The 57,671-nt window shown below is 61.3% G+C and carries 53 protein-coding genes and 1 tRNA gene (1 of these 54 cut by a window edge); 34 read left to right on the top strand and 20 right to left on the bottom strand.

Translation table 11 applies throughout. The features are described 5' to 3' along the window. Positions 1-2,575: the 3' end of an Ig-like domain-containing protein gene (locus tag BRD58_RS01835; RefSeq protein ID WP_073381478.1), read on the top strand. The gene continues 5,504 nt to the left of window position 1, outside the view; the window shows 2,575 of its 8,079 coding nt (coding positions 5,505-8,079); its start codon lies off the left edge, out of view; its stop codon occupies positions 2,573-2,575. A 296-nt stretch (positions 2,576-2,871) separates the two neighbouring features. On the opposite strand, the gene groL is transcribed toward BRD58_RS01835, so the two are convergent. The 3 genes from groL to BRD58_RS01820 all read right to left on the bottom strand — a co-directional run bounded on the left by groL (position 2,872) and on the right by BRD58_RS01820 (position 5,561). Continuing rightward, positions 2,872-4,515, bottom strand: a complete 1,644-nt coding sequence (gene groL / locus BRD58_RS01830; protein ID WP_012847190.1) for a chaperonin GroEL — start codon at positions 4,513-4,515, stop codon at positions 2,872-2,874. A 59-nt stretch (positions 4,516-4,574) separates the two neighbouring features. Continuing rightward, positions 4,575-4,868: a co-chaperone GroES gene (locus tag BRD58_RS01825; RefSeq protein WP_005296032.1), complete on the bottom strand. Its 294-nt coding sequence runs from the start codon at positions 4,866-4,868 to the stop codon at positions 4,575-4,577. A 216-nt stretch (positions 4,869-5,084) separates the two neighbouring features. Beyond that, positions 5,085-5,561, bottom strand: a complete 477-nt coding sequence (locus BRD58_RS01820) for an FxsA family protein (protein ID WP_012847189.1) — start codon at positions 5,559-5,561, stop codon at positions 5,085-5,087. A gap of 364 nt (positions 5,562-5,925) precedes the next feature. Between BRD58_RS01820 and aspA the strand changes: the two genes are divergently transcribed. From aspA to dicD, 5 genes are all read left to right on the top strand, one after another. Continuing rightward, entirely contained in the window at positions 5,926-7,362 is a 1,437-nt protein-coding gene (gene aspA, locus BRD58_RS01815; protein WP_012847188.1) for an aspartate ammonia-lyase, read from the top strand. A 115-nt stretch (positions 7,363-7,477) separates the two neighbouring features. Next, positions 7,478-8,779 carry an anaerobic C4-dicarboxylate transporter gene (locus BRD58_RS01810; protein WP_012847187.1) on the top strand — a complete coding sequence of 434 codons (1,302 nt, stop codon included), beginning with the start codon at positions 7,478-7,480 and terminating at the stop codon, positions 8,777-8,779. A 136-nt stretch (positions 8,780-8,915) separates the two neighbouring features. Beyond that, on the top strand, positions 8,916-9,284 hold the full coding sequence (gene cutA, locus BRD58_RS01805) for a divalent cation tolerance protein CutA (protein ID WP_012847186.1): 369 nt from the start codon (positions 8,916-8,918) through the stop codon (positions 9,282-9,284). Then, entirely contained in the window at positions 9,260-10,984 is a 1,725-nt protein-coding gene (locus BRD58_RS01800) for a protein-disulfide reductase DsbD (RefSeq protein WP_073381476.1), read from the top strand. The genes cutA and BRD58_RS01800 overlap by 25 nt, the downstream gene beginning before the upstream one ends. Before the next feature lie 32 nt (positions 10,985-11,016). Further along, positions 11,017-11,592, top strand: a complete 576-nt coding sequence (dicD, locus tag BRD58_RS01795; protein ID WP_073381475.1) for a division control transcriptional repressor DicD — start codon at positions 11,017-11,019, stop codon at positions 11,590-11,592. 107 nt (positions 11,593-11,699) lie between these two features. Here dicD and BRD58_RS01790 read toward each other — a convergent pair whose 3' ends face one another. Then, complete coding sequence (locus BRD58_RS01790; RefSeq protein WP_012847183.1) at positions 11,700-12,341, bottom strand: YfdX family protein; 642 nt, start codon at positions 12,339-12,341, stop codon at positions 11,700-11,702. A gap of 559 nt (positions 12,342-12,900) precedes the next feature. Between BRD58_RS01790 and BRD58_RS01785 the strand changes: the two genes are divergently transcribed. After that, positions 12,901-12,976, top strand: a tRNA-Phe gene (locus BRD58_RS01785). A 348-nt stretch (positions 12,977-13,324) separates the two neighbouring features. On the opposite strand, the gene BRD58_RS18065 is transcribed toward BRD58_RS01785, so the two are convergent. Together BRD58_RS18065 and torS are read right to left on the bottom strand one after the other, a co-directional pair. Next, on the bottom strand, positions 13,325-13,465 hold the full coding sequence (locus BRD58_RS18065; protein ID WP_012847180.1) for a hypothetical protein: 141 nt from the start codon (positions 13,463-13,465) through the stop codon (positions 13,325-13,327). Between the two features lie 99 nt (positions 13,466-13,564). Then, on the bottom strand, positions 13,565-16,357 hold the full coding sequence (gene torS, locus BRD58_RS01780; protein ID WP_073381474.1) for a TMAO reductase system sensor histidine kinase/response regulator TorS: 2,793 nt from the start codon (positions 16,355-16,357) through the stop codon (positions 13,565-13,567). Between the two features lie 79 nt (positions 16,358-16,436). On the opposite strand from torS, the gene torT reads away from it, so the two are divergent. After that, entirely contained in the window at positions 16,437-17,471 is a 1,035-nt protein-coding gene (gene torT, locus BRD58_RS01775) for a TMAO reductase system periplasmic protein TorT (protein ID WP_034168122.1), read from the top strand. 7 nt (positions 17,472-17,478) lie between these two features. On the opposite strand, the gene torR is transcribed toward torT, so the two are convergent. Beyond that, positions 17,479-18,168 (bottom strand): two-component system response regulator TorR, encoded by a 690-nt coding sequence (gene torR, locus BRD58_RS01770; protein WP_015460770.1) that lies wholly within the window; start codon positions 18,166-18,168, stop codon positions 17,479-17,481. Positions 18,169-18,305: 137 nt separating this feature from the next. Here torR and torC point away from each other — a divergent pair, with 137 nt between their 5' ends. The 3 genes from torC to torD are packed head-to-tail and all read left to right on the top strand — an operon-like array spanning position 18,306 to position 22,707. Beyond that, on the top strand, positions 18,306-19,463 hold the full coding sequence (gene torC, locus BRD58_RS01765) for a pentaheme c-type cytochrome TorC (RefSeq protein WP_012847176.1): 1,158 nt from the start codon (positions 18,306-18,308) through the stop codon (positions 19,461-19,463). Positions 19,464-19,477: 14 nt separating this feature from the next. After that, positions 19,478-22,027: a trimethylamine-N-oxide reductase TorA gene (gene torA / locus BRD58_RS01760; protein ID WP_012847175.1), complete on the top strand. Its 2,550-nt coding sequence runs from the start codon at positions 19,478-19,480 to the stop codon at positions 22,025-22,027. Then, positions 22,024-22,707: a molecular chaperone TorD gene (torD, locus tag BRD58_RS01755; protein ID WP_073381472.1), complete on the top strand. Its 684-nt coding sequence runs from the start codon at positions 22,024-22,026 to the stop codon at positions 22,705-22,707. Before torA ends, torD begins: the two co-directional genes overlap by 4 nt. Before the next feature lie 67 nt (positions 22,708-22,774). On the opposite strand, the gene BRD58_RS01750 is transcribed toward torD, so the two are convergent. After that, positions 22,775-23,692, bottom strand: coding sequence for a bestrophin family protein (locus BRD58_RS01750; RefSeq protein ID WP_034168123.1), 918 nt, complete (start codon positions 23,690-23,692; stop codon positions 22,775-22,777). A 401-nt stretch (positions 23,693-24,093) separates the two neighbouring features. Between BRD58_RS01750 and BRD58_RS01745 the strand changes: the two genes are divergently transcribed. After that, positions 24,094-24,663, top strand: coding sequence for an HdeD family acid-resistance protein (locus tag BRD58_RS01745; RefSeq protein WP_012847172.1), 570 nt, complete (start codon positions 24,094-24,096; stop codon positions 24,661-24,663). Between the two features lie 62 nt (positions 24,664-24,725). Here BRD58_RS01745 and fucO read toward each other — a convergent pair whose 3' ends face one another. Together fucO and fucA are read right to left on the bottom strand one after the other, a co-directional pair. Next, positions 24,726-25,874: a lactaldehyde reductase gene (fucO, locus tag BRD58_RS01740; RefSeq protein WP_015460767.1), complete on the bottom strand. Its 1,149-nt coding sequence runs from the start codon at positions 25,872-25,874 to the stop codon at positions 24,726-24,728. Between the two features lie 12 nt (positions 25,875-25,886). After that, positions 25,887-26,534 (bottom strand): L-fuculose-phosphate aldolase, encoded by a 648-nt coding sequence (fucA, locus tag BRD58_RS01735; RefSeq protein ID WP_012847170.1) that lies wholly within the window; start codon positions 26,532-26,534, stop codon positions 25,887-25,889. Between the two features lie 578 nt (positions 26,535-27,112). Here fucA and BRD58_RS18025 point away from each other — a divergent pair. From BRD58_RS18025 to BRD58_RS01695, 8 genes are all read left to right on the top strand, one after another. Further along, positions 27,113-27,493: a hypothetical protein gene (locus BRD58_RS18025; RefSeq protein ID WP_158024512.1), complete on the top strand. Its 381-nt coding sequence runs from the start codon at positions 27,113-27,115 to the stop codon at positions 27,491-27,493. 59 nt (positions 27,494-27,552) lie between these two features. Beyond that, on the top strand, positions 27,553-28,857 hold the full coding sequence (fucP, locus tag BRD58_RS01725) for an L-fucose:H+ symporter permease (protein WP_012847168.1): 1,305 nt from the start codon (positions 27,553-27,555) through the stop codon (positions 28,855-28,857). A gap of 88 nt (positions 28,858-28,945) precedes the next feature. Continuing rightward, positions 28,946-30,727, top strand: coding sequence for an L-fucose isomerase (locus BRD58_RS01720; RefSeq protein WP_012847167.1), 1,782 nt, complete (start codon positions 28,946-28,948; stop codon positions 30,725-30,727). A 48-nt stretch (positions 30,728-30,775) separates the two neighbouring features. Beyond that, positions 30,776-32,239: an L-fuculokinase gene (fucK, locus tag BRD58_RS01715; RefSeq protein ID WP_015460765.1), complete on the top strand. Its 1,464-nt coding sequence runs from the start codon at positions 30,776-30,778 to the stop codon at positions 32,237-32,239. Beyond that, positions 32,233-32,655 (top strand): L-fucose mutarotase, encoded by a 423-nt coding sequence (gene fucU / locus BRD58_RS01710; RefSeq protein ID WP_073381468.1) that lies wholly within the window; start codon positions 32,233-32,235, stop codon positions 32,653-32,655. The genes fucK and fucU overlap by 7 nt, the downstream gene beginning before the upstream one ends. Before the next feature lie 54 nt (positions 32,656-32,709). Next, positions 32,710-33,447, top strand: a complete 738-nt coding sequence (fucR, locus tag BRD58_RS01705; RefSeq protein WP_073381466.1) for an L-fucose operon activator — start codon at positions 32,710-32,712, stop codon at positions 33,445-33,447. Between the two features lie 169 nt (positions 33,448-33,616). After that, positions 33,617-34,294, top strand: a complete 678-nt coding sequence (locus BRD58_RS01700) for a DUF1190 family protein (protein ID WP_012847163.1) — start codon at positions 33,617-33,619, stop codon at positions 34,292-34,294. Between the two features lie 3 nt (positions 34,295-34,297). Next, positions 34,298-35,458 carry a glutathionylspermidine synthase family protein gene (locus BRD58_RS01695; RefSeq protein ID WP_012847162.1) on the top strand — a complete coding sequence of 387 codons (1,161 nt, stop codon included), beginning with the start codon at positions 34,298-34,300 and terminating at the stop codon, positions 35,456-35,458. A gap of 73 nt (positions 35,459-35,531) precedes the next feature. On the opposite strand, the gene BRD58_RS01690 is transcribed toward BRD58_RS01695, so the two are convergent. Both BRD58_RS01690 and cadB read right to left on the bottom strand, forming a co-directional pair. Further along, a complete protein-coding gene (locus BRD58_RS01690) occupies positions 35,532-37,682 on the bottom strand; it encodes a lysine decarboxylase CadA (RefSeq protein WP_012847161.1) in 2,151 nt (716 codons plus the stop codon). A gap of 73 nt (positions 37,683-37,755) precedes the next feature. Continuing rightward, on the bottom strand, positions 37,756-39,075 hold the full coding sequence (gene cadB / locus BRD58_RS01685; protein WP_012847160.1) for a cadaverine/lysine antiporter: 1,320 nt from the start codon (positions 39,073-39,075) through the stop codon (positions 37,756-37,758). 373 nt (positions 39,076-39,448) lie between these two features. Here cadB and BRD58_RS01680 point away from each other — a divergent pair, with 373 nt between their 5' ends. From BRD58_RS01680 to hemW, 11 genes are all read left to right on the top strand, one after another. Further along, positions 39,449-39,964, top strand: a complete 516-nt coding sequence (locus tag BRD58_RS01680; RefSeq protein WP_015460760.1) for a SprT family zinc-dependent metalloprotease — start codon at positions 39,449-39,451, stop codon at positions 39,962-39,964. Between the two features lie 126 nt (positions 39,965-40,090). Further along, on the top strand, positions 40,091-40,804 hold the full coding sequence (endA, locus tag BRD58_RS01675; RefSeq protein WP_069578050.1) for a deoxyribonuclease I: 714 nt from the start codon (positions 40,091-40,093) through the stop codon (positions 40,802-40,804). A 103-nt stretch (positions 40,805-40,907) separates the two neighbouring features. Further along, positions 40,908-41,639: a 16S rRNA (uracil(1498)-N(3))-methyltransferase gene (gene rsmE / locus BRD58_RS01670; RefSeq protein WP_015460758.1), complete on the top strand. Its 732-nt coding sequence runs from the start codon at positions 40,908-40,910 to the stop codon at positions 41,637-41,639. A 32-nt stretch (positions 41,640-41,671) separates the two neighbouring features. Continuing rightward, the gene (gene gshB, locus BRD58_RS01665; protein WP_012847155.1) at positions 41,672-42,622 is read left to right on the top strand and encodes a glutathione synthase; all 951 of its coding nucleotides are present in this window, start codon (positions 41,672-41,674) and stop codon (positions 42,620-42,622) included. 227 nt (positions 42,623-42,849) lie between these two features. Beyond that, complete coding sequence (locus BRD58_RS01660) at positions 42,850-43,413, top strand: YqgE/AlgH family protein (RefSeq protein ID WP_015460757.1); 564 nt, start codon at positions 42,850-42,852, stop codon at positions 43,411-43,413. Then, a complete protein-coding gene (gene ruvX / locus BRD58_RS01655; RefSeq protein ID WP_012847153.1) occupies positions 43,413-43,835 on the top strand; it encodes a Holliday junction resolvase RuvX in 423 nt (140 codons plus the stop codon). Before BRD58_RS01660 ends, ruvX begins: the two co-directional genes overlap by 1 nt. 170 nt (positions 43,836-44,005) lie before the next feature. Beyond that, positions 44,006-44,716: a YggS family pyridoxal phosphate-dependent enzyme gene (locus tag BRD58_RS01650; protein WP_012847152.1), complete on the top strand. Its 711-nt coding sequence runs from the start codon at positions 44,006-44,008 to the stop codon at positions 44,714-44,716. Between the two features lie 105 nt (positions 44,717-44,821). After that, complete coding sequence (locus tag BRD58_RS01645) at positions 44,822-45,376, top strand: YggT family protein (protein ID WP_005296070.1); 555 nt, start codon at positions 44,822-44,824, stop codon at positions 45,374-45,376. Then, the gene (gene yggU, locus BRD58_RS01640) at positions 45,373-45,663 is read left to right on the top strand and encodes a DUF167 family protein YggU (protein ID WP_073381464.1); all 291 of its coding nucleotides are present in this window, start codon (positions 45,373-45,375) and stop codon (positions 45,661-45,663) included. The genes BRD58_RS01645 and yggU overlap by 4 nt, the downstream gene beginning before the upstream one ends. 81 nt (positions 45,664-45,744) lie before the next feature. Then, positions 45,745-46,338, top strand: coding sequence for an XTP/dITP diphosphatase (locus tag BRD58_RS01635; RefSeq protein WP_012847150.1), 594 nt, complete (start codon positions 45,745-45,747; stop codon positions 46,336-46,338). Next, positions 46,331-47,461 carry a radical SAM family heme chaperone HemW gene (gene hemW, locus BRD58_RS01630; protein WP_073381460.1) on the top strand — a complete coding sequence of 377 codons (1,131 nt, stop codon included), beginning with the start codon at positions 46,331-46,333 and terminating at the stop codon, positions 47,459-47,461. The genes BRD58_RS01635 and hemW overlap by 8 nt, the downstream gene beginning before the upstream one ends. A gap of 45 nt (positions 47,462-47,506) precedes the next feature. Here hemW and BRD58_RS01625 read toward each other — a convergent pair whose 3' ends face one another. The 5 genes from BRD58_RS01625 to trmB form a co-directional block, all read right to left on the bottom strand. After that, positions 47,507-49,156, bottom strand: coding sequence for an ABC transporter substrate-binding protein (locus BRD58_RS01625; protein ID WP_014524162.1), 1,650 nt, complete (start codon positions 49,154-49,156; stop codon positions 47,507-47,509). A gap of 92 nt (positions 49,157-49,248) precedes the next feature. After that, positions 49,249-49,977, bottom strand: coding sequence for a YggN family protein (locus BRD58_RS01620; RefSeq protein ID WP_014524161.1), 729 nt, complete (start codon positions 49,975-49,977; stop codon positions 49,249-49,251). A gap of 10 nt (positions 49,978-49,987) precedes the next feature. Further along, on the bottom strand, positions 49,988-50,914 hold the full coding sequence (glsB, locus tag BRD58_RS01615; protein ID WP_012847146.1) for a glutaminase B: 927 nt from the start codon (positions 50,912-50,914) through the stop codon (positions 49,988-49,990). Positions 50,915-51,112: 198 nt separating this feature from the next. After that, the gene (locus tag BRD58_RS01610) at positions 51,113-51,439 is read right to left on the bottom strand and encodes a YggL family protein (RefSeq protein WP_012847145.1); all 327 of its coding nucleotides are present in this window, start codon (positions 51,437-51,439) and stop codon (positions 51,113-51,115) included. After that, the gene (gene trmB / locus BRD58_RS01605; protein ID WP_015460753.1) at positions 51,439-52,155 is read right to left on the bottom strand and encodes a tRNA (guanosine(46)-N7)-methyltransferase TrmB; all 717 of its coding nucleotides are present in this window, start codon (positions 52,153-52,155) and stop codon (positions 51,439-51,441) included. The genes BRD58_RS01610 and trmB overlap by 1 nt, the downstream gene beginning before the upstream one ends. Positions 52,156-52,444: 289 nt before the next feature. Here trmB and mutY point away from each other — a divergent pair, with 289 nt between their 5' ends. Genes mutY through mltC form a run of 3 tightly spaced genes read left to right on the top strand, consistent with a single transcriptional unit; the run spans position 52,445 to position 54,935 of the window. Beyond that, on the top strand, positions 52,445-53,533 hold the full coding sequence (mutY, locus tag BRD58_RS01600) for an A/G-specific adenine glycosylase (protein ID WP_073381458.1): 1,089 nt from the start codon (positions 52,445-52,447) through the stop codon (positions 53,531-53,533). Between the two features lie 2 nt (positions 53,534-53,535). Continuing rightward, positions 53,536-53,808, top strand: a complete 273-nt coding sequence (locus BRD58_RS01595) for an oxidative damage protection protein (protein WP_015460752.1) — start codon at positions 53,536-53,538, stop codon at positions 53,806-53,808. Positions 53,809-53,855: 47 nt separating this feature from the next. Continuing rightward, positions 53,856-54,935, top strand: coding sequence for a membrane-bound lytic murein transglycosylase MltC (mltC, locus tag BRD58_RS01590; protein WP_015460751.1), 1,080 nt, complete (start codon positions 53,856-53,858; stop codon positions 54,933-54,935). A gap of 15 nt (positions 54,936-54,950) precedes the next feature. Here mltC and nikR read toward each other — a convergent pair whose 3' ends face one another. The 3 genes from nikR to BRD58_RS01575 form a co-directional block, all read right to left on the bottom strand. Beyond that, entirely contained in the window at positions 54,951-55,394 is a 444-nt protein-coding gene (nikR, locus tag BRD58_RS01585; protein WP_015460750.1) for a nickel-responsive transcriptional regulator NikR, read from the bottom strand. Between the two features lie 121 nt (positions 55,395-55,515). Next, entirely contained in the window at positions 55,516-56,835 is a 1,320-nt protein-coding gene (potE, locus tag BRD58_RS01580; RefSeq protein ID WP_034168124.1) for a putrescine-ornithine antiporter, read from the bottom strand. Positions 56,836-56,923: 88 nt separating this feature from the next. Beyond that, positions 56,924-57,671 (bottom strand): Orn/Lys/Arg family decarboxylase (locus BRD58_RS01575; RefSeq protein WP_456303514.1); only part of this gene is annotated, 748 nt, incomplete at its 5' end.

The following is a 57,671-nucleotide window of genomic DNA, read 5'->3' as shown; positions in this document are numbered from 1 at the left end:
GAATGGCATTTCCTATACGCCGGTCGTGTCGGCCACGGGGGAATGGACGCTGGACTTACCGGATCTGCCGAATGGCCACTATGCCTATACCATTACCGCCACCAATACGGCAGGCACCACCGCCGCGATCAATGGACAGTTCACCATCGACGATCTTCCGCCGACGACCACGGTACGGCTCAGTGCGGCGTCAGACAGCGGCGTATCCGGTGACGCGATCACCAATGTAGACAAACCCACCTTTATCGGACAGACCAAGCCTGGTGCCACCGTCACCCTGCACATCGACGGTCACGACTATACGACGGTCGCCGATCATGCCGGAAACTGGCAAATCACCGTAACCACCCCGCTGGGCGAGGGAGAGCACGACTACAGGGTATCGGTCACGGATCGGTCAGAGAACAGCAGTACCCCCGTCGAGGGGGCGCTCACAATAAAAACCGAGGCGTTGATCGGCCAAGTGACCGGGGGGCTGGATCGAGACAGTGACTCAGGCACTCTGGAGGACAGCATCACCAACAACGCCACCCCCAATTTCTCGGGCTCCGCGCCCGCCGGGGTCACCGTTATTGTCACCATCGAGGGGAAAACCTACCGTACCGTTGCCGATCAGAGCGGCCACTGGAAGCTTGCCGTGACGACGCCCCTGAGTGAAGGCGACCATCCCTACCAGATCGTGATTAAAGATGTCGCCGGTAATCAGTCCGCGCCGCTTACCGGCAGTCTCACCCTGGACCGTGCCTGTCATCTGCAGGTACAAGGATTGGCCAGCGAGAGCGACAGTGGCACGGTGGGGGATGGCATCACCAACAACACCACGCCAACGCTGATCGGACTGAGCGACGCCCATGCGACGATTACGCTGACCATCGCCGGCAATCTGTATACGACGACGGCCGACGCCAGCGGCCAATGGCGCATTCCCCTTACCCATCCCCTGGGCGAGGGGAACCACGACTACCACGTGGTCGCCACCGATAGCGCCGGCAACACCAGCTCGTCCACCGCGCAGGTGACCATTGATACCCAGGCACCATCGGCGCCGGGCGGAGGATTGGCCAGCGAGAGCGACAGTGGCACGGTGGGGGATGGTATCACCAACAACACCACGCCAACGCTGATCGGGCTTAGCAGCGCCCATGCGACGATTACGCTGACCATCGCCGGCAATCTGTATACGACGACGGCCGACGCCAGTGGCCAATGGCGCATTCCCCTTACCCGTCCTCTGGATGAGGGGAGCCACGACTACCACGTGGTCGCTACCGATAACGCCGGCAACACCAGCTCGTCCACCGCGCAGGTGACCATTGATACCCAGGCACCATCGGCGCCGGGCGGAGGATTGTCATCAACGTCGGATAGCGGCACCGTTGGCGACAATATTACAACGGTCACCACGCCGATGTTTAATGGAACCACCGAGCCGAATGCCACGATTGCGCTGACGCTCAATAATCAGACCTATCGCTTCTCTGCCGCGGATGATGGAACCTGGCGCTTTACCCTGCCCGAGAGCGCGGCGCTGAGCGATGGCACCTACCACTATACGCTGCAGGCCAGCGATAAGGCGGGGAATGTATCCGCGCAGACCCAGGGCAGCATCACCATTGACACCCTGGCGCCGGCGGCGCCTGACGGCGGCGCATTGGTGGATCCTGACGGTGACAATATCATCGCGGTGGCCACGCCGGTATTTAATGGAACCACGGAGCCGAATGCCATGATCATGCTGACGCTCAACCAGAAGACCTATCTGATCCCGTCAGACAACCGCGGCGCATGGTATTTTACGCTGCCCGAGAGCGCGTCGCTGAGCGACGGCACCTACCACTACACGCTGCAGGCCAGCGATGTCGCGGGGAATACCTCCGCGCTTACCACCCACACCCTCACCATTGATACCCGTCCCCCTGAGCCTCTGCAGGGAGCGCTGGTGCCCGACGCCGACGGCGGAGCGCTTAGCGAGGGTATCACCCAGCAGAATACGCCGACGTTTTCCGGGAGCGCGGAAGCCCATGCTGAAATATCCCTGTCCATTGACCATAAAGAGTATGTCACGACGGCAGATGATGCCGGGAAGTGGCAACTGACGGTCGATCATCCCCTTACCGATGCCACCTATGACTATACGATTACGGCTAAAGATGCGGCAGGTAACGCAAGTCAGCTGCACCATCAGTTAACCGTCGATACCCTTCCCCCCGCGCAGCCCAATGCGCACGCTGAGGCCAACACCCTCGATGACTCGGTGACCCTAAAAGGTACCGTGGACGCTCAGGAGAGCGTACAGATCACGGTGACGCTGAATGGCCATGACTATCAGGCCAGCATCGACGGTGAAAACTGGCAGGTCGCTCTGCCATCGCAGGAGGTCAAACCGGGCGAGAATCCTTACACCATCACCGCGACCGACGCGGCGGGCAATACGGCGACCGCCAGCGGCACCTTCACCCAGGCAAGCACCAGCGACACGCCGCCGCATACCGATTATCAGGCGCAGGATATGGCGGCGCTGAGCGCAATTGTGACGGATCACATTAACGTTGAGGCGGATCATTATGAGCTATAGAACCGCCGTCACGCCCCGGGCGCAAGCGGCGTAAACGCCGCCTGCGTGTGACGGACAGAGCGTTTGATGTGGGTATATCGACCTCCCCATGCCAAGCGCTCGGTCTCTCATCTCATCGCCCTCGGCGACGGGCCTTAAGGCCAGGGGGCGCCGACATGGCAAAAAAAATCCGGGCCTGTATTCAGGCCCGGATTCGTTTTTTCTCGTGCTGCTTCCGCGGCAACGCCGTGACCACGGCCGGTGAGGGACATGGTCACGATGCGCTGCCCGCTAGGCTAGCAGCGGCGCGCGGCGCATTACATCATGCCGCCCATACCGCCCATGCCACCCATACCGGCAGCACCCAGGTCAGCTTTCTCTTCCTTCGGCAGATCGGTCACCATGCACTCGGTGGTGATCATCAGACCGGCAACAGAGGAAGCGTACTGCAGCGCAGAGCGGGTTACCTTGGTCGGATCCAGGATACCCATATCGATCATGTCGCCGTACTCTTCGGTCGCCGCGTTATAGCCGTAGTTACCTTCGCCGGCCTTCACGTTGTTGGTGACCACTGACGGCTCTTCACCGGCGTTGGCCACGATCTGACGCAGCGGCGCTTCCATCGCGCGCAGTGCAACCTTGATACCGACGTTCTGCTCTTCGTTGATGCCTTTCAGATCAACCAGCTTGGCCGCTACGCGAACCAGCGCCACGCCGCCGCCGGCCACCACGCCTTCTTCCACCGCAGCACGGGTTGCGTGCAGGGCGTCTTCTACGCGTGCTTTCTTCTCTTTCATTTCAACTTCAGTTGCCGCGCCAACCTTGATAACGGCTACGCCGCCCGCCAGTTTAGCCACGCGCTCCTGCAGTTTTTCACGATCGTAGTCAGAGGTCGCTTCTTCGATCTGCTGACGGATCTGAGTAACACGACCCTGAATGGCAGACTCTTCGCCCACGCCATCGATGATAATGGTGGTGTCTTTGTTGATGACCACGCGTTTAGCCTGGCCCAGATCTTCCAGCGTCGCTTTTTCCAGCTCCATACCGATCTCTTCAGAGATAACGGTACCGGCGGTCAGGGTAGCGATATCCTGCAGCATCGCCTTACGACGATCGCCGAAGCCCGGCGCTTTCACCGCAGCCACTTTCACGATACCGCGCATGTTGTTGACCACCAGGGTCGCCAGCGCTTCACCTTCAACGTCTTCGGCGATGATCAGCAGCGGCTTACCGGCTTTAGCAACGGCTTCCAGCACCGGCAGCATTTCGCGGATGTTGGAGATCTTCTTGTCAGCCAGCAGAATGAACGGGCTTTCCAGCTCAACGGCGCCGGTTTCCGGCTTGTTGATGAAGTACGGAGACAGGTAGCCGCGATCGAACTGCATACCTTCAACCACGTCCAGCTCGTCCTGCAGACCGGTGCCTTCTTCAACGGTGATAACGCCTTCTTTACCCACTTTTTCCATGGCTTCAGCGATCAGCTGGCCCACGGTGTCGTCGGCGTTGGCGGAGATGGTCCCTACCTGCGCAATGGCTTTAGAGTCAGAGCACGGTACAGACAGCGCCTTCAGCTCTTCAACGGCAGCGGTCACGGCTTTGTCGATGCCGCGCTTCAGATCCATCGGGTTCATACCCGCAGCCACGGCTTTCAGACCTTCGTTAACGATAGCCTGTGCCAGTACGGTTGCGGTGGTGGTGCCGTCACCGGCGGCGTCATTCGCCTTGGAGGCGACTTCTTTCACCATCTGCGCGCCCATGTTCTCGAACTTGTCTTCCAGTTCGATTTCACGCGCAACGGACACGCCGTCTTTGGTGATGGTCGGAGACCCGAAGGATTTATCCAGGACCACGTTACGGCCTTTCGGACCCAGGGTCACTTTCACTGCGTCTGCCAGAACGTTCACGCCGCGCAGCATTTTTACGCGGGCGTCATTACCAAATTTTACGTCTTTAGCTGCCATTATCTTTGTCCCTTAAATTCGTTCAATTGGATATTGCGAGCGCTATGCGGATGCGGCGATTACGCCTCAACGATGGCCAGAATGTCGCTTTCGGACATGATCAACACTTCTTCATTGTCGATCTTCTCGGCTTTCACGCCATAACCATCGTTGAAAATCACGGTGTCACCGACCTTCACGTCCAGCGGTTTCACGTCGCCATTCTCCAGAATGCGACCATGACCCACGGCGATGACTTCACCACGCGTGGATTTGCCCGCTGCGGAACCGGTCAGAACGATGCCGCCAGCAGACTTGGACTCAACTTCTTTGCGCTTGACGATCACACGGTCATGCAATGGACGAATTTTCATTGATAGCTCTCCTTTGAGAAAGTCCATATCGTTTAGGGTTGAAAGCCAGACACGGGCGATGACGCCACGCTCCGGACTCATGCTTTGCTAGATTGGGGCGCCGCTTCCCACCTTCAAGGGGGCGCGACAAAAAAATTCGCTTTTTTTTAACCTGCGAAAGCCGAAGATGCAACCCAGAAATGACAGCGGCCCGCCGGAAAGGCGGGCCGAGGGGATTCATTTATTATCCAGACGCTGACGATCGTCATCCTTGCGCTCAAACTCACCGTCAAAGGTATGGCCGCCGCCGCCCGGTCCACCGCCCGGTCCGCCGCCATCGCCCGGACCACCGCTGCGGTAGATACGGAAATAAGGAAGCAGCTTCAGCGCCAAGCGCTTCTGCACCGGCGGCAGCATCAGCAGCAGGCCGAGGAAGTCCGTAAAGAACCCCGGCAGCAGCAGCAGCAGACCCGCCATCACCAGCGACACGCTTTTAATCATCTCTGCGGCGGGGCTCTCCCCCATCGCCAGCTTCTGCTGCATCTGCATCAGCGTCTTCATTCCCTGATTACGCACCAGCGATGCACCGAGGCAGGAGGTCAAGATCACCAGCAGCAGCGTCAATGCAACGCCTAAAACGGCAGCGACTTTGATAAAGATCGATATTTCAATATAGACATAAAAAAATATCAGGATAAAGGGCAACCAGCGCAAACGGTGTCTCCTATTTAAACGACTGTTTCATTGTTTACACGAATGTAAATAAAAAACGAGTACTTTAAAAATAAAATTATATTGGAGTCAAAAAAAACGTCCATATAATTCGTATGGTGTTATTTTAATCGCTGTTTTTTCGCTAACTCTTGTTAGTTATTTACATTATCTGTGAGTATTATCACAGATATGAGAATCAAAGGGATAAGATACACCATATAGTGATCTAGGTTCATACTTTTCCCTCCTAGCAGCATATGATCGTGTCCATAAAAGAGAGAACGGTGAATTCTCTCTGTTGTTCCTTAAAGAAAATTAATTTATTAGCTAATTTACTATTCGGCATCAATGAAAGAAGGTTCTCATGTCAAATAACATCCGTATTGAAGAAGATCTATTAGGCACTCGTGAAGTTCCCGCAGACGCTTATTATGGCGTTCACACCCTGCGTGCGATGGAAAACTTCTACATCAGCAACGACAAAATCAGCGATATTCCTGAATTTGTTCGCGGCATGGTTATGGTTAAAAAAGCGGCAGCGCTGGCTAACCGTGAACTGCAGACTATCCCGCGTAAAATTGCTGATACCATCATCCTGGCCTGCGACGAAGTCCTGAACAACGGCAAATGCATGGACCAGTTCCCGGTAGATGTTTTCCAGGGCGGCGCCGGTACCTCCGTTAACATGAACACCAACGAAGTGCTGGCCAACATCGGTCTGGAGCTGCTGGGTCACAAAAAAGGTGAATACCAGTACCTGAACCCGAACGACCACCTGAACAAATGCCAGTCTACCAACGACGCTTACCCGACCGGTTTCCGCATCGCCGTTTACGCTTCCATCATGAAGCTGATCGACGCGATCAAAAACCTGCGTGAAGGCGTTGACCGTAAAGCTGACGAATTCAAAAACATCCTGAAGATGGGCCGTACCCAGCTGCAGGACGCCGTACCGATGACCCTGGGCCAGGAATTCCACGCATTCAGCGTACTGCTGAACGAAGAAGTGAAAAACCTGCAGCGCACCGCTGAACTGCTGCTGGAAGTCAACCTGGGCGCTACCGCTATCGGTACCGGTCTGAACACGCCGGAAGGCTACCAGAAACTGGCCGTGCAGAAGCTGGCAGAAGTCAGCGGCCTGCCGTGTGTACCGGCTGAAGACCTGATCGAAGCCACCTCTGACTGCGGTTCCTACGTGATGGTTCACGGCGCGCTGAAACGCACCGCGGTTAAACTGTCCAAAATCTGTAATGACCTGCGTCTGCTCTCCTCTGGTCCGCGCGCTGGCCTGAACGAAATCAACCTGCCGGAGCTGCAGGCGGGTTCCTCCATCATGCCGGCTAAAGTTAACCCGGTTGTGCCGGAAGTGGTTAACCAGCTGTGCTTCAAAGTCATCGGTAACGACACCTGCGTCACCATGGCAGCAGAAGCCGGTCAGCTGCAGCTGAACGTTATGGAGCCGGTTATCGGCCAGGCTATGTTCGAATCCATCTCTCTGCTGACCAACGGTTGCTACAACCTGCGTGAGAAATGCATCGACGGCATCACTGCCAACAAAGAAACCTGCGAAAAATTCGTCTTCAACTCTATCGGTATCGTTACCTACCTGAACCCGTTCATCGGTCACCACAATGGTGATATCGTAGGTAAAATCTGTGCTGAAACCGGTAAGAGCGTACGCGAAGTTGTGCTGGAGCGCGGCCTGCTGACTGAAGCGCAGCTGGACGACATTTTCTCTGTTGAAAACCTGATGCACCCGGCTTACAAAGCTAAACGCTATACCGATGAAAGCGAAAAATAATTAACGCATCGGATTGTTAAAGGCACGTCTGGTCCCATGGTCAGCCGTGCCTTTTTATTGACAGAGTTGAGAGTAAAACAAGAATTATTATCATTACATTTTAAGGAGAAACACTATGCTAGTTCTAGAACTGGTAATTGTTCTGCTGGCGATTTTCTTGGGGGCCAGACTGGGCGGGATCGGGATCGGCTTCGCCGGTGGTCTTGGGGTATTGGTGCTGGCCGCCATCGGCGTTGCACCGGGTAAAATTCCGTTCGACGTAATCTCTATCATCATGGCCGTTATCGCCGCTATCTCTGCAATGCAGGTTGCCGGTGGTATGGACTACCTGGTTCACCAGACTGAAAAAGTTCTGCGTAAGAACCCGAAATACATCACCATTCTGGCGCCGATCGTCACCTACCTCCTGACCATCTTCGCCGGTACCGGCAACATCTCCCTGTCTGCGCTGCCGGTTATCGCCGAAGTCGCTAAAGAGCAGGGTATCAAACCATGCCGTCCGCTCTCCACCGCCGTGGTATCCGCACAGATCGCCATTACCGCATCACCGATCTCTGCCGCAGTGGTTTACATGTCTTCCGTGATGGAAGGCCACGGTATCAGCTACCTCCATCTGCTGATGGTTGTGCTGCCGTCCACCTTCCTGGCGGTCCTGGTGATGTCTCTGATCGTCTCCTGGTGCTTTGACTCCAAACTGTCCAACGATCCGGTATACCGCAAGCGTCTGGAAGAGGGTCTGATCACGCTGCGCGGCGACAAGCAGATTGAAATCAAAAAAGGCGCACAGACCTCTGTATGGCTGTTCCTGCTGGGCGTTGTTGCCGTGGTGGCCTATGCCATCATCAACAGCCCGAGCCTGGGCCTGGTTGCCAAACCGCTGATGAACACCACCAACGCCATCCTGATCATCATGCTGAGCGTGGCCACCCTGACCACCATCATCTGCCGTGTCGATACCGATAACGTACTGAACTCCAGCACGTTCAAAGCCGGTATGAGCGCCTGTATCTGTATCCTGGGCGTGGCTTGGCTGGGCGATACCTTCGTTTCTGCCAACATCGACTGGATCAAAGAAACCGCCGGTACCGTTATCCAGAATCATCCGTGGCTGCTGGCCGTCATCTTCTTCTTCGCCTCTGCCCTGCTGTACTCTCAGGCCGCTACCGCGAAGGCGCTGATGCCGATGGCCCTGGCCCTGAACGTCTCTCCGCTGACCGCCGTTGCCTCCTTCGCCGCGGTGTCTGGCCTGTTCATCCTGCCGACCTACCCGACGCTGGTCGCCGCAGTACAGATGGATGACACCGGTACAACCCGCATCGGTAAACTGGTCTTTAACCACCCGTTCTTCATCCCGGGTACCCTGGGTGTGGCCCTGTCAGTTTGCTTCGGCTTCCTGCTGGGCAGCGTTATGCTGTAATCTCGCACACATCACGTTAACGGGGCGCACTGCGCCCCGTTGTCATTTTTGCGCCCGTTTGCGCCTGACAAGCCCGCCCCCCTCACGGTATAGTGTCGAAATCATCATCAACACTGGCAACGCCGCGAGGTCCACTATGTCCCAGACCGTGACTCCCTTTACCGCCGCTGCGGCGGTTCCCGTTGACCACAGCGATGCCGTCGTGGTTCTGTGCACTGCGCCGGACGAAGCCTGCGCGCAGGAGCTTGCCGCCGCCCTGCTCGGCGAAAAGCTGGCGGCCTGCGTGACCCTGATCCCCGGCGCCACCTCCCTCTACTACTGGGAAGGAAAGCTTGAGCAAGAGTATGAAGTACAGATGATCATCAAAAGCGAACGGCGCCATCAGCAGGCCCTGCTCGCCTATCTGAAACATCAGCATCCTTACCAAACGCCGGAGCTACTGGTCATTCCGGTGCAGGCAGGAGATCAAGACTACCTATCATGGCTCAACGCATCTTTGCGCTGATTGCGCTGTTTATTACGACCCTGCTGCCCGCCCAGGCCTCCCTGTTCGGCGAGCAGCCTCGCTTTGTTCCGGTCAATCAGGCCTTTGCCTTTGACTTTCAGCAACGGGGCGAGCATCTGACGCTGCGCTGGCAGATCCAGCCCGGCTATTACCTGTACCGTCAACAGATCCGGATTACGCCCCATCAGGCCCAGCTAGGTCCTTGGCAGCTGCCGCCGGGGATCCCCCATCACGACGAGTTTCAGGGGGAGACCGCCATCTTCCGCGACGGCCTCAGCCTGACGCTGCCCCTGCTCAGCGCCGCGGCGGGGGGCGAGATAAGCGTCACCTACCAGGGCTGCGCCGCCGCGGGCTTCTGCTACCCGCCGGAGACGCGGCGCATTCCCCTTGAGGCGATAACCGCGACCGCCGGCGCCTTACCGTCCCCCGGCGCGGCGACGGCGGCGGCGAACACGGAGCACGCGCCAACGCTGCCCTTTCCGGCGCTGTGGGCGCTGCTGATCGGCATCGGCATCGCCTTTACCCCCTGCGTCCTGCCGATGTACCCCTTGATATCCGCGCTGATCCTGGGCCAGAAACAGCGCCACGGCTGGGGGCATACCGCCCTGCTGGCGCTGGTCTATGTACAGGGAATGGCCATCACCTACACCGTGCTGGGCATGGTGGTGGCCGCCGCCGGGCTGCGCTTCCAGGCCGCGTTTCAGCACCCCTACGTGCTGATCGGCCTCTCGCTGCTGTTTATCCTGCTGGCGCTCTCCATGTTCGGGGCGTTCACCCTGCAGCTGCCCGCTTCGCTGCAAACCCGGCTGACGCTATGGAGCAACCGCCAGCGCAGCGGGTCGCTGCTCGGCGTCTTCGTGATGGGCGCCCTCGCCGGTCTGATCTGCTCTCCCTGCACCACCGCGCCCCTCAGCGCCATTCTGCTGTATATCGCCCAAAGCGGTAACCTGTGGGTCGGCGGCGGTACGCTCTACCTCTACGCGCTAGGCATGGGGATCCCGCTTATCGCGGTCACGCTGTTTGGTAACCGGCTGCTGCCGCGCAGCGGGCCGTGGATGCAGCATGTGAAAGAGGGATTTGGCTTTGTGATCCTGGCGCTGCCGGTCTTTCTGCTGGAGCGTATACTGGGCGAAGCCTGGGGCATGAGACTGTGGAGCCTGCTTGGCATCGCCTTCTTCCTGTGGGGATTCAGCCTCTCCCTGCACGCACGCCGCCGCGGTACCCGCCTTTGGCAGATCCTGCTGCTGGGCGCCGCGCTGATCTGCGCCCGCCCGCTGCAGGATTGGGTCTTCGACGGTGCGCCGCGCGCCAGCACCGGCGTCAGTGAAACCCTGGCGTTCCAGCCTATCGACTCCCCACAGCAGCTGGCTCAGGCGCTGGCGCAGGCCAAGGCCCGCAGGCAGCCGGTGATGCTGGACTTCTATGCCGACTGGTGCACCGCCTGCAAAGAGTTTGAGAAATATACCTTCAGCAATGATGCTGTGCGTAGCCAGCTGGCGGGCACCCTGCTATTGCAGGCAAACGTGACCGCCAATACCGAGCAGCACGCCCAGCTGCTGCAGCAGCTTAACGTACTGGGACTGCCGTCGATCCTGTTTTTCACTCCCGATGGACAGCCGTTAGACAACGCACGCGTCACCGGTTTTATGGACGCCGAGCGTTTTCTGGCGCACCTGCGGCAGCTGCCGCAGGCGCAGTAACGGGCGACGCCCTTCATCATGAGGAGAACCGAATGCAACGGGAGCACATCCTGACGCAGGCGCTGCGGCGCCTGGAGCAACATGGTCTGGCCGGCGCCACGCTGCCCGCCCTGATCGATAGCGAAACGCTGCCCCTCGATCAGGCGCGCCGCTACTGGCCAGACAGCGAGGCCCTGCTGTACGACTGTCTGCGTTTTCACGGCCAGCAGATCGATACCTGGCGCCGACAGCTCCTGCTAAATGACACCCTGAGCCACGATGACAAAATCCTGGCCCGCTATCCGGTGCTGGCAGAGCATGTCGAGCAGGGGCGTTTCCCCGGCTGTCTGTTTATTTCGGCCTGCATCCAGTACCCCGCCGCCGACCACCCGATCCATCAGCTGGCGTCTCGGCAAAAGCAGGCGTCGTTTGATTTTACGCTGCACCTGCTGCAGGAGAGTGAGATTGGCGATGCCTCACTGGTCGCACACCAGATGGAGCTGGTGCAGGAGGGATGTCTGAACCGGCTGCTGGTCAGCCGCCGACGTGAGGATGTCGATATCGCACTGCATCTGGCGCAGGACATCCTGCACATCGCCCACTGCCGACGGCATGACGCCCTGAGCTAAGCCGCGTAAAATACAAATATCCCCCGGCACCGTCGGGGGTTCACGACACAAAAAAGCCACCTCTCTAGGAGGTGGCATACACAACACACTACGGAAACCGCGGGCGATTATTTGCCGTCGACCAGCGTTACGCTGTCGGTAATAATCCCTTCTTCAGCGCCCTTCAGCGCCAGGTTAGCCTCATAGTACTTGCCCGCCTTCAGCAGGCTCTGCGCATGAGCGACGGCCTGACGGGTCTGCTTCAGCGGCATCAGATACTGCGTTTCGGTAATCCCCACGCCGGCTAAGCGCAGCTCTTCCAGCGCGCCCTTACGATCGCCCTTGCTCAGCTTTTCGTTCGCCTTGGCGATCGCCTTCTGTTTCTCCGGCGTCGCCACAAAGTCTTCAGACAGCGCAATCGACGCGTTGATGATCACATAGTTATCACCGGCCAGCGGCGCCTTTTTATCCGACTTGATAAAGGACTTCCAGTCGGTGCTATCGTCGGCCAGCAGACCCGCAGACTGATCGGTCAGCTTGGTCGCAACATCCGGATAGCCGCGGAACAGCGCAACGCGCGCATACTGCATATCACGCATTGCCGTAAAGCCCTGCTGAGCCACTTTAGCCACATCCTGCACCTGTTGGGCAGACAAACCGGCGGCGGCTGCAGCGGCGCTCGCTGGCGCGGTCGGCGCGGCGTCGGCCGCCCAGGTAAAGGTAGAAAACATCGCCAGAGAAAGAGCAGTTGCTGTCAAAATACGTTTCATAATCTTGGCCCGTTTATCCCATACTGGTTAAATCGTTAACTCGCTCGTTGCAGCGGAGGCGCTATACACTTTCCTCCCGCTGACCCATTTAGTTATAGACGCCGACCAAGTCATGTCAATTGCATCACCTCCCCTGCCATTCAGCGGCAAAAAAAGCGCACACTCCCCGGCCTGCACCGCGTACAGCGCGGGTCCAAAATTTAATCTTCATTACATAGATAAATAACCTAATGTTTTAAATCATATTATTTATTTCTAGCGTTAACAGAATAGCGCGCTTAGCTACCCCTGCGGCGCTAGCACCGCGTTCAACGTCTGCGTTGATATCGCCATTAGCCTGAAAAACAGCGATTCCAGATACCCCAGAGACAAAAGCTGACAAAACGGCGGCGAGCACAATGTACGACGCCCGTAGCCAAGCCCCCGATAAGGCGCTGACAACGAGGCGCCGCGGCTCTCGCCTGGCCGTGGGGGAAACGCTGATTTTATCTCCAGATGAACTGCCAGGCCGATAAAATCGTTGACGCGCCGGGCGCAATACGGTTTAATGCGCCCCGTTGCCCGGATAGCTCAGTCGGTAGAGCAGGGGATTGAAAATCCCCGTGTCCTTGGTTCGATTCCGAGTCCGGGCACCACTTCTTCTGAAAACCCTGCCTTATGGCGGGGTTTTTGCTTTTTGAATCGGGAGATTGCTGGCATCCCTGTCGTTAGCATCTTCACCCTTCTCCGGTCCCACGTCCCAGCAGTACCGAATAAGCCTCACGATAAAGCCCAGCAAAGACCGAAACGGCAGCAGATGACATCTGAAGCGTGGTTTTCCAGGCGCGATACCCCACTATCGGCAAAGGCGAGCTTAAGCGTGACCGTGAAACGGAACACCTTGAAGAGGCAAAATCCCCGGGAGCCTCGTCATGAAGATCGCGCGAGTCTCCGGCTGTGGGCCCATGCCCCGACCTCGTGGTAGGGGCAAGGACCCACAGACGCTATAGCGCGCTGATAATCAGGTAGATCACGGCGGCTAGCGCCATGCTGCCTCCCAGCAGCAGCAGGGCGATCGCCCAGCCGAGATTTATCCGCCGCGTTTTTTTATGCAACGCCGGCGCCTGCCGCTTTAACTGCCACATCCTTTGCTCCTTATCCCGTAGACGCTTCGCCATCGCTCCGTGACGGCACTTCGACGCCGGGTACCAATACCATGATATCTCCTCTCATCATACTGGTAATCACGTTATCTTGCCGTCATCCGATTCTGAGACTTTCGCCAGCCATGCCTCCAGCGCCGCCAGTCCCTCCCGGATCGGCTCGTCAAGCGCCGCCGCCGTCAGCGGGGATCGCTCCAGCGCCAGGCAGGCATCCGCTGCGCCGCGCATTCCCAGGCTAGCACAGCTGCTCTTCAGGCGGTGCGCAAGCCCCTTCACCTGGTCGGCGTCTCCCGCGGCGCGGGCCGCTGCAATCTCAGCCAGCAGCGGTAGCGAGTGCTGACGAAACAGCGCCAGCCACTCCGTCAGGCGCGGCTGGCCAAAGGTCGCCACATCCTCCGCTAGCTGTTCGTCATCCAGCGGTGCTGCGATCTGCCGCACTACGCGGGTCGGTCGCACAGTACTGTGCTCACCGTCGGCCAGCGCATGGGCAATCAAGCGACACAGCTCTGCCCGCGGCACCGGCTTTTGGATCATGCCGCAAAACAGTGGACGGATCCGTCGATGCTGAGCCTCATCCAGCACATGCGCGCTAAAACCGATGCGCTTCAGCTGCGGGTAGGCCTCTGCCATCTGGAGCGCCAGCGTAGGTCCGTCGCTGTCCGGCAGATCAAAATCCACCAGCGCCGCATCGAACGCCGTATCCTGCGCCAGTAAGGCCTGCGCCTCCGCGGCGCTACCGGCGATATGAACCTGAACGCCCGCGCTCTGCAGCATCTCTGCGCTGATACGCTGGCTAAGCGGATTATCCTCGATCAGCAGCAGACGGCGACCGACCAGCGACCATGCCTGCGCAGGCGCCTCCGGCGGCGGCAGCGCCGCCCGACGCAGCGGTAAACGCAGGCAAAAGCGGCTCCCCTTGCCCGGGGTACTGCTCAGCTCCAGACTTCCCGCCATGGCCTGCGCCAGGCCGCGGCAGATGGCCAACCCCAGCCCCGTACCGCCGCGTCGGGCGCTCAGCTGCACAAATGGCTGAAATATGGCCGCCTGCTGCGCCGGGTCGATGCCGCAGCCGCTGTCCTGAACCGCTATCCACCAGTGCGTCTCATCGCAGCCGCAGCTCACGCAAATCACCCCGCGCTCGGTAAAACGCAGGGCGTTGTTCAGCAGGTTCATGACGATCTGGCGAATCCGGCGCGGATCGCCCTGCAGCCAGGCCGGTAACGCATCAGCGTAGTCATGCGCCAGGCGAAGCGGACGATCGCGCAGCCGCCCCTCCGCCAGACGCAGCAGACTGTCCAGCAGCTGGCGCGGTGAAAACGGCTCATCGTTTAGCACCACGCTACTGCTGCCGGCTTCGATAGCCGAATAGTCCAGCACATCGTTCAACACCGCCAGCAGCGACTCACCGGAGTCGTTGATCGCCTGGACATAGCCCCGGCTCTGGGGAGAGATCGGCTGCTCTGCCAGCAGCTGGGCGGTGCCCAGAATGCCGTGCAGCGGCGTACGGATCTCGTGGCTCATCGCCGCCAGAAACGCCGACTTGGCCCGATCGGCGTTCTCCGCCTCTGCGCGGGCCTGACGGTGCTCAACCACCAGCGCCTGCAGCTCGGCGGTGCGCATCTGTACCAGATCGGCCAGATGCTGACGCTGATGACGCAGGGCGCGTACGCTGGTGCGAAATGCCTCCATAAGACGTCCGATAGTATCCAGCTCGCGCACCCCGGCGCGATCGGGAAAGGGGGAGTCGAAGTCGCCGTCCAGCAGGCGCTGCAGCGCGGCCGTCTGATGGGCCAGCGGCTGAGAGAGCGAGCGGTAAACCACGCGCCACAGGATCAGGCACAGCGCCAGCAGCCCGGCGCCCCCCAGCAGCGTCAGCCAGGTCAACCCCAGACGACGCGCCTGCTGCAGGTGCTCTAGTGCGGTGGCATTGCGCAGCTCAATATCGCTCACCTGGCGGCTTATCTCCGCGCTAAAGCGGGTAAAGAGATCCAGATTGTTCTGTGACAGCGCCTGTAGCCGGGCGTAAATATCATTATCCTGGCGGTACAGATCGACCAGCGTACGGTACTGCGCAACCTGCCCCAGCGCCTGGGCTATCTGGGCGCGAATGCGCGGATCCTCAACCCGCTGCTGGCGGCGCTGCAGGATGCGCAGCGCCTGTGCCAAGCGCTCCTCCTGTTCGCTCAGCGCCAGACGGCCGCTGTCGCTCTCCAGCGCCATGATCATCTGCTGGACCCGCAGCGCGCTCAGGCGTAGCTCGCTCATCTGATTCAGGTACTCCAGATCGATATCGATCAGCCGATCCAGCGCCTGCTCCGCCGCCGCTGCCCGCCGCTGCTCAATCAGATCATAGATACCCGCCTGGGTCGCACCGGCGGCCGTCGCCGCGTTGCTGGCCTGCCCTTTGGCCAGCTCGGCAATCTGCTCTGCCGCCGCCGCCACCTGCGCGCTGAGCGCCCGCGCACGCATACGCAGCTGCAGGCGCTGACCCACCAGCGCCCCCTGCTCTCCCAGCGAACGGGTGATCTCCGTCTCCTGCTGGGCGATGGTATCGATATCGAATCCCTGGCGGCGCAGCTCATCCAGCAGACGGCTGATCTTCAGGCTCTGCGCCGTCAGCATCCGCCCCTGGGCCAGCCACTCCCGTTCGCTGTCCGCATTGCTCAGGCTCTGGGCCGAAAACAGCTCATAGGCACCGGCCTCGCTCAGCTGGCGCGCCATGTTCATGGTCGGCAGCAGGGCCTGCGTATTGGCCTGCTCCACCCGGCCCACGTAGTGCAGGCTAAACCAGCCCACCAGCACGCTGCCCAGGGTTAACGCCGCCATCAGCGCAAAAGCCAGCCATAGCCGGCGAGTCAGAGAAGGCGTCCCCATAGCGCTCCCGCGTCGTAAAAACGTTGAGTTAATCCGTGATAAGGCACTAGCATAAAGGCTTACCCATCACGAGGCTATTATGTCCCGACGGCGCACCCTGTTCCTATGTCTGCTTTGGCTGTCCACCGCGACGGCGCACGCCGATGCTCCGCTGCTGCGCTGGCCGTCGGATCGTCAGTCCGTTCAGCTGCGCCAACCCCCGCTGCACGCGGTTAAGCGCTGGAAGCTGTGCGCCCTCTACCCCAGCCTAAAAGATGCCTACTGGCTCTCGATCAACGATGGAATGATCCGGGCCGCCGACCGACTGGGCGTGACGCTGAAAGTATTCGAGGCCGGCGGCTATCGTCAGCAGGCGACCCAGCGCGAGCAGATGGCCCTGTGCCGCGACTGGGGGGCCGATGCCATACTGATCGGCAGCAGCACGGCCCGCTTCCCGGCGCTGGCGACGCTGGCCGCGGGGATCCCGCTGATCGAGGTCGTCAACGCCCTGCACGATCCCGCCATCCGCACCCGGATCGGCGTCCCGTGGTTCCAGATGGGCTATCAGCCGGGACGCTATCTGGCGCAGCGCCTCGGCCAGCGCCCGCTCAAGGTTCTGCTGATGCCCGGCCCGCGCGACGCCGGCGGCAGCCGGGAGATGAGCGATGGCTTTAAGGCGGCGCTGAGCGGCAGCCGCCTGCAGATCGTGGACGTCGCCTACGGCGACAATGACATCGAGGTGCAGCGCAATCTGCTGCAGGACATGCTGGAGCGCCACCCGGATATCGATGTGGTGGCCGGTACCGCGATCGCCGCCGAAGTCGCCATGGGCGAGGGGCGTAACCGCGCCACGCCGCTGACCATCGTCTCATTCTATCTCTCGCACCAGGTTTACCGCGGCCTGAAGCGCGGACGCATTCTGGCCGCCGCCAGCGACCAGATGGTGTGGCAGGGCGAGCTGGCCGTCGAACAGGCCCTGCGCACGCTGCAGGGAGAGCACGTGCCGGACAACGTCAGCCCGCCGATCCTGGTGCTCACCCAGCGCAACGTCAGCAGCGCGCTGGTTCGCCGCTCGCTCTCTCCCCTGGGCTTTCGCCCGGTCTACCTCTATCAGCCCGCGCCGAAGGCAGAGTAAGACGCGGTCAGGCGACCTCGGCCGCCAGAAAATAGCCCTCGCCGTGCTGGGTCACGAACAGATCGGGGCGCAGCTTGGCGCGCAGACGGCGGATTAAGACATCCACCGTGCGCACATCGGGGCTGTCGACCCGGTGCGATGAAAGCATGCGCAGCAGCCGCTCTCGGCTTAAAATTGCGCCGGGATTGGTCACAAAGGCCAGCAGCATTTCATACTCGGCGCGCGTCAGCCGGATCGGCTCGTCGTCCAGCGTCAGCGTATGGCGCGACACGTTCAGGCAGTAGCCGGCGAACAGATAGCAGTTATCCGCCGCGGGCTGCGCCTGGCGCGCCAGATCGATGCGCCACAGCAGGTTCTTCACCCGTACCACCAGCTCGCGCAGCTCCAGCGGCTTAGTGACGTAATCATCCGCCCCCATCTCCAGGCCGACGATACGGTCGATGCGATCGCAGCGGCCGGTGACCAGGATGATCCCCACCGTCGAGCGCTCGCGCAGCGCACGCGTCAGCATCAGTCCGTTCTCATCGGGCAGATTGATATCCAGCAGGATCACATCGACCGGCTGCAGCAGCATCAGCTCGCGCAGCCCAGCGCCGCTGGCGGTCACCGAGACCTGGTATCCCTCTTGGACAAAGTAGTCGCGCAAACGCGCCTGCGTCACCGGCTCATCTTCCACAATCACAATGTGGTGCGTCATGGCCACGGCCCACCGTTAGCTGTTCATATCTGTTCATATTCTGACGTATCGTGTTCACGCTGACCAGTGACCCTGTTCATATTTAAACAATAAGATCGCGCATAACCCCAATTCCCTCATCATGACAGGATCTTGCGATGAAAAATCTATGGAACAGGCTGAATCGCCCCAGCGCGCGCTGGTCGGTACTAGCGCTGTTGGCGCTGGGCATCGTCATCGGCCTGGCGCTGATCGTTCTGCCGCACGTCGGCATCAAGCTGACCAGCAGCACCGAGTTCTGCGTCAGCTGCCACAGCATGCAGCCGGTCTACCAAGAGTATAAGCAGTCGGTACATTTCAAAAACGCCTCCGGCGTGCGCGCCGAGTGCCATGACTGCCACATTCCCCCCGATGTGCCGGGCATGGTGAAACGTAAACTGGAAGCCAGTAACGATATCTACCAGACCTTCATCGCCCATTCGATCGACACCCCGGAGAAGTTCGAGGCCAAGCGCGCCGAGCTGGCCGAGCGGGAGTGGAAGCGGATGAAAGAGAATAACTCGGCGACCTGCCGCTCCTGTCATAACTATGATGCGATGGATCACGCCAAGCAGCATCCGGAGGCCGCCAAGCAGATGGCCATCGCCGCCAAGGATAATCAGTCCTGCATCGACTGTCATAAGGGCATTGCGCATCAGCTGCCGGACATGAGCAGCGGCTTCCGCAAGCAGTTTGCCGAGCTACGTCAGACGGCCAGCGATGACGGCAACACCCTGTACACCCTGGATATGAAGCCGATCTACGCCGCCAAAGGCGACAAAGAGCCGGCCGGTTCCCTGCTGCCCGCCTCCGAAGTCACCGTGCTGAAGCGCGACGGCGACTGGCTGCAGGTGCAGATCGAAGGCTGGACGGAGACCAATGGCCGCCAGCGCGTGCTGTCCCTGCTGCCGGGCAAACGTATCTTCGTCTCCTCTATCCGTGACCAGGTACAGCAGAACGCCAAGACGCTGGAGAAAACCACCGTCGCCGCCACCGGCGTAGAGTGGAGCAAGCTGCAGACCACCGCCTGGGTACAAAAAGGCGACCTGGTCAATAACATCAAGCCGATCTGGGCCTATGCCGATGCGCTGTACAACGGCACCTGCAACCAGTGCCACGGCGCGCCGGAGAAAGCACACTTTGACGCCAACGGCTGGATTGGCACCCTCAACGGCATGATCGGCTTCACCAGCCTGGACAAGCGGGAAGAGCGCACCCTGCTCAAATATCTGCAAATGAACGCCTCAGACACCGGCGGCGCCGATCAGAAACACTAAGGGAGAGACAATCGATGAACCATAACGAAAGTGTCCGCATATCACGCCGCCGTTTTCTGTCACAGCTCGGCGGACTCACCGCCCTGGGCATGTTTGGCCCCTCCCTGCTGGTCAGCCGCGACGCGCAGGCACAGGCCGGTACGGCCGCCGCGGGCGGCGTACAGGAAGGGATCCTGACCGGTTCACACTGGGGCGCCATCCGCGCCACGGTGGTGGATGGCCGCTTTGTCGCCGCCAAACCCTTTGAGAAGGACAGCTACCCCTCCAAGATGGTGGCCGGTCTGCCGGATCATGTACACAATACGGCCCGTATCCGCTACCCGATGGTACGGATCGACTGGATGCGCAAGCGCCACCTCAGCGATACGCGCCAGCGCGGCGATAACCGCTTCGTCCGCGTTAGCTGGGACGAGGCGCTGGATCTGTTCTACCAGGAGCTGGAGCGCATCCAGACCACCTATGGCCCCAGCGCCCTGCTGAGCGGCAGCGGCTGGCAGTCGACCGGCATGTTCCACAACGCCGCCGGCATGATGGGACGGGCGCTGGCGCTGCACGGTAACAGCGTGGGCACCGGCGGTGACTACTCAACCGGCGCCGCCCAGGTGATCCTGCCGCGGGTCGTCGGCTCCATGGAGGTCTATGAGCAGCAGACCTCCTGGCCGCTGGTGCTGAAAAACAGCAAGACCATTATTCTGTGGGGATCCGATCTGCTGAAGAACCAGCAGGCCAACTGGTGGTGCCCAGATCACGATGTCTATCAGTACTATGCCCAGCTGAAAGAGAAGGTCGCAAACGGTGAGATCCGCGTCGTCAGCATCGATACCGTGGTCTCCTCTACCCATGACTACCTGGGGCGCGACAAGGTGCAGCATATCGCCGTCAATCCCCAGACCGATGTGCCGCTGCAGCTGGCGCTGGCTCATACCCTGTACAGCGAGAAGCTGTACGACGCCCACTTCCTGGACAACTACACCGTCGGCTTCGACCAGTTCCTGCCCTATCTGCTGGGCACGCAGGACGGCCAGCCGAAGGATGCCGAGTGGGCCGCCAAACTGACCGGCATCGACGCCGAAACCATCCGTGCCCTGGCGCGCCAGATGGCCGCCGGACGGACTCAGATCATCGCCGGCTGGTGCGTACAGCGTATGCAGCACGGCGAGCAGTGGTCGTGGATGATCGTGGTGCTGGCCGCCATGCTGGGACAAATCGGCCTGCCGGGCGGCGGCTTTGGCTTTGGCTGGCACTACAACGGCGCGGGCACCCCGAGCCGCAAAGGGATCATCCTCAGCGGCTTCTCCGGCGCCACCACCATCCCGCCGCTGCACAACAGCAGCGACTACCGCGGCGCCAGCAGCACCATTCCCATCGCCCGCTTTATCGATGCCATGCTGGAGCCGGGCAAAAAAATCGACTGGAACGGTAAACAGGTGACCCTACCGGCGCTGAAAATGTGCGTCTTCGCCGGCACCAACCCGTTCCACCGTCACCAGCAGATCAACCGCATGATCGCCGGCTGGCAGACGCTGGAGACCGTCGTCGCCATCGACAACCAGTGGACCTCCACCTGCCGCTTCGCCGACATCGTCCTGCCGGCCACCACCCAGTTTGAGCGCAACGATCTGGATCAGTACGGCAACCACTCCAACCGCGGCATTCTGGCGATGAAACAGCTGGTACCGCCCCAGTTTGAGGCGCGTAGCGACTTCGATATCTTCCGCGAGCTGTGCCGACGCTTTAACCGTGAGCAGGCCTTCACCGAAGGGCTGGACGAAATGGGCTGGATCAAGCGGATCTATCAAGAGGGCGCGCAGCAGGGCAAAGGCCGCGGGATCCACCTGCCGACGTTTGACGCCTTCTGGAACGGCAGCGGCTATATCGAGTTTGACGATCCGCAGCTGTTCGTGCGTCATCAGGCCTTCCGCGACGATCCGGATCTGGAGCCGCTGGGCACCCCGAGCGGCCTGATCGAGATCTACTCCAAGAGCATTGCCGATATGCACTACGGCGACTGCCAGGGCCACCCGATGTGGTTCGAAAAGGCCGAACGCTCCCACGGCGGCCCCGGCTCGGCGCGCTTTCCGCTGCACCTGCAGTCGGTGCACCCGGACTTCCGTCTGCACTCGCAGCTGTGCGAATCGCCGACGCTGCGGGCGCACTACAGCGTCGGTGGACGCGAGCCGGTCTTTATCAGTCCGCAGGACGCCGACGCGCGCGGGATCCGCAACGGCGATATCGTCCGGGTATTCAACGATCGCGGCCAGGTTCTGGCCGGGGCCGTGGTCTCCGATCGCTATGTGCCCGGGGTGATCCGCATCCACGAAGGCGCATGGTACGACCCGGACCGCGGCGGCGTGGCGGGGGCCCTGTGTAAATACGGCAACCCCAATGTCCTGACGCTGGATATCGGCTCTTCGCGGCTGGCCCAGGCCACCAGCGCCCATACCGCCATCGTTGAGGTGGAGAAGTACCGCGGCCCGCTGGATCCGGTCACCGCCTTCAATGGCCCGCAGGAGATGGTGGCGCAGTGTCAGTACGTACCGCTGCAGACGGAGGAGACGCCATGAGCACCGCCGGCCCGTTGACGGCGCAGCACTATGCCTGCCTGTACGCCTGGCTGGCCGGGCTGTTCGCCCACGAAGCGGACGAGGCGCAGCTGGCCCGTCTGCGCTCGCCCGATACGCAGGCCTGGCTCGACCTGCTCTGCCAGCAGGCGCCCCTGCGCCCGGCGCTGCAGCACCTGCAGGCGGCGCTCGCCGCGCTGGAGACGCGCCCGGACGCCCGTCTGGAGCTGGCGGCAGACTTCGCCGGTCTGTTTTTGCTGTCGCAGAAGCGGGCGGCGCTGCCCTATGCCTCCTGCTATCAGGGAGAGACGCCGCGCTTTCGCCAGGCGATCTGCGTGGAGATGCAGTCCCTGCTGCGCCAGGCCGGCATGCAGCTGAACGCCGACTTTCACGAGCCGGAGGATCACCTGTCCATCTTCCTGGAGCTGCTCAGCCATCTGAGCTTCGCCAGCGCAGAGCAGCCGGAGCACCAGGAGAGCGAACGGATGCAGCTACGCCGTACCACCCTGAACCTGCTGCTCGGCTGGCTGCCGGCGTTCAGCGCACGCTGTGTCCGCTACGATCCGTTTGGTTTCTACGGCGCCCTGAGCCAGCTGCTGCTGGCGCTGGTTCAGCAGGATGCCGACCTCAGCGCCGTCGAGCGCGTATCACCGGCCGCCACACCAGGGCCCATTGCCGGATAACAATAAAAACAGACGAAAATCGATTTCGGGCGGAATTATCCGCCCGTTTTTTTTGCGCGGGAGAGACTCAGTCCAGCCGACAGTGGCTGTCGGGGCAGATACGCGCCAGGTGGGTATGATCGTTGATCATATCGCGCAGGTTCGCCTCGATCGTATGGGCCATCGCGTTCAGGGGCAGGTCGTTGGCCTCGATGCCAAACGGGTCCTCTAGCTCCTCCGCCAGGGCATCCAGGGCGATGAAGGTATACGAGATAAACACCGAAACCAGCGGCGTCATATAGTGCAGATCGGAGACCAGAGCAAAGGGCAGCAGCGCGCAGAACACATACACCGTGCGATGGACTATCAGGCTATAGGCGAACGGGATCGGCGTATTGGAGATGCGCTCACAGCCCCCCAGGATCACCGACAGCTGGTTCAGGTTAGTGTCGATGGTCTGGAAGTCGATATCGCTCAGGTAGCCGCGCCGACGCTGCTCGCCCAGCCACTGCCCCATCAGCTGCAGCAGCCGGTTACAGGGGGAGCAGCTCCCCAGCACCGCCGCCTTATCCTGCGAGGGCAGCAGACGGGTCAGCTCCATGGCCATCGGTTCATGGCGCAGATGGTGCTTCAGCGCATAGGAGAACGCGGTCAGCAGCATGGCGAAGCGCCGATGCTCGCCGCCCGGATGCGGCATCAGACTGATGGCCTGGCGCATCAGAGAGCGGGTGGTGATCAGCAGCGATCCCCACAGCACCCGCGCCTCAATAAAGCGGGCATAGCTGGCGTTATTGCGAAAGCCGAGGAAGATGGCGATGGCCACCCCCAGCAGGCTGAAGGGGCCCAGCGTCAGGTTAACGTTAAAATCCTCATGCCACAGGTAGCACATCACCGCCAGGCAAGAGACCATGAAATTAAGGCTGAGACGAAAAAGAATATTCGGCAACACCGAACCGTGCCAGACGAACAGGCGCCGGAACCAGTGCTGGGGGGGTCTAACGATCATACTGAATTACTCGGAAAAACGACACCGCGCACATGACTGGGGGAACGTCCCTACGACGGCCGTCCCTGCGCGGTACGGGGCGGCGGCGCGCCAGTGTACGCCTGTGTCGCGCGCAGCGGCAACAGGCAGATCCCTCCGCGGCGAACGGGTGAGGAAAAAAACGCCATACTGCCTATACTCCCGGCAGAAAATACTGTCGCTTCACGGTTACGCGCTGGAAGTCACCGTTGCCAGGGCCATTCTCCTGCGACTGCACTCTTTTTTTGCAGCCTGGCCGATCATGGATTATTAATAGCAAACATACCGTTAACGTATGCGACGGTGTGATGCACCATCTAACGGGACAGCGGGGCACCGGGTCCCCTGTCAGGAACGCCCGTTTGGCGGGTTAGGGAGTCACCATGATTTACTTCGATCGCAACCGTCTGCTGCAGCTGGATCCGCGCTTCCTTAAGCAACAGCGCGTCTCACTGCTGATCCTGTCGCTGCTGCTGCTGCTCGGCGGCCTGTTCTGCCTGTTCCGTCCGCTGGCCTCCGGCAACGCCCTGAGCGCCGTGGTCGGCATTCTGCTGCTGCTCAGCGGCGTAGGGCTTATCATCGGCATGATTGCCAATCGGGCCAATAACCTCTGGCCGATGATCGGTGGGATATTAATGGGCGCTGCCTATCTGGTGATGGGCTTTATCTTCATCCGCAGCCCAGAGGTCGGCCTGTTCACCGTCGCGGTCCTGGTCGCGACCCTGTTTGCGCTGGGGGGGATCGCCCGCCTGATGGCCGGCGTTAAGCTCAAGGGCGCCCACGGCGGCTGGCTGCAGGTCATCATTGGCCTGCTGGATCTCCTGATCGCCTGGATGCTGATAAGCGCCGGACCACAGGGCTCCATACTGCTGGTCACCATGATCGTCGGTATCGAAATGCTGTTCAGCTCTTTCAGCCTGTTCCAGGTCGCCCAGCTGCTGAAGCAACGCTAAGCGCCCTCTCCCATGACTAACGGGGCGCGATAGGGCGCCCCGTTGCTTTTAAACACGCCGACTCAGTAAGCCTGACGGTAAAGCTGCTCGATATCCCGCAGCGTCGCGCTGCGCGGGTTACCGCCGGTGCAGACGTCCGCCAGCGCGGCCTCCGCCAGACGCGCGATATCCTCTTCACATACCCCGACCTCACGCAGGCTCGGCGGGATCCCTACGTCCCGGTTTAACGCCTCGACCGCGGCGATCGCCGCCGCCGCGGCCTGATCCAGGCTCAGATCGTCGCAGGCGATCCCCAGCGCGCGGGCGATATCGCGGAACTTCTCGCCGCAGGCGCCGGCGTTATAGCGCATTACGTGGGGCAGCAAAATGGCATTGGCCACGCCGTGCGGCGTGTTATAAAACGCGCCCAGCGGATGCGCCATACCGTGTACCAGCCCCAGCCCCACGTTGGAAAAGCCCATGCCGGCGACGTACTGCCCCAGCGCCATCGTCGCGCCCGCCTCGGCATCGCCGTTCACCGATGCGCGCAGCGCACCGCCGATCATCTCGATAGCCTTCAGGTGCAGCGCGTCGGTCAGCGCCCAGGCGCCGCGGGTGATATAGCCCTCTATCGCATGGGTCAGCGCATCGACGCCGGTGGCCGCCTTCAGCGCCGGCGGCATACCGTCCATCATATCGGCATCGATAAAGGCCGCCTGGGGAATGTCATGCGGATCGACGCAGACAAACTTACGCCGCTGCTCTTCATCGGTGATCACATAGTTAATGGTCACTTCCGCCGCAGTTCCCGCGGTGGTCGGCACCGCCAGAATCGGTACGCTCGGACGCGTGGTCGGCGACAACCCTTCCAGGCTGCGTACATCCTCGAACGCCGGATTATTACTGATGATCCCGATCGCCTTGCAGGTATCCTGCGGCGAACCGCCGCCGATGGCGATCAGGTAGTCGGCCCCGCTGTCGCGGAATACCGCCAACCCCTGCTGTACCACCCGGATCGTCGGGTTGGGCACCACCCCATCGAACAGGGCGTAGGCCAGGCCGGCGCTATCCAGGTGCTTTGTCACCCGGGCGACGGCGCCGCAGGCGACCAGCGTGGCGTCGGTGACGATCAGCGCCTTACGGTAGCCGCGCCGCTGGATCTCCGCAGGCAGCTCGGCGATGGCGCCGCGGCCAAACCAGGCCGTTTCGTTCAGGATCATGCGATGTGCCATGGTCACTCCCCCTCACTCTTCAATACGCAGGCCATAGGTTTTGAATTTCTCCAGCACCACCGCGATCTCCTCATCGGAGAGCACCGGCACCGGATCGACGATCGCCAGGGTGGCGAGGTACAGCTGGGCCAGCACCTCGACCTCGTGCGCCAGCCACAGCGCCTTCTGCAGGTTTTCTCCACAGGCGATCAGACCGTGGTGCTGCAGCAGCGTCGCCCTGCGGTATTTCAGCGCCTCAGTCACGTAATCCGACAGGGTACGGGTACCAAACGTCGCGTAGGGGGCACAGGGGATCGTGTTGCCGCCAGCGGCGGCGATCATGTAGTGGATCGCCGGGATCGGTCGGTTCAGGATCGACACGGCGGTACAGTGAATCGCGTGGTTATGGACCACCGCATTGGCATCAGGGCGGGCCTGATAGGCGGCCAGATGAAAACGCCACTCGCTGGAGGGCAGCTTGCCCTCTTCATGCTGCCCCTCGCCATCCACATAGACGATTTGATCGCAGCGCAGCTGCTCATAGGGGATACCGGTCGGGGTAATCAGCATGCCGTCGCGGTAACGCACGCTGACGTTGCCTGCCGTGCCCTGATTCAGCCCAAGACGCGTCATCTCCAGGCAGGTATCAATAATGGCGCGCGCCAGTGTTTCTCTTTCCATGGTTAACCTCTCTCAGGGTGATACCGGACACGTCTGCCTGCCCACGCCTGCGGTGGGTGCAGGGCGATCGGCAGAGACCTATCGCGGTAAGTTCGCTATTTGTCTGTGCACATATTTCGCCTGAATAACGAAAGAGGAAACTACAGCGCATTATTTTGTGACCGTCATCAAGACTATTTGCCACCTTAATTAAAAACAGACCAATTTCCGCCGTAAAAAATGTCCGTTTCAGTCAAAGAGCGACTAAACGGGCAATTATTTGTGCGCTGTTAACAATTGACCGTTTAAAATAAAAAATGCCTATTCGGTCATTCAATGTGTGTATTTAAATTAAATATCGACGAAAACGGTCATCTATTTAATCGACATAGAGTGACTCCCTTCACACTTCCCCACCCGCGAGGATCAAATGTGATTTGATTCATATTTTCGAACCTTTTTTATTTTGAAAATAGCTCTGCGTTACGGCAACAGGGCATGATGTAGGCGCATTTGTCAGCGGATGGATGCCGCATACCCATAAACGGTGCTGGCCAAAGAAATCTCGCGTTTCCCAGGCCAAAAGAGATGAGGGAAGAATGAGAGCAAGCGCATTATCATCAATATGTTATGCAAACACATCCGTCAGCGGCGACGGCGAAAATTCGCCGCGGACGATGCCGAACATAGCGCTGATAAGCCTGCTCATTATTCTACGTCGCGTCGACCAAGGCACCGCTATCGCGGCAGAGGTGCGCCTCAGGCTACACGGCAGGGTATCGCGTATTAATTTATTAAATATATTCTCTTTTTTATCGAATGTATTTTGCGCAAAAACCACGCCATCGCTTATTGATGTCAAGGATAACGACATGCTGACATCGAATAGGCGAAAAATAGGTAAGTCCAGCTTAACAAACGTTGCACCTGTTGGCCAAATCATTAGCAGCCATACCGATTATACTGAAGCGGACGATTAATCCTATCTCCGCAAAATAATTAGACCCACCCTACCCGATACAAATGTGGAGTGTTAGTCATGTCCGATATAACGAGCAAGAGTACTAGCGCAGGAAACATTGCCTCGGCGGCACAGCGAATCGCCGTCGTTCCTAAAAATATTTTAATCCCCTTTGTCTTATTAACCAGCTGCTTTGCCCTGTGGGGGCTGGCCAATAATATGACGGATGTGCTGATTGCCCAGTTCCGTAAGGTCTTCACCCTGACGGACATGCAGTCAGGCCTGGTACAGACCGCATTCTATGGCGCCTATTTTTGCCTGGCGCTGCCGGCGGCGCTGTTTATCAAACGCTTCAGCTACAAGGCCGGCGTTCTGCTGGGGCTGGGGCTGTTTTGCAGCGGCGCCCTGCTGTTTTACCCGGCCAGCCAGATCATGGCCTATGGTCCCTTCCTGCTGGCCCTGTTTATCCTGGCCGGCGGTCTGTCCATTCTGGAGACCAGCGCCAACCCCTATATTATCGCGATGGGCCCCCAGGAGACCGCGACCCGCCGCCTTAACCTGGCGCAGTCCTTTAACCCCATCGGCTCGATCACCGGCGTACTGATCGGCAAATTCTATATTTTGGCCCAGCTGAACCCGGCCACCGACGCCGAGCGTACCGTCATGGATCCCGATGCGCTGGCCTCTATCCAGTCCGCCGAACTCTCCGCGGTGATGGGGCCCTACGTTGTCGTCGCCCTGGTGATCATCATGGTCTGGCTGGCCATCGCCTTTACCCGTATGCCGGTCGCCCACGATAGCAGCAGCGCAGAAAGTACGCTGAAACAAAGCTTTAGTCGCCTGCTCAGCAAGGGGTACTTCGTCCGCGGCGTCGTGGGGCAGTTCTTCTACGTCGGCGCCCAGATCGGCTGCTGGTCCTATACCATCCGCTACGTTATGGCGGAGATGGGCGGCAACGAGGCCGAAGCCTCCACCTACCTGCTGCTCTCTATCGTGCTGTTCTCGGCCTTCCGCTTCGTCTGTACCGCCCTGATGAAATTCGTCTCTCCGGCCATCCTGCTGGGCCTGTTGGCCAGCCTGGCCTCCGCCAGCCTGCTGCTGGTGATGTTCGTCGGCGGCATCGCCGGGGTCTATGGTCTGGTGGCCGTATCGGCCTGTATGTCCCTGATGTTCCCGACCATCTTCGGTCTGTCGGTGCACGGGCTGGGTAAAGACACCCAGTTCGGCGGCAGCTGCCTGATCATGGCGATCCTCGGCGGCGCGGTGCTGACCGCCCTGATGGGCCAAATCTCCGATATGGCCGGGATTCGCATGGCTTTCCTTATCCCGCTGCTGGGATTCGTCTACCTGATTCACTTTGGCTTTAAAGGCCACCGGGCATAACGCCCCAACACCGACGCTGTCGGCATCCCCGCCCCGCGCCGCGATGCCGACCCTGATTAGCACTCACCGATTACGACGAGGTAACAGCATGAACAAGCAACACAGCCTGCCGAAAGTAGGTATCCGTCCGGCCATCGATGGCCGCCGTATGGGCGTTCGCGAATCGCTGGAGGCACAGACCATGGAGATGGCGCAGGCGACCGCCCGCCTGATCAGCGAACAGCTGCGCCACCCCTGCGGCGCCCCCGTCGAATGCGTGATCGCCGATACCTGCATCGCCGGCATGGCCGAAGCCGCCGCCTGCGAAGAGAAATTCAGCCGCAGCAACGTGGGTCTGACCATTACCGTGACCCCCTGCTGGTGCTACGGCAGCGAAACCATCGACATGGATCCGCTGCGTCCCAAGGCCATCTGGGGCTTCAACGGCACCGAGCGCCCCGGCGCCGTCTATCTGGCCGCCGCGCTGGCCGCCCACAGCCAGAAAGGGATCCCGGCCTTCTCCATCTATGGCCATGACGTGCAGGACTCCGGCGATGACAGCATCCCGGCCGACGTGCAGCAGAAGCTGCTGCGCTTTACCCGCGCCGGGCTGGCGGTGGCCGGAATCAAAGGGAAAAGCTACCTGTCGCTGGGCGGCGTGTCGATGGGCATCGCCGGCTCCATCGTCGATCACGACTTCTTTGAGTCCTGGCTGGGCATGAAGGTGCAGGCCGTCGATATGACCGAGCTGCGCCGCCGCATCGATAACCAAATCTATGACCAAGACGAGCTGGCCCTGGCCCTTGAGTGGGCTGACGCTCACTTCCGCTACGGCCCGGATCTCAACGCCGAGCAGTATCGTCGCTCGCCGGAGGAGAACCGCCGCGTGCTGCGCGAAAGCCTGCTGATGGCGATCTGCATCCGCGACATGATGCAGGGCAACCCGAAGCTGGCCGAACGGGGCTGGGAGGAGGAGGCGCTGGGCTATAACGCCGTGGCCGCCGGGTTCCAAGGGCAGCGCCACTGGACCGATCAATACCCCAACGGCGACACCGCCGAAGCGCTGCTCAACAGCGCCTTTGACTGGCACGGCGTACGCCGTCCGCTGGTGGTGGCGACCGAAAATGACAGCCTCAACGGCGTCGCCATGCTGTTCGGCCACATGCTCACCGGCACCGCCCAGATCTTTGCCGACGTCCGCACCTACTGGTCGCCGCAGGCGGTCGAGCGCGTCACCGGCCAGAGGCTGGAGGGGCTGGCCGAGCACGGCATCATCCACCTGATCAACTCCGGCTCCGCCGCGCTGGACGGCACCTGCCGTCAGCAGGACGCCGAGGGGCACCCGACCATCAAGCCGCACTGGCAGATCAGCCAGCAGGAGGCCGACGCCTGCCTGGCCGCGACGGAGTGGTGCCCGGCCATCCACGAATACTTCCGCGGCGGCGGCTTCTCCTCCCGCTTCCTGACCCGCGGCGGCGTCCCCTTCACCATGAGCCGCGTCAACCTGATCAAGGGCGTCGGGCCGGTGCTGCAGATCGCCGAAGGCTGGAGCGTCGAGCTGCCGGAGGAGATGCACGATATCCTCGACAACCGCACCAACGCCACCTGGCCGACCACCTGGTTCGTGCCGCGCCTGACCGGCAATGGCCCGTTCAAGGATGTTTACTCGGTGATGGCCAACTGGGGCGCCAACCACGGGGTTCTGACCATCGGCCACGTCGGCGCGGACCTGATTACCCTGGCCTCCATGCTGCGCATTCCGGTATGCATGCACAACGTCACCGATGACGCCATCTACCGTCCCTCCGCTTGGGCCGCCCACGGGATGGACAGCGAAGGTCAGGACTATCGCGCCTGCCAGAACTACGGCCCGCTGTACAAGCGCGCCTGATGCTGCCGGGCGGCGCTACGCCGCCCGCTTTTTTGCCAAGGAGGCGGTATGACTCATGATGTTGTTTTGGTTCTGGACTGCGGCGCAACCAACGTGCGCGCCATCGCCGTCGATGCGCACGGCAACGTCGTCGCCCAGGCCGCGCAGGCCAACGCCAGCCAGGCCGGAGCCGAAGACGCCCGCTGGCATGTCTGGTCGCTGGAGGCCATTCTGCAGCGCTTCGCCGACTGCTGCCGCCAGATTGCACCGCAGCTCGCCAACGCGCGCATACATGCGCTGACGGTCACCACCTTTGGCGTCGACGGCGCCCTGGTGGATCGGCACGGTGAGCTGCTTTACCCGGTCATCAGCTGGAAATGCCCGCGCACCACCGCCGAAATGGAGGGGATCGAACGCTATATCTCCGCCGAAACGCTGCAGACCCTGTCGGGGATCGGGCAGTTCAGCTTTAATACCCTGTACAAACTGCTGTGGTTCAAACACCACCACCCGGAGCTGCTGGAGAAGGCGCACGCCTGGCTATTCATCTCCTCGCTGATCAACCAGCGCCTGACCGGCGAGTTCACCACCGACCGCACCATGGCCGGAACCAGCCAACTGCTGGACGTACGCAACGAACTCTTTAGCGATACTATCCTGCGCAGCACCGGCCTGCGCAGCGACCTGTTCCCGCGCATGGTCGCCGCCGGAGAGCACATCGGCCACCTGCTGCCGACGATGGCGCAGTTTCTCGGCCTGCCGACGGGGATCCCGGTGATCGCCGCCGGCCACGACACCCAGTTCGCCCTGTTCGGCTCCGGCGCCGGGCTGGAGCAGCCGGTGCTCTCCTCCGGTACCTGGGAGATCCTGATGGTGCGCACCCCGCAGGTCAACACCGCCCTGCTGCCGCAGCACCGCGGCTCCACCTGTGAGCTGGACAGCTGCCAAGGGCTGTTTAACCCCGGACTGCAGTGGCTGGCCTCCGGCGTCCTGGAGTGGATCCGCCAGCTCTACTGGCCCGGCGCGGCGCGCCAGGAGGCCTACCGTAGCATGATCGCCGAAGCCGCCGCCGTCGCCCCGGGCTGTGATGGACTGCGGATGAACAGCCAGCTGCTGCTGTCCGACGGACGCGCCGGCTGGCAGGGGGTCACCCTCAACAGCGGGCGCGGCCACTTCTACCGTTCCGCGCTGGAAAGCCTGGGCTGGCAGCTACGCCACAACCTGCACACCCTACAGACCCTGGGGGGCTTTCAGGCTCAGAGCCTGCTGCTGGTGGGCGGTGGCAGTCGCAACGCCCTGTGGAACCAGATTAAGGCCGATATTCTCGGCATTCCGGTGCGCGTGCTGGCCAACGCGGAAACCACCGTGCTGGGCGCGGCGCTGTTCGCCTGGAGCGGCGCCGGTTATTACGCCTCGGCCGATCGGGCGCGCGAAGCCGTCACCTTTACCTATCACGACTACATCCCGGGCGAACAGCGGGCGCAGTATCAGGCGCTGCAGCCCACGGCGCCCATCAGGAGCCACACATGCTGAAAAATATCTCCCCGCTGATCTCCCCTCAGCTGCTGAAAACCCTGGCCGAGATGGGCCACGGCGATGAAATCATCTTCGCCGACGCCCACTTTCCAGCCCACGCCATGGGACCGCAGGTGATCCGCGCCGACGGCCTGAGCGTCAGCGATCTGCTGGCGGCGATCATCCCGCTGTTCGAGCTGGACAGCTATGCGCCGCCGCTGGTGATGATGGCGGCGGTCGAGGGCGACACGCTCGATCCGGCCGTCGAGGCGCACTACCTCACGGCCCTGTTTGCCGACGCGCCGGCGCAGCCGGTGACCCGCATCGACCGCTTCGCCTTCTACCAGCGCGCGCAGCAGGCCTTTGCGATCGTTATCACAGGAGAGCGTGCCAAGTATGGCAATATCCTGTTAAAAAAAGGCGTGACCCCGTAATCTCTCCCCGTCGCCGCCCGCCATGACGCGGGCGGCCTCTCCCGGGAGCAGAAGATGAAACACGATCGTCATCAGGCCATCATCCAACTGGTGGCCGAGCACGGAACGCTAAGCACCGAGGCCCTGGCGCAGCGCCTGGACGTCAGCCGTGAAACCATTCGCCGCGATCTGAATACCCTGCAAAAGCAGGGGAAAATCGTGCGTCGTCACGGGCGCGCCACGGGCCTTGGGGGGGAAACCCAGGACAGCGGCGACCCGTTCAACGCCCGGCTCAAGAGCCACCTCTCCGGCAAAGCGGAGATCGCCCGTCAGGCGCTGGAGTGGATAGACAGCGGCATGACCCTCGCCCTCGATGCCAGCTCCACCTGCTACTACCTGGCCAAACAGCTCCCCGACGTGGAGATCACCGTATTCACCAACAGCCTGCGTATCTGTCAGGCGCTGGCCAAACGCCAGCGTATTCAGCTGATCAGCTCCGGCGGCCTGCTGCAGCGCAAATACGCCTGCTACGTCAACCCGGCGATCCTCTCCCAGCTCAAGGCGCTGGAGATCGATCTGTTCATCTTCTCCTGTGAGGGGATCGATGGACGCGGCGGGCTATGGGAGTCCAATGCCTATAACGCCGACTTCAAGGCGCTGCTGCTCAAGCGCGCCGCGCAGTCCCTGCTGCTGATCGACAAGAGCAAGTTCAACCGCGCCGGCGAAATCCAAATCGGCACGCTGGACGACGTCGCGCAGGTGATCTCCGATATGCACGACGACGACGCGCCGCTGCCCGACGGCGGCGTCTAACGGCGACGGGGTGAAAGAGAGAGCTGCGGCACATTCCCGCTTCAGCGTATGTAAATCCCGCCGCCGCCGCCCCGGCGCGCTTTAAATGTAACCAGCTTTCCCCTATGCTATCGGCAATCTGGGAAAGACGGGCACGGCTTTTGCTTGGCTCGCAACGGGGAACCTCATCATGAAACGGACCAAACACATTAATCGCAGCGCATTCCGCAAGCGCTGGCAGATGGCACCGCTGGCGCTGGCCGTCAGCGCGGTATTCCTGCTGGCCGGCTGTGAAAAGAGCGATGAAACGGTATCGCTGTATCAAAACGCCGACGACTGCAGCAAAGCGAACCCCTCCATGAGCGCACAGTGCAAGACCTCTTACGACGACGCGCTGAAAGAGGCGGCGAAAACCGCGCCCAAGTACGCCACGCGCGAGGACTGCATCGCCGAATTCGGCGAGGGCCAGTGCACTCAAACGCCGGCGCAGGCGGGCATGGCGCCGACAACGGGCAACACCAATGCCGAGGCCGCCCAGAGCGGCGGCAGCTTCTGGATGCCGCTGATGGCCGGCTACATGATGGGGCGTCTGATGGGCGGCGGTTTTAACCAGCAGCCGCTGTTTACCCCGCGCGGCGCCGCTAGCCCAGCCAACGGCCAGTTCGTCGACGCCAGCGGCAAGAGCTACGGCCCGGCTACCGCCGGCGGCCGTACCATGAACGTGCCTAAAACAGCGATGGCGCCCAAGCCGGCGACCACCACCACGGTCACCCGCGGCGGCTTTGGCGAAACGGTCGCCAAGCAGAACAGCCTGCAGCGCAGCAGCGCGTCCGGCACGGGCACCGGCTCACGTAGTATGGGCGGCTAAGCAATGAAACGTATTGCCATCAGCGAGCGCCCGGACTGGCGCGCCAAAGCCAGCGAGTTCGGCTTCCAGTTTCATACCATGTACGGCGAGCCCTACTGGTGTGAGGATGCCTACTATCAGTTTTCCATGGCGCAGGTAGAAGCCCTGGAGCAGACCACCGCCGAACTGCACCAGATGTGTCTGCAGGTGGTAGAGAAGGTCGTCGACAGCGAAGCGCTGCTGAGCCGCTTCCAGATCCCCAAACATACCTGGGACTTTGTGCGCGCCTCCTGGCGCTCCGGCCAGCCGTCGCTCTATTCGCGCCTCGATCTGGCCTACGACGGTCAGGGGCCGGCCAAGCTGCTAGAGAATAACGCCGATACGCCGACCTCGCTGTATGAGTCCGCGTTTTTCCAGTGGATCTGGCTAGAGGATCAGGTGCGCGCCGGTAAGCTGCCCGCGGCGGCGGATCAGTTCAACAGCCTGCAGGAGCAGCTGATCGCCCGCTTCGCCGAGCTGAAGGCTAACCACGGCTTCCAGCTGCTGCACATGGCTTGCTGCCAGGACAGCGACGAGGATCGCGGTACGGTACAGTACCTGCAGGACTGCGCCGCAGAGGCCGGTCTGGCCACGGAATTCCTGTACATGGACGAGATAGGCCTGGGCGAGAAGGGACAGTTTACCGACCCCCAGGATCAGGTGATCAGCAACCTGTTCAAGCTCTATCCCTGGGAGTTTATGCTGCGCGAGATCTTCTCCACCAAGCTGGAGGACGCCGGGGTGCGCTGGCTGGAGCCGGCCTGGAAGAGCATTCTGTCCAACAAGGCCCTGCTGCCGATGCTGTGGGAGATGTTCCCCAATCACCCCAACCTGCTGCCGGCCTACTTTGCCGACGGCAGCCAGCCGCCGCTGGATCGCTATGTGGTGAAACCGCTGTTCTCCCGCGAGGGCGCTAACATCCGCATCGTCGAAAACGGTCAGGAGATCGAGCGGGTCGACGGCCCCTACGGCGAAGAGGGCATGATTGTGCAGCAGTACCACCCGCTGCCCCAGTTTGGCGACAGCTACACCCTGATCGGCAGCTGGCTGGTCAACGACAGCCCGGCCGGCATCGGCCTGCGCGAGGATCGCAGCCGCATCACCCAGGATCTGTCGCGCTACTACCCGCACATCATTCTGGACTAGCGCCGCGAACCGCGGCCGATAAAAAAGGCACCGCCCTAACGGGCAGTGCCTTTTTCGCTACAGCGACGTCGGGTTATCCCTGCGCGCCGTGATTCTTCAGCACCACCACCTCATATTCGCCTTTCCCGTTACACTGCACCCCGTGAATATCGGTTTCAAAGCCCGGATAGTGGGCGCCGATGTCGCACAGCAGCTGCAGGAAGTCCAGCACCGGCTTACTGGCCTCGGTGATCATCTCGCCCGGCATGATCAGCGGAACGCCCGGAGGATAGGGCAGGATCATATTGGCGCTGACCCGACCGATCATCTGCTGCAGCGGACAGCTTTCAATATTGCCGCGCACCTCCTCCTGGAAGGCGTCGTGCGGCGTCAATACCAGCGTCGGCAGCACGTCAAAGGCGCTGTACATCAGATCCGGCAGGCGAGACTCGCTGGTCAGCGTATGGATCCCCTGCGCCAGCTCCTGAATGCGCATGTTCTCATAGAACTCCGGCGCCTCCTGATACAGCGACGGCAGCACATTCTTCACCCGCAGGTTGAGATCGTACACCCGCTTAAAGTCCGTCAGGGCGCGCAGCAGACTGAGCGCCTTGGTCTTATCGATCCCGATACTGAACAGGAACAGCAGGTTATACGGCCCGGTCTTCTCTACGATGATCCCGTGCTCATCCAGATACTTGGAAACGATCGATGCCGGGATCCCCCAGCTGTCCATGGTGCCGTCGGCCTTCATCCCCGGCGTCAGCAGCGTCACCTTGATCGGATCCAGGTACATATGATCGTCGTCGATGTTCTTGAAGCCGTGCCAGTCGTTGCGCGAATTCAGCGGCCAGCAGGCCACCTCATCGATATTGTCCGGCTGCCAGACATCAAAGAACCATCCCTCTGACTCGGTACGCAGGCGCTTGATCTCCTTACGGAAGCGGATCGCACGTTCGATCGAGTTCGCGATCAGTCGCTTACCCGTATTGCCCTTCATCATCGCCGCCGACATCTCGGCCGACGCCACAATGCCATAGTGAGGCGAGGTGGAGGTGTGCATCATATAGGCTTCGTTAAAGGTCTCCTCATTGATGATCCCTTTCACATGAATCATGGATGCCTGAGAGAACGCCGCCAGCAGCTTATGGGTCGACTGCGTTTCATAGATCACTTTACCCGGCACCCGCTCACCGCTCATCCCCGCCTTGCCCTGATAGATGGGGTGGAAGTTGGTATAGGGAACCCAGGCGGAGTCGAAGTGGATCGACTTCACGTCCAGGGTCTGCTTGATATAGTCGGTGTTATAAAACAGCCCGTCATAGGTCGAGTTGGTGACGACCGCATGCACCGGCCAGGTGGCGTTCGGGGTATTACGCACCTTCTCCTCGATGGCCTCACGGGTGAACTCCTGGCGCGGGATCCCGCCCAGAATGCCGTAGGCGTTACGGGTCGGACGCAGATACAGCGGCACCACGCTGCTCATCATCATCAGATGGGTCAGCGACTTATGGCAGTTACGATCGATGAGGATCGAGGCGCCCGCCGGCGACGAATACATCCCGACGATCTTGTTGGCCGTCGAGGTCCCGTTGGTGACGATATAGCTGCGATCGGCGTTAAAGGTGCGGGCGATATACTCTTCCGCCTCGCGGTGCGGGCCGCTGTGATCCAGCAGCGATCCCAGCTCGGCGACCGAGATAGAGATATCGGAGCGCAGGGTATTCTCGCCGTAGAAATCATAAAACAGGGTGCCGACCGGGCTTTTCTCAAAGGCGGTCCCCCCCATGTGCCCCGGGGTACAGAAGGTGTATTTCTCCTCATGAACATACTTAAACAGCGCCTTGGTCAGGGGCGGCATTATGGCATCGATATACTGATCGGTGCTCTGGCGGATCTTCAGGGCGATGTCCTGCGCGCTGCCTAAGGTGTACTCAAAGAAGCGCACGTTCAGACGCAGATCGCTCATGCTCACGTCCAGCGTGGAGTAGGTATTGGCGAAGGCGTAGATCGGCAGCATCTTGTTCAGGGCGCTGATCTCCTCACACAGCGCCAGGTTGTACTTATCCCAGTCAAAGATCACCCCGCACAGGCGGGCGTTGTTCTCTATCAGCTTGAGCAGGTCGTTGCGATCGTGCGGATAGGCGATGCGAAAGCCCGCCTTCTCCAGCTCCTGTTGCAGCTCGCGCAGCGGTTCTTCCTTAAAATACGCGCTCATGTCATTCATTATGGCAATGATATTCATGCGAACACTCCAGACCAATTCACTGGCTTCACCGGCGGCGCAGGGGCCGCCGGTGGGTTAACCACGGTTGAGGTTAAGTACGCGGGGCGCTGCCTTTATCCTGTGCGGAGCCCAGCTTACGTGAGTAGAACATCAGAATGATCAGGCTGACGATAAAGGTACCGGACAGCTCGATCGAGTTGGCCCCCATCAAAGCGATAAAGCAGAACACACAGCCGAGAATGGACGCCAGCAGACTCAGTACGTTCTTGATGTTGGCTCCATCAAAGCGGATCAGGTCAATACAGGAGTAGAAGTAAGGCAGCATGGTCAACAGCACCGCGATGCCGGTCAGTTCGCCGAACAGGTCAGAGGCCTTACCGCCGCTGGCGTTCATCACGGTGATCAGCACCATCAGAACGGTCATCTTGAGCGCGGCCAGGAACAGCCCTTTCTTCGGCAGGCCATTCTTGTCCAGCTCACCGTAGATTTTCGGGAAGTTACCGTCATGGGCCGCACGCGCGCCGGCCTGACCGACCAGCATCATCCAGGATCCCAACGACGTCAGACAGGCGAAGGCGGTGAAGGCGGACACTACCGGGCCAGCCCAGCTGCCCACCATGGTCGAGGCGCTGATGGCGAACGGCGCGCCGGAGGCGGCCATCTGATGGGCCGGATACATCCCGGCGATAGCCTGCGTCGCCGCAATATAGACGATACCGGCCAGGAAAGTCCCCATCATGGTTGCCAGCGGGACGTTACGCTGCGGATCCTTCACCATCCCGGTACTGACGGACGCAGACTCCACCCCGATAAACGCCCACAGGCAGAGCAGAATACTTTTAATAATAGCGTGATAATCCGTGCCGCCGGAGGTGTTCCAGTTCGCCATATAGGTCGTCGGCTCAAACCAGAACCAGCCGGCGATCCCGGTCCCGATAACCGGGATCAGTACCAACACCAGCCCCAAGGTGGTCAGGCGGCTGACCCAGGCGCCCCCCAGCATGTTAACGAAGGTGAAAATCCACACGATAGCGATACAGGCGATACCCGCCGGTACCGGGCTGTTAAGCACCGGGAAGAAGGTCGATAAATAAGAGACGGCGGTAATACCGATAGCCAGGTTACCGATCCAGTTGGCGTGGTAGTACAGCACCCCGGTCTGGAACCCGAAGGCGGCACCGACCTCACCGGCGTAGGCAACCGGACCACCCTCCTGGGGGTTTTTGGTGGCCAGTCGGGCATACACATAGGCCAGAGAAACGGCGCCCACCAGCGCGATCAGCCAGCCCCATACGGCAATTGACCCTAGGCTTGCCAGGTTGGCGGGCAGCAGCGCGATACCGCTGCCCATCATGTTCCCGGCAACCACCCCGGTACAGGCGATAAGCCCGATTTTTTTTACAGAAGCCATAGTCTGCGCTCCCCTATGATGATGACTGGCCATGACGCAGGCCCACTGGAGCGCATGTCAGTAAACGGGCAGGCTCCGCAGATAATTATAGAAAAGAAAGTAATCTTTTCCCGTGATAAACAATATTTTTACAATCATTTTTCACCTTTAAATTCAACACATTGCACAGACACATTCCCGCACAAAATAAACGGAAATAAATATACAATATAATCATCAAGATAATTATTTCCCCCGACGACGCACGCCAGACGGCGCCCCCTTTTTCCCGTCGATACGCGCGGAGACGCTGAACTGTGTAAATTAATTAATCGATTTTTTGACGGCGCGTCGCCCCTTGAACATCCTCCCCGTCACCGCTATGCTGGCCGCCATGAACACGCCACGACTCCCCATCGCCCTGCAGCAGGCCGTCATGCACACCCTGCGTCGTTGCCTTAGCCTGGCCGAACAGCGACTGAATCAACCCCTCCCGCTGCCCCAGATTGACTACCGCCAGCGCGGCACCGTCGCGGGCACCGCCTGGCCACAGCAGTGGCAAATCCGGCTGAACCCGGTGCTTCTGCAGGAGAACGGGCAGGCGTTTATCGACAGCGTCATCCCCCATGAGCTGGCGCATCTGCTGGTCTACCGCCGCTTTGGCCGCGTCGCGCCCCACGGCAGAGAGTGGCGCTGGATGATGGCGGAGATACTGGGCGTGGAGCCGCAGCGAACCCACCGCTTCAGCGTTGATTCGGTGCGCGGACGCACCTTCACCTACCGCTGCGCCTGCCAGCAGCACCAGCTGACCCTGCGCCGCCATAACCGCGTTCAGCGCGGCGAGTCCAGCTACCGCTGCCGTCAGTGTGGCGCCGCGCTGAGCTTCACCCCCGACGCGACGCCGGCGTAGGCGTAGGCGTAGGCGCGACGCTTTCCCACGTTTTCTAAAAATTAAGCGCGCCGGGCGCAAAAGGTTGCCCGCAGACCGCGTATTGTCTACCCTGCTGACTTTCTCATTCCAACACCGTTTTAGAATATGTCGCCCAAATCCTTCATCGCTCTCTCCGCCCTGCTGGGCAGCCTGCTGCTGACGTCAGGCGCTCAGGCAGAAACCATCCATAATTTTTCCCAGGCCAAGGCCGCCGCGGTCAAAATCAACCGCGATGCCCCCGGCACCTTTTACTGCGGCTGCCGCATCGACTGGCAGGGGAAAAAAGGCACCCCCGATCTGGCCAGCTGCGGCTATCAGGTGCGTAAAAACGCCCACCGCGCCGAGCGTATCGAGTGGGAGCACGTCATGCCCGCCTGGCAATTCGGCCACCAGCTGCAGTGCTGGCAGGAGGGCGGTCGGAAAAACTGCGCCAAGAACCCCAACTATGTGCGCATCGAGACCGATCTGCACAACCTGCAGCCGGCCATCGGCGAGGTCAACGGCGATCGCAATAACTTCGCCTTTAGCCAGTGGCGCGGCGGCGAGGGTCAGTATGGCCAGTGCACCATGAAGGTCGATTTCAAAAACAAGCAGGCCGAACCGCCGGAGCGCGCGCGCGGCGCCATCGCCCGCACTTACTTCTATATGCGCGATCGCTACCACATCCGCCTCTCCCCGCAGCAGACCCGCCTGTTTGAGGTTTGGGATCGCCAGTATCCGGTCAGCGACTGGGAGTGCCAGCGCGAAGCGCGCGTCGCCGCGGTGCAGGGAAACCATAACCCCTATGTGCAGCAGGCCTGCGCTGCGCGTAAACCGTAGCCCCGATCCCGCCGCTGCCACTCGGCGCAGGGCGGGTATATAATCGCACCCTGTATCTATCGGCGTACCGGCGTACGCCTTTCACCCTGCCTGAGGATCCCCCATGCGAATTCCCCGTATTTACCACCCACAGCCCCTGAGCATTCCCGGCGAAGTCAGCCTGTGCGACGATGCCGCCAACCACGTTGGCCGGGTACTGCGCATGGGGCCCGGCCAGGCCCTGCAGCTGTTCGATGGCAGCAACCGGGTCTTCGACGCCGAGATCATTAGCGCAGACAAAAAAAGCGTGCGCGTACGTCTTAATCACGTGCAAGAGGCGGATCGCGAGTCCCCTCTTCACCTGCATCTAGGCCAGGTGATGTCGCGCGGCGAAAAAATGGAGTTCACCATTCAGAAGTCGATCGAGCTGGGCGTCAGCGTCATTACGCCGCTGATCTCCGAGCGCTGTGGGGTGCGTCTGGATGCCGAACGGATGGCCAAAAAGCAGCAGCAGTGGCAGAAAATCGCCATCGCCGCCTGCGAACAGTGCGGGCGCAACCGCATTCCCCAGATCCGTCCGGCGATGGATCTGGAGGCCTGGTGTGCCGAAAAGGACGACTGCCTGCGCCTGAACCTGCACCCGCGCGCCAGCGCCAGCATCAACACCCTGCCACAGCCCCTGACCCGCGTTCGGCTATTGATCGGCCCCGAAGGCGGCCTGTCGGCGGCAGAGATTGCCATGACCGCCGACTACCACTTTACTGATATCCTATTGGGACCGCGCGTACTGCGCACCGAGACGACGGCGCTTACCGCCATCACCGCACTTCAGGTCCGCTTTGGCGATTTGGGCTGAGGCAGAATCCGCGAAAGAGACAGGAGAATAGTATGATTAAGCTCGGTATTGTAATGGACCCCATCGCCTCCATTAACATCAAGAAAGACACCAGTTTTGCCATGCTGCTGGAGGCCCAGCGTCGGGGCTACCAGCTGCATTATATGGAGATGGACTCACTCTATCTGCAGCAGGGAGAGGCACGCGCGCAGACCCGCCTGCTCAGCGTCAGCGATGACAAGGCCAGTTGGTACCGCTTCGACGGCGAACAGGATATTGCCCTGGCCGATCTCGACGTGATCCTGATGCGTAAGGACCCGCCGTTCGACACCGAGTTTATCTACGCCACCTACATTCTGGAGCGCGCGGAGGCCCGCGGCACCCTGATCGTCAACAAACCGCAAAGCCTGCGCGACTGCAATGAAAAGCTGTTTACCGCCTGGTTCGCCGACCTGACGCCGGACACCCTGGTCACCCGCAGCGCCGCGCACCTGCGCGACTTTCACGCCCGCCACGGCGACGTGATCCTCAAGCCGCTGGACGGCATGGGCGGCGCCTCCATCTTCCGCATCCAGCAGGATGACCCCAACCTGTCGGTGATCATCGAAACCCTCACCGAGCACGGTAAACGCTTCTGTATGGCGCAGAACTACCTGCCGGCGATCGTCGACGGCGATAAGCGCGTTCTGGTCATCGACGGCGAACCGGTGCCCTACTGCCTGGCGCGCATTCCCAAAAGCGGCGAAACCCGCGGCAACCTGGCGGCCGGCGGCCGCGGCGAGGCGCGCCCCCTGAGCGAGAGCGACTGGGCCATCGCACGTAAGGTGGCCCCGATGCTCAAAGAGAAGGGGCTGATCTTCGTCGGGCTCGACATCATTGGCGATCGCCTGACCGAGATCAACGTCACCAGCCCGACCTGCGCCCGCGAGATCGAGGCGGCCTTCCCGGTCTCCATCACCGGCATGCTGATGGACGCCATTGAGGCGCGTCTGGCCGCTCGCTGATCCCCGCGGCATTCGCCGACCGGCGGGGCGCGTATCCGCGCGCCCCGCGTTATCCTCTCCGCTTTTCCGGCGCACCGTCGCCTATCGCGTTATCAGCGGCGCGGCCGCCTGGGCCATCCGACGGCCAAGACATGCGCAAGGTCGAATAGCCGCCGTGCCCCCCGTGACTTGAGCAGGAAAAATTCGCATACTGATACCTACAAAAACAGCGAGTTGAAAATATCACCATGAAACTAGCGCACCATTTTCTGATTGCCATGCCCGCCATGCAGGACAGTCGCTTCAAACGCACCGTCATCTATGTGTGCGAACACAATGAGGATGGCGCCATGGGCATGATCATCAATAAACCCCTGGAGCAGCTCACGCTGTCCAGCCTGCTGGAAAAGCTCGACATTACCCCCTCCCCGCGCGATGCCGCCATCCGCCTGGACAAGCCGGTGCTAGCCGGTGGTCCGCTGGCGGAGGATCGCGGTTTTGTCCTGCACAGCCCGACGAATACCTTTGGATCCAGCGCCGACATTGGTCCGGGCTGTATGCTGACCACCTCGCGCGATGTGCTGGAAACCTTGGGCACCGACCGCCAGCCGCAGGAGATTTTGGTCACCCTGGGCTACTGCAGCTGGAGCAAGGGGCAGCTGGAGCAGGAGCTGCTGGACAACGCCTGGCTCACGGTAGAGGCCGACAGCCAGATCCTATTTCACACCCCGCTGGCCGACCGCTGGATTTGCGCGGCGAAAAAGCTGGGGGTCGATATCCGTAATATGCCTTGTAACGCAGGACACGCCTGATGAATCCCCGTACTATTCTCGCCTTCGACTTCGGCACCCGCAGCATCGGCTGCGCCATCGGACAGGAGCTCACCGGCAGCGCCCGCCCGCTGCAGTCCTTCAAGGCCAACGACGGCGCCCCGGACTGGCAGCAGATTGAAAAGGTGCTGCGCGAATGGCAGCCGGATCTGGTGGTGGTCGGCCTGCCGCTGAACATGGACGGCAGCGAGCAGCCCCTGACGCAGATGGCGCGTAAGTTCGCCAATCGCCTGCATGGCCGCTTTGGCGTGCAGATAGCCCTGCAGGATGAGCGCCTGAGCACCGTGGAGGCCCGCGCCCACCTGTTTGCCGGCGGCGGCTACCGCGCGCTGGAGAAAGGCCGCGTCGACGCCGCCTCTGCCGCGCTGATCCTGGAGAGCTGGTTCGAGCATCAGACATACTGATGCGCGCCGGGCACGGATTGACTCCGCCATAATTGCCCCCATGTACACTGCACAGGGTGGCGCCGGCGGCAAAGGTGCAGCGCGGCGCCGTTTTGCTTTACACTACACAGCACGGTTCGCGGCCACGACGCTGGCCGCGACGTTTTTCCCACTCCCCGGGACGAGGCACCATGAATACCACCATTAAACACAATCTCGACGCGGTCCGGCAGCACCTTGTCCGCGCGGCCGAACAGTGCGGACGCGACCCGCGGGACATCACCCTGCTGGCCGTCAGCAAGACCAAACCCATTGAGGACATCGACGCCGCCATCGCCGCAGGACAGCGCGCCTTTGGCGAAAACTATGTGCAGGAGGGCGTCAGTAAAATCCAGCACTACCGCCAGCAGCCGCAGGGCGACGCGCTGGAATGGCACTTTATCGGACCGCTGCAGTCCAATAAAAGCCGCCCGGTGGCCGAGCATTTTGATTGGATCCACACCGTCGATCGTGTGAAAATCGCCCAGCGTTTAAACGAACAGCGTCCTGCGGAGCTTGAGCCGCTTAACGTATTGATTCAAGTAAATATCAGCGATGAGCAGAGCAAGTCCGGCATCACGCTGGAGCAGATCGACGCGCTGGCCGACGCCATCAGTCAGCTGCCCCGCCTGCGCCTGCGCGGCCTGATGGCCATTCCGGCGCCGGAGGACGATCCGGCCCGCCAGCTGGCGGTCTGTACCCGCATGGCGCAGGCGCTGTCTGCCCTGCAGCGGCGCTACCCCCAGCTGGATACCCTGTCGCTGGGGATGACCCATGATATGGAGGCCGCCATTACGGCCGGCAGTACCCTGGTACGCATCGGTACCGCCATTTTCGGCGCCCGCGACTACGGCACAGCCTAAACGCGGCGCGGCTACCCACGGCTGCCGCTGGCAGCGCTTTTTACTTACCCCCGGTGCCAGATCGCGGGCGGGTAAGCTTTACTACCGACGGAAAAAGGGCTTTTCATGCTAACACTGACGTTTTTGGTCAAAACGCTGCTCGATCTGTATGTCATGGTGCTGCTGCTGCGCATCTGGATGCAGTGGGCGCGCAGCGATTTCTACAACCCGCTTTCGCAGTTTATCGTGAAGCTGACCCAGCCGGTGGTGGCGCCGCTGCGCCGCATTCTGCCGCCCCTGGGGCCTATCGACTCAGCCTCGCTGCTGCTGGCGTTCATCCTGATGACCGTCAAATACCCGCTGCTACTGCTGATCCAGAGCGGCTCCCTCTCCCTTAGCCCCTATAACCTGCTGTTTGGTCTGATATCGGTGGTCAAGTCTGCCGGCTACCTGGTGTTCTGGGTGATCATCATCCGTTCGATCATGAGCTGGATTAGCCAGGGACGCAGCCCGATGGACTACGTGCTCTATCAGCTGACCGAGCCGATGATGGCGCCGATCCGTCGCATCATCCCGGCGATGGGCGGACTGGATTTCTCCGCCATGGTGGTGATCCTGGTGCTGTACCTGCTCAACTACCTGGGCATCGATCTGTTCGGCCAGCTGTGGTTCCTGCTGTGAGCGCAGTCAGCCGAGAGGGCGACGACTGGATCCTGCGACTGTATATTCAGCCGAAGGCCAGTCGGGACCTCATCATCGGGCTGCACGGCGATGAGCTGAAGGTCGCCATCACCGCACCGCCGGTCGATGGTCAGGCTAACGCCCACCTGCTAAAATTCATCGCCAAACAGTTTCGCGTCGCCAAAAGTCGCATCACGCTGGAAAAGGGCGAGCTGGGACGCCATAAACAGCTGCGCATCAGCCAGCCGCAGCAGATCCCCGACGCGGTAGCGGCAGCGCTCAAATAAGCGGGACGCGCTCGCCACACACTGACACGACACAGCGGCAGGCCACGACGGCCTGCCGTTGCCATCAATAGGACCCACATCATGCAACACGTCGTACTCGCCACCGGTAACGCCGGTAAAGTTCGAGAGCTCGCCTCCCTGCTGACCGATTTTGGCCTGGATATCGTCGCCCAGAGCTCGCTGGGCATCGAGGGCGCCGAGGAGACCGGGCTGACCTTTATCGAAAATGCCATCCTCAAAGCCCGCCACGCCGCGCGCCTCAGCGGGCTGCCGGCGATCGCCGACGACTCGGGCCTGGCGGTGGACGCGTTGGGCGGAGCGCCGGGGATCTACTCCGCGCGCTACGCCGGAGAGGACGCCAGCGATCGCGCCAATCTGGAAAAGCTGCTGCACGCGCTGCGCGATGTTCCGGCCGGTCAGCGCCAGGCGCGCTTCCACTGCGTGCTAGTCTACCTGCGTCATGCCGACGACCCGACCCCGCTGGTCTGCCACGGCGTCTGGGAGGGCGAGATCGCCGATGCGCCCAGCGGCGATGGTGGCTTTGGCTATGATCCCATCTTCTTCGTTCCGGCGCTGGGCTGCACCGCGGCGCAGCTGAGCCGGGAGCAAAAGCGCGCCATTTCCCACCGTGGTCAGGCCCTACAGCAGCTGCTGGATCGGATGCGCCATGCTTAAGCTGCCGCCGCTCAGCCTGTATATCCACATCCCGTGGTGCGTGCAGAAATGCCCCTACTGCGACTTTAACTCCCACGCGCAGAAGGGCGAAATCCCCCAGCAGGCCTATGTCGATCACCTGCTGACCGATCTGGATCAGGAGCTGCCGCGGGTCGCCGGACGGCCGCTGAGCACCCTGTTCATCGGCGGCGGAACGCCCAGCCTGCTCAGCGGCGAAGCGCTGCAGCGCCTGCTGGACGGCGTACGCGCCCGCCTGCCGCTGGCCGCCGATGCCGAGATAACCCTGGAGGCCAACCCGGGCACCGTGGAGGCCGAGCGCTTCAGCGCCTACCAGCGCGCCGGGGTCAACCGCATCTCCATCGGAGTACAAAGCTTCAGCGCCGACAAGCTACAGCGCCTGGGGCGGATTCACGGGCCGCAGGAGGCCATCGCCGCCGCCCGCCTGGCCACTGCGCTGGGGCTGCGCAGCTTTAATCTGGACTTAATGCACGGCCTGCCGCAGCAGAGCCAGGAGGAGGCGCTGGACGATCTGCGCCAGGCCATCGCCCTGAACCCTCCGCACCTGTCGTGGTATCAGCTCACCATCGAGCCCAATACCCTGTTCGGCTCGCGCCCGCCGCGCCTGCCGGACGACGATGCGCTGTGGGAGATCTTTGAGCAGGGCGATCGTCTGCTGCGCGCGTCGGGCTACCAGCAGTATGAAACCTCCGCCTATGCCCTGCCGGGACGTCAGTGCCAGCACAACCTCAACTACTGGCGCTTCGGCGACTATCTGGGGATCGGCTGCGGCGCGCATGGCAAGCTGACCTTCGCCGACGGACGCATTGAGCGACGCGCCAAAACCCGCCACCCGCGCGGCTATATGCAGGGCAACTACCTGGATCAACGGCAGCAGGTGGCCATGGCGGAGAGGCCGTTTGAGTTCTTTATGAACCGCTTCCGTCTGCTGGAACCGGCGCCGCGCGCCGACTTCAGCGCCTATACCGGCGTGGACGAAGCCACGATTCGCCCGCAGCTGGAGGCGGCGCTGGCGCAGGGCTACATCAGCGAGACCCCCAGCCACTGGCAGGTCACTCCCCACGGCAAGCTGTTCCTCAACTCCCTGCTGGAGCTGTTTCTGTAGACGTCGCGCCGCGCGGCCCCCGCGATCGGGCCGCGCCTGAGCGCGTCAGTGAGCGCGGATATACATGTCCTTGCTATAGAGGTAGTCCATGTTGCCGGGCTGGTACCCGCCGACATAGGGCTTCACCAGCCGCACGCTGACGTAGTGGTATAGCGGAATGGTCGGCACATCCTCGGCCAGCAGCGCCTCTGCCTGCTGGAACAGCCGCTGGCGCGCCGCCGGATCCTGACTGGCCGACGCCTGCGCCAGCACGGCGTCGAAGCGGGGGTTGCTGTACTGCGGGGTATTATTGCTGTCGCCGCTGCGAAAGGTATTCAGCATCGCCGCCGGATCGTCATAGTCGGCGACCCAGGCGTTACGCACCACGTCGAAGTGGCCGCTGCGCATGGTATCCAGCATGCTCTTCCACTCCTGGTTATTCAGCGTCGCCTCCACGCCCAGGTTCTTCTTCCACATGGAGGCGGCGGCGATGGCAATACGCTGGTGCCCCTCAGAGGTGTTATACAGCAGCGTAAAACGCAGCGGGTTTCCGGGCCCAAACCCAGCCTCGGCCAGCAGCGCCTTTGCGCGCGCGAGGCGCGTCTCACGCGGCCAGCGGGCATAGTCCGGCGCCCGTAGCGCCATCCCCCCGATATCATCCGAGCCGAACAGCCAGGCCGGACGTTGCCCCTGCCCCAGCACCTTCTGCGCAATGATCTCTTTATCCAGCCCCAGGTTAAGCGCCTGACGCACCCGCACATCGTCGAAGGGCGCCCTGCGGGTGTTGAAGTGATAGTAGTATGTCCCGAGCTTAGGGAAGATCTGAACCTGCTCGCCCAGCGACTGCTTCAGCGACGCGAACAGCGCACTGGGAAGGGGGGTCATATCCAGCTCTCCCGCGCGATAGCGGTTCACCCCGGCCGTTTCAGAGACAATCGGTAAATAGACCACCTGATGGATCACCGTGTGCGCGTCGTCCCAGTAGTGCGGATTGCGCTCACCAACCAGGCGTTCGTTGATCACCCACTGCTTCAGCGTATAGGCTCCGTTACCGACAAAGTGGCCCGGTTGAGTCCATTTGTCGCCGTAGCGGGCGAGTACCCGTGGGTTGAGCGGCACCAATGTCGGATGCACCATCATCGGCAGGAAGGTCGACAGGGGCTGATCCAGCGTGACGCGTAATGTACGCGCATCCGGCGCCGCGACGCCCAACGCGCTGGGCGGCAGCGCGCCCTCTTGGATCGCGGCGGCGTTCTTTATTCCCATGTTGACCAGGAAGGTGGCGTAGGGTGAGGCGGTCGCCGGGTCGATCAGCCGCCGCCAGCTAAAGACCAGATCCTGTGCCGTCAGCGCCTCGCCGTTAGACCAACGCAAATCGGGGCGCAGCGAGAAGGTCCATACCCGCCCCGCCTCACTATGCTGCCAGCGCGCCGCCAGCCCCGGGCGCAGATGCCCCTCGCCGTCGAGCGTCAGCAGCCCCTCAAAGAAGTCGCGAAGGATGTTGAATTCGACATCGCTTTCCGACCGGTGCGGATCGAGAGAGGCCGGCTCGCTGCCGTTATTGCGCGTCAGCGTCTGGGCTGCCGCCAGCGACACGCCCGGCGGCACCTCGGCGGCGAGCGGTGCGCCGAGCGAAAACATAAAAACACCGAATCCAAAAAATAAATTATATTTAATTTTCATATCGTTACCCTCCATAACCAGCGTCGATGACATTAAAACAGCAAAGCTCGCCATGCACAGGGCAAAAAGTGGCACAAAAAAACCCGGCGCGCGCGGGCGGGCCGGGTGTGCTCGGGATGTCTCACTCAGGAGGCGGGCAGCGCCTTCAGCAGCGCCTTACGCTGCGTGTCCAGCGCCTGCACCCGCTCACAGGCCTGCTGGCCGAAAGCGCGTAAATCATTATCCTGCTTATCCCACTCCGTGCGGATAGACTGCTGCAGACCGCCGAGGTTGCCCAACACCGCCTGCAGCGGGTTCTCTGACTGACCGGCTTTCAGCAGCCCTTTGGCCCCCATCTCGTTGATGCTGTCCTGCAGCACGCCGCCCAGCGTCTGATTGACCAGCGTCTGGCCCTCTTTCTCGACCTGAGCGATCGCCTGATGGTGGAAAGCGTAACCGTCGCTGCGTTTCTCCAGCACCCGGTTCATCTGCGCCTTAAGCTGGGTATCCAGCGTACTCAGACGATGACGTACGTTGCTGTCGCTGCCCAGCTGCTCGACGATGATATTGTCGAGCGCGCCGCGCGCGCGATCCAGCCGCGTCTGCACCCCTTGGTCGATCCACGGCACGTCGCGTCGCAGATCCCGCTGCAGCGTCTCGGCCTGACGGCGGACGTCGGCGCTCAGCGCCAGCGGATGACCGTCCCGCGTCACCGCGCCGTCACGGGATATCTGCAGATTGCCGCTGGCGCCGACGATCTGTACCTGCTGCGCGCTGATAATGATATCGTCCTGCGGTTTAACCTGGCATTGCCAGGCGGCCTGCGCCTGTGCGGCAGTCAGCAGCAACAGCAGGGAACATCCCCATTTACCCATCATGACCTCGTTAAAATATTGAGCGGCCAATGCGCTGAGCCAACAGCTCCAGCGCCGCAATTCCGGCCAGTGAATTACCGCAGCTATCCAGCTGCGGACTCCAAACGGCGATGATCATCTCCTGAGGCACCACGGCCACCACGCCGCCGCCGACGCCGGACTTCCCCGGCATCCCGACGCGATAGGCGAACTCGCCCGCGCCGTCATACAGGCCGCTGGTCACCATCAGCGCATTGATCTGGCGCGCCTGACGCTCGCCGATCACCGGCTCATCCAGCGCCAACGCGCGCCCCCGATTGGCAAGATAAACAAAAGTGCGCGCCAGTTCCATACAGTTCATTCTTAAAGCGCAGTAGTGGAAATAGTTATGCAGGACGGTAATCACGTCGTTATCGAAGTTGCCAAACGACTTCATCAGATAGGCGATCGCCGCATTGCGATCCGAATGCTCAAACTCGGAGCGCGCCACCCGGGCATCATAGCAGATGTCCGCGCTGCCGCTCAGCGCCCGCACCACCTCCAGCATGCGCTGACGCGGCGCGCTCAGACGCGACTGCAGCATATCGCACACCACCAGCGCGCCGGCGTTAATAAAAGGGTTACGCGGCTTGCCCTGCTCCAGCTCCAGCTGCACCAGCGAGTTAAACGGCTGTCCCGAGGGCTCCTTGCCGACCCGCTGCCAGATCTCGGCCTCGCTGTAGCGATGCATCGCCAGCGTCAGGCTTAGCACCTTGGAGATCGACTGGATGGAGAAGCGTTCGCCGGCGTCGCCGGCGCTGAACATCCGTCCGTCGACGGTGCAGACCGCGATACCCAGCCTGTCCGGCGCAACCTCGGCCAGCGCCGGAATATAGTTGGCGACCCGCCCCTGCCCGAGCAGCGGACGAACCTGATCCAAGATCTCGTCTAACAGTTGATCGCTTAATTCAGTTTGCATGGCAAGGCCATTGACTCCACGCGACGCCCGGGGCGCCATTACGCTAGGGTTACGACAAACGCCGTCCGGCTGAGGTCCCCTATTTTCCCGACGCGGCGTCTCCCGACGCAGAGAGCCAGACGCAGGAGAGACAATGAGGGAGTACGGAACAGCGGAGGGAGAACAGCGCCGCCGGTGCGGCGGCGCCAAAGGCGGGGGTTACTCCCACCACACATCAAACAGGTCGCTGACCACAACGTCCAGCATACCCTGGCTTTCCAGCCAACCTTTCACCAGCTGACGCTGCTCATCGGTGCAGCGGCCAATCTGCTGCAGGCAGATCAGCCCTTCCCAGCGCAGGTAGCCGCTGCCGTCAAACGCCAGGCCATTCGGCTCGATCACTTCATCGATCAGACGATCGAGCAGCGTATCCACCGTCTCTACCGGCGTACCATCGGCAAAACGCCAGCTGGCGCTGAAGCCCACTTCCTGAAACTCGTCAATATGCAGCTTTTTGCGCAGACGACGACTACGATTTTTCGCCATTACTCTACCCTCTCAAACATCAGGTCCCAGTTGCCATGCCCCAGACGCTGACCGCGCAGCTCAAACTTGGTGACCGGACGCGAGTCAGGACGCGGGACATAGGTATTATCGTCGGACAGATTTCTGTAGCCCGGCGCATGATTCATTACTTCCAGCATATGCTCGGCGTAGTTTTCCCAGTCGGTCGCCATATGGAAGACGCCGCCGATCTTCAGCTTACCGCGGATCCGCTCGGCAAACGCCGGCTGCACGATACGGCGCTTATGGTGACGCGCCTTATGCCAGGGATCGGGGAAAAACAGCTGCACCATATCCAGCGACGCGTCCGGGATCATTCGCTCCAACACCTCTACCGCGTCGTGACACATCACGCGCAGGTTGTTTACTCCGGCCTCATGGGCAGAGGAGAGGCAGGCGCCGACGCCCGGCGAGTGCACTTCGATCCCCAGGAAATCACGCTCCGGGTGCTGCTGCGCCATGGCGACCAGCGAGGCCCCCATGCCGAAGCCGATCTCCAGCACTACCGGCGCCTGGCGACCAAACAGCGCCGGCAGATCCAGCGCCTCGGGCGTAAACTCGACACCCATCAGCGGCCAGTGCTGCTCCAGCGCCAGCTGCTGCCCTTTGGTCAGGCGCCCCTGACGGCGTACAAAGCTGCGAATACGGCGAATAGCCCGGCCGTTTTCATCAAATTCCGCTGTGATCACATCATTCATGTCGCGTTTTCATCTGTCTGGATAATCAAGGTCAGGGCATTATGCAAAGTTACCCCGTTTACACAAGCGCTGATTTTACCAGCAACGCTAACGCAGCGGGGAAAATCCATGCCGTCGCCCCCACATTTTGTGCCGCGCTGCCCCCGCTGAGCGTGGAAACCCGCGCGCCGTAGCGCCCTCTCCGTGCCGCCAGCGCGTAACACGGGCAAGATCCGGTTTACAGGCCGGACAGGCTGTGCTGCAATCCTGTCCCGTTTTCGGCGCTCCACACTGAGGATATGACTGGCTTATGATGCAGGCGCAACAGTTCGCCCACGCCGTGCTGGCCTGGTACGCGCGCTTCGGGCGCAAAACGCTGCCGTGGCAACACCCCAAGACCCCCTATCGGGTATGGCTCTCCGAGGTGATGCTGCAGCAGACCCAGGTCGCCACGGTGCTGCCCTATTTCCAGCGTTTTACCCAACGCTTTCCCGATGTGCAGGCGCTGGCGGCGGCGCCCCTGGATGAAGTGCTGCACCGGTGGACCGGACTGGGCTACTACGCCCGGGCGCGTAACCTGCATAAGGCTGCCCAGCTCATCGTCTCGCAGCATCACGGCGAGTTTCCGCAAGACTTTGAGCAGGTTGCGGCGCTGCCGGGGATTGGTCGTTCGACGGCCGGCGCCATTCTCTCGCTGTCGCTGGGGCAGCATCACCCGATCCTGGACGGCAACGTCAAACGGGTATTGGCCCGCTGCTACGCCATCCCCGGCTGGCCGGGGCGTAAAGAGGTCGAAACGCGTCTGTGGCAGCTGAGCGGCGAGGTTACCCCGGCCGACGGCGTCAGCCAGTTTAACCAGGCGATGATGGATCTCGGCGCGCTGGTGTGCACCCGCAGCCGCCCCAAGTGCGAGCTGTGTCCGCTCAACGCGGGCTGCCTCGCCTATGCCGACGGCCGCTGGGCTGACTTCCCGGGCAAGAAACCTAAGCAGACATTGCCCGAGCGCCAGGCCTACCTGCTGCTGCTGCAGCACGGTGAGACGGTTTGGCTACAGCAGCGACCCGCCAGCGGCCTGTGGGGCGGTCTGTTCTGCTTTCCCCAGTATGACAGCGAGGCGGCGCTGCGCGCTCAGCTGTACCGCCTGGGGCAGGATCCCGACGCGGCCCAAACCCTGACGGCGTTCCGCCACACGTTTAGCCATTTTCATTTGGATATCATCCCGGTATGGTCAGCCTACACGACGGCGTCGGCCTGCATGGATGAAGGTGACGGACTCTGGTATAACTTAGCGCAGCCGCCCTCCGTAGGGCTGGCGGCGCCAACCGAGCGTCTTTTACAGCAGCTGCGCAAGCAGCCGCCGGCCAGCGCGACGGCCGGCGATGCGACAGAGAAGGAGTAAGCATGAGCAGAACCGTGTTTTGTACGTTCCTAAACCGTGAGGCCGAGGGGCTGGACTTTCAAAGCTACCCCGGCGATCTGGGCAAGCGCATCTATGACCACATCTCTAAAGAGGCCTGGGGTCAGTGGATGGCCAAGCAAACCATGCTGATCAACGAAAAGAAACTGAATATGATGAACCCGGATGACCGTAGCCTGCTGGCCCAGGAGATGGAGAAGTTTCTGTTCGAAGGCCACGACGTCCACATCGAAGGCTATACGCCGCCGAGTCAGTAAAAGCGGGCGCAGCCGCGCCCTGATGTCATTCAGATATGGCTGTTACAATGAAGAAAGTCCTTGCGCTGGCGTTAATCGCCCCGTTGTTGATCTCCTGCTCCGGCAAGAAGCCCGATAGCAACGGTGAAGAATATATAAAAGATACCAACGGGTTCGATATTCTCATGGGGCAGTTTGCCCACAATATTGAGAATATCTGGGGGATTAACGAGGTTCTGATCGCCGGGCCCAAGGACTATGTAAAATACAGCGATCGCTATCTGACCCGTAGCCATATCAACTTTGAGACCGGGCAGATCACCATCGAGACCATCGCCACCCTTGACCCGGCGGAAAGCCTGCGTCAGGCCATCGTCACCACCCTGCTGATGGGCGACGACCCCGGCTCGATCGATCTCTACTCCGATGCCAACGACATCAAGCCCAGCCGAGAGCCCTTCCTCTACGGCCAGGTGCTGGACAACACCGGCCAGCCGATCCGCTGGTCTGGACGCGCCAATAGCTTCGCCAGCTATCTGCTGCAAAACAAGCTGATGAAGCGCACCTCTGGGCTGCATGTCATCTACTCCGTCACCATTCAGCTGGTGCCCAACCATCTGGATAAGCGGGCGCACAAATATCTGGGGATGGTGCGGCGCGCCTCGGAGCGCTATGGCGTCGACGAGTCGCTGATCCTGGCTATCATGCAGACGGAGTCCAGCTTTAACCCTTACGCCGTCAGCCGCTCCGACGCGCTGGGGCTAATGCAGGTGATGCAGCACACCGCCGGTAAGGACGTGTTCGTCTCCAAAGGTAAGTGGGGCACCCCTAGCCGCAGCTATCTGTTTGACCCAGAGAAAAACATCGATACCGGCACCGCCTACCTGGCTATCCTGCAGAACACCTACCTGGGGGGGATCCAGAACGCCACCTCACGCCGCTACGCGGTGATCACCGCCTACAACGGCGGCGCCGGCAGCGTGCTGCGCGTCTTCTCCAGCGATAAAGGGCAGGCGGTCAGCATCATCAACCAGATGTCGCCCGGCGATGTGTATGAGGCGCTGACCCAGCGTCACCCCTCCGCCGAGTCGCGCCGCTATCTGTATAAGGTCAACAGCACCCAGAAAAACTACCGCCGCATCCGCTAAGGGCGCGGCGGCGCCTCAGTCATGCGCGTGGGGATGGGGATGTGCATGCGCCTCCCCGTCGTCCCCCGGCACCACCACCAGCTTACCGTGACGCACCCCGCGTTCGGCGATCACCTGCTCGGCAAAGCGCGTCACCTCGCCCCCCGCCCCCTTCAGCAGCGAAACCTCCAGGCAGCGGCCGTGATCCAGATGCACATGCAGGCTGGCCAGCGAAAGATCGTGATGATCGTGGAAGGTGCGCGTCAGGCGCTTGGAGAGTTCGCGCGATTCATGATCGTAAACATAGAACAGCGCCGCCACGCAGTGACTGCTCTGTGACGGTGCCTCCGTCATGCTCTGTAGCCCGGCCCGCGCCAGATCGCGGATGGCCTCGGAGCGGTTCTGGTAGTTGCGCGCTTTCATGATGGCATCGATTTCCGCCATCAGATCGTCATCGAGAGAAAGGGTTACGCGTTGCATCATTCGGCTCCTATCACAGTTTGATGCCGCAGTATGACAAAGATCCGTGCGCGAAAAAACCGGCGCGCGCAGCGCGCAACGCCGGTCGGAAAGGACAATCTCACGGCGCGTACGCCGCGGCTCAGACCTGCCTGTCACGCATCTCAAAGCGCGGGGAGACAAAACCGTACAGCGTCCAGCCGAGGAAGGTGGCGATCGCCCCCCACATCATCGCCTGTTCACCGGAGGAGTAGAGCGCATAGAAGCTGTACATCGCGCCGACAAAGGCCAGGATATTGGGCAGACGCGCCTTGGCCGGATCGATCCCCGCGACGCGCTGGATGATCAGCACCGCCGCCATGGAGAGGATGTAAGGGATCAGGTTGGTGACCACCGCCAGGTTAACCAGCACGTTAAACTGCGCATTGAGCGACGGGCTGATGGTCATCAGCGACAGCACGCTCTGGATCGCGACGATGGCCAACATCCCTTTCACCGGTGCACCGGACTGGGTGACCCTGCGGAAAATCGCCGGGAAATAGCCCTCATCGGCGGAGGATTTAAACACCTGCGCGATGGTGAACTGCCAGCCCAGCAGGGAGCCGCAGCAGGACATCACCATCAGCGCCATAATGATCTTACCCACCGTCGGATCAAACATCTGGGCAAACGCCATGCCGAACGGCGCGGTCGAGTTGGCCAGATCCATATTCGGTACGATACCGGCGATCACGTTGGTAGAGACAATGTAGATCACCGCCGCGCCCAGGGTGCCGCCGAGTACGGCGATCGGAACGTTGCGCTCCGGATTCTCTACCACGTCGGTATTGGCACAGGCGGACTCCAGCCCCAGAAACGCCCACAGAGTCATGGCGATAGAGGAGCCGATGGCCTCAAAGGTCGGCAGGTGATGCGGGTTCCAGGAGTCGACGTACAGCGTGGGGCTGAACCAGAACCAGCCGATCACCGAGATACCGACCACCGGGATGATCACCCCCCAGACCGTCACGCTGCTGATACGCCCGGTAATGCGCGCCCCGCCGAAGTTGGCGGCGGTACACAGCCACAGTACCCCGATGGTCGCCAGACAGATCCCCATCGGGCTCAGCGAGGCGCCGATAAGCTCCGTGCCGTAGCCGACGGCGGAGATGGCGATAGCCACGTTGGCGATCAGCAGCGACACACCGTAGGTATAGTTAGCCATAAAGTTGCCGGACTTGCCGAAGGCATACTCGGCGTAGCCGCCCATCCCGCCGGACTTGCGGCTATACATTCCGCACTTGGCGAAGGCGTAGGCCAGCGCCATCGAGCCCACGGCGGTCACCAGCCACGAGACGATGGAGATGGTGCCGACCTCCGCCAGCTTGGTCGGCAGCATGATGATGCCGGAGCCCATCATGTTCACCGCCGTCAGTATGGTGAGCTGCACCACGCCCATTTTATTCTTGCCTGAAGTACTCATAATCCGTCCCTCTCTGTACGCGGGGAGCCAAGCCCCCCGCGATGCTTATTAGCGGAAAAACCACTTTGCCCAGTTCATCGCGTTCCGCTTACTGCTTGATCACGTAGCCATAGGCGCGCTTGCGGCCATCCTCATCCTGCTGGATGTAGACCCCCTGCAGCTCCGGCGCGAAGCCCGGTAGCCGGTTGATGCCCTCTTCCAGCGCCAGGAAGTAGCGCTGCACCGAGCCGCCCCAGATCTCTCCCGGCACCACGCACAGCACCCCCGGCGGGTACGGCAGCGCCCCCTCCGCCGCGATGCGCCCTTCGGCCCGCGCCAGGGAGACCAGCTCGACGTTGCCGCGCACGAACTCAATGTTGGCCTGCTGCGGGTTCATCACCACCCGCGGGAAGTGCGCCTTGCGGAACATCTCCTTCTGCAGCTGCTTCACGTCGTGGCTGACGTACAGGTCGTGCATCTCCTGACACAGCTGGCGCAGGGTGTAGCCGCGGTAGCGCGCCTCGTTGGCGCGGTAGATGGAGGGCAGCACCTCGGCCAGCGGGGCGTCCTGCTCCAGCAGCCGCTCGAAGCGGGCGATCTGGGCCACCAGGTGCTGCATCTTGGCCATGTCCTCCGCCGGGGTCAGCAGGAACAGGATCGAGTTCAGGTCGCATTTCTCCGGCACGATGCCGTTTTCGCGCAGGAAGTTGGCCAGAATGGTCGCCGGCACCCCAAAGGACTGGTACTCGCCGCTCTTGGCGTCGATGCCCGGGGTGGTCAGCATCAGCTTGCACGGATCGACAAAGTACTGGTGCTCGGCATAGCCCTCAAAGGCGTGCCAGCGCTCGCCGGGGATA

The organism is Edwardsiella piscicida (assembly GCF_001896205.1).
GTDB classification, from domain to species: domain Bacteria; phylum Pseudomonadota; class Gammaproteobacteria; order Enterobacterales; family Enterobacteriaceae; genus Edwardsiella; species Edwardsiella piscicida.
The sequence above is the reverse complement of the archived record's forward strand: the minus strand, read 5'-3'. Positions and strand labels throughout refer to the sequence as shown.

Bases quoted from the DNA above. Each gene is read 5' to 3' on its own strand.
- dicD (WP_073381475.1), top strand. From the start codon at position 11,017: ATGCAACGGGAGCACATCCTGACGCAGGCGCTGCGGCGCCTGGAGCAA.
- trmB (WP_015460753.1), bottom strand. From the start codon at position 52,155: ATGAATGATGTGATCACAGCGGAATTTGATGAAAACGGCCGGGCTATT.
- BRD58_RS01645 (WP_005296070.1), top strand. From the start codon at position 44,822: ATGCTAACACTGACGTTTTTGGTCAAAACGCTGCTCGATCTGTATGTC.
- rsmE (WP_015460758.1), top strand. From the start codon at position 40,908: ATGCGAATTCCCCGTATTTACCACCCACAGCCCCTGAGCATTCCCGGC.
- endA (WP_069578050.1), top strand. From the start codon at position 40,091: ATGTCGCCCAAATCCTTCATCGCTCTCTCCGCCCTGCTGGGCAGCCTG.
- BRD58_RS18065 (WP_012847180.1), bottom strand. From the start codon at position 13,465: ATGTGGCAGTTAAAGCGGCAGGCGCCGGCGTTGCATAAAAAAACGCGG.
- BRD58_RS01750 (WP_034168123.1), bottom strand. From the start codon at position 23,692: ATGATCGTTAGACCCCCCCAGCACTGGTTCCGGCGCCTGTTCGTCTGG.
- BRD58_RS01720 (WP_012847167.1), top strand. From the start codon at position 28,946: ATGAACAAGCAACACAGCCTGCCGAAAGTAGGTATCCGTCCGGCCATC.
- mutY (WP_073381458.1), top strand. From the start codon at position 52,445: ATGATGCAGGCGCAACAGTTCGCCCACGCCGTGCTGGCCTGGTACGCG.
- fucU (WP_073381468.1), top strand. From the start codon at position 32,233: ATGCTGAAAAATATCTCCCCGCTGATCTCCCCTCAGCTGCTGAAAACC.
- torA (WP_012847175.1), top strand. From the start codon at position 19,478: ATGAACCATAACGAAAGTGTCCGCATATCACGCCGCCGTTTTCTGTCA.
- BRD58_RS01660 (WP_015460757.1), top strand. From the start codon at position 42,850: ATGAAACTAGCGCACCATTTTCTGATTGCCATGCCCGCCATGCAGGAC.
- BRD58_RS01810 (WP_012847187.1), top strand. From the start codon at position 7,478: ATGCTAGTTCTAGAACTGGTAATTGTTCTGCTGGCGATTTTCTTGGGG.
- fucA (WP_012847170.1), bottom strand. From the start codon at position 26,534: ATGGAAAGAGAAACACTGGCGCGCGCCATTATTGATACCTGCCTGGAG.
- BRD58_RS01650 (WP_012847152.1), top strand. From the start codon at position 44,006: ATGAATACCACCATTAAACACAATCTCGACGCGGTCCGGCAGCACCTT.
- BRD58_RS01610 (WP_012847145.1), bottom strand. From the start codon at position 51,439: ATGGCGAAAAATCGTAGTCGTCGTCTGCGCAAAAAGCTGCATATTGAC.
- BRD58_RS01790 (WP_012847183.1), bottom strand. From the start codon at position 12,341: ATGAAACGTATTTTGACAGCAACTGCTCTTTCTCTGGCGATGTTTTCT.
- BRD58_RS01680 (WP_015460760.1), top strand. From the start codon at position 39,449: ATGAACACGCCACGACTCCCCATCGCCCTGCAGCAGGCCGTCATGCAC.
- BRD58_RS01700 (WP_012847163.1), top strand. From the start codon at position 33,617: ATGAAACGGACCAAACACATTAATCGCAGCGCATTCCGCAAGCGCTGG.
- BRD58_RS01825 (WP_005296032.1), bottom strand. From the start codon at position 4,868: ATGAAAATTCGTCCATTGCATGACCGTGTGATCGTCAAGCGCAAAGAA.
- groL (WP_012847190.1), bottom strand. From the start codon at position 4,515: ATGGCAGCTAAAGACGTAAAATTTGGTAATGACGCCCGCGTAAAAATG.
- BRD58_RS01620 (WP_014524161.1), bottom strand. From the start codon at position 49,977: ATGGGTAAATGGGGATGTTCCCTGCTGTTGCTGCTGACTGCCGCACAG.
- torR (WP_015460770.1), bottom strand. From the start codon at position 18,168: ATGACGCACCACATTGTGATTGTGGAAGATGAGCCGGTGACGCAGGCG.
- torT (WP_034168122.1), top strand. From the start codon at position 16,437: ATGTCCCGACGGCGCACCCTGTTCCTATGTCTGCTTTGGCTGTCCACC.
- BRD58_RS18025 (WP_158024512.1), top strand. From the start codon at position 27,113: ATGAGAGCAAGCGCATTATCATCAATATGTTATGCAAACACATCCGTC.
- BRD58_RS01595 (WP_015460752.1), top strand. From the start codon at position 53,536: ATGAGCAGAACCGTGTTTTGTACGTTCCTAAACCGTGAGGCCGAGGGG.
- BRD58_RS01695 (WP_012847162.1), top strand. From the start codon at position 34,298: ATGAAACGTATTGCCATCAGCGAGCGCCCGGACTGGCGCGCCAAAGCC.
- BRD58_RS01635 (WP_012847150.1), top strand. From the start codon at position 45,745: ATGCAACACGTCGTACTCGCCACCGGTAACGCCGGTAAAGTTCGAGAG.
- ruvX (WP_012847153.1), top strand. From the start codon at position 43,413: ATGAATCCCCGTACTATTCTCGCCTTCGACTTCGGCACCCGCAGCATC.
- gshB (WP_012847155.1), top strand. From the start codon at position 41,672: ATGATTAAGCTCGGTATTGTAATGGACCCCATCGCCTCCATTAACATC.
- potE (WP_034168124.1), bottom strand. From the start codon at position 56,835: ATGAGTACTTCAGGCAAGAATAAAATGGGCGTGGTGCAGCTCACCATA.
- fucK (WP_015460765.1), top strand. From the start codon at position 30,776: ATGACTCATGATGTTGTTTTGGTTCTGGACTGCGGCGCAACCAACGTG.
- fucR (WP_073381466.1), top strand. From the start codon at position 32,710: ATGAAACACGATCGTCATCAGGCCATCATCCAACTGGTGGCCGAGCAC.
- BRD58_RS01800 (WP_073381476.1), top strand. From the start codon at position 9,260: ATGGCTCAACGCATCTTTGCGCTGATTGCGCTGTTTATTACGACCCTG.
- torD (WP_073381472.1), top strand. From the start codon at position 22,024: ATGAGCACCGCCGGCCCGTTGACGGCGCAGCACTATGCCTGCCTGTAC.
- aspA (WP_012847188.1), top strand. From the start codon at position 5,926: ATGTCAAATAACATCCGTATTGAAGAAGATCTATTAGGCACTCGTGAA.
- fucO (WP_015460767.1), bottom strand. From the start codon at position 25,874: ATGGCACATCGCATGATCCTGAACGAAACGGCCTGGTTTGGCCGCGGC.
- BRD58_RS01690 (WP_012847161.1), bottom strand. From the start codon at position 37,682: ATGAATATCATTGCCATAATGAATGACATGAGCGCGTATTTTAAGGAA.
- mltC (WP_015460751.1), top strand. From the start codon at position 53,856: ATGAAGAAAGTCCTTGCGCTGGCGTTAATCGCCCCGTTGTTGATCTCC.
- hemW (WP_073381460.1), top strand. From the start codon at position 46,331: ATGCTTAAGCTGCCGCCGCTCAGCCTGTATATCCACATCCCGTGGTGC.
- fucP (WP_012847168.1), top strand. From the start codon at position 27,553: ATGTCCGATATAACGAGCAAGAGTACTAGCGCAGGAAACATTGCCTCG.
- BRD58_RS01745 (WP_012847172.1), top strand. From the start codon at position 24,094: ATGATTTACTTCGATCGCAACCGTCTGCTGCAGCTGGATCCGCGCTTC.
- cadB (WP_012847160.1), bottom strand. From the start codon at position 39,075: ATGGCTTCTGTAAAAAAAATCGGGCTTATCGCCTGTACCGGGGTGGTT.
- cutA (WP_012847186.1), top strand. From the start codon at position 8,916: ATGTCCCAGACCGTGACTCCCTTTACCGCCGCTGCGGCGGTTCCCGTT.
- torS (WP_073381474.1), bottom strand. From the start codon at position 16,357: ATGGGGACGCCTTCTCTGACTCGCCGGCTATGGCTGGCTTTTGCGCTG.
- nikR (WP_015460750.1), bottom strand. From the start codon at position 55,394: ATGCAACGCGTAACCCTTTCTCTCGATGACGATCTGATGGCGGAAATC.
- glsB (WP_012847146.1), bottom strand. From the start codon at position 50,914: ATGCAAACTGAATTAAGCGATCAACTGTTAGACGAGATCTTGGATCAG.
- torC (WP_012847176.1), top strand. From the start codon at position 18,306: ATGAAAAATCTATGGAACAGGCTGAATCGCCCCAGCGCGCGCTGGTCG.
- BRD58_RS01625 (WP_014524162.1), bottom strand. From the start codon at position 49,156: ATGTCATCGACGCTGGTTATGGAGGGTAACGATATGAAAATTAAATAT.